The following is a 56,605-nucleotide window of genomic DNA, read 5'->3' as shown; positions in this document are numbered from 1 at the left end:
CCGCGCTTCTCAGCAACATCGGCGGCTTCAAGGACAGCTGCCTTTTCGTCGTCGCTCAGGGCGTCGAAAGCACCCTTGTTGACGAACACCATGTTTTTCGGCAACCAGGCCTGGGTGTCATGATAGTGGCTCAGGAAGTCCCAAGCCTTGGAATTCGCACCGGTGGACGGTGACGTGATCATGGCTTCGACACGACCGGTGGAAAAGGCGGTCGGAATATCCGGCACTTCAACCTGCGTCGGCACGGCGCCAGCCAGCTGGGCCAGGCGTTCAGTCGCTGTGTTGTAGGCACGGAATTTCAAACCCTTGAGATCATCACCCTTGGTGATTTCCTTTTTGGCGTAGATACCCTGGGGCGGCCACGGCACGGCATACAGCAGCTGCAGTCCCTGCTCGCCGAGCTTTTCTTCCAGTGCAGGCTTCGACGCCTGGTAAAGCTTCCAGGCCTGATCATAGGACGGAGCCAGGAAAGGAACGGAATCCACCCCGAAGACCGCATCTTCGTTGGAAAGGCGGGACACCAGAATTTCGCCGATCGGGGCAAGCCCCTTGCGGACCGAGTTCTTGATTTCCGGATGCTTGAACAGCGATCCCGCAGAGTGGATCTGAATGACCAGCGAGCCGTCAGTCTTTTCCTTCACTTCTTCAGCGAAGGCAGCAATGTTCTGTGTGTGAAAGTTGCTGTCACCATAAGGTGTCGGCATGTCCCACTTGGTTTCAGCGGAAGCAGCGGTGAAACCCGCAAGGCCGAATGCGGCGGCAGCAGCCAGATGGATTCCGGCACGTGTCAGGGAACGAGATTGCAGCATGATTTTCTCCTCTAGGAAGCGGGGATTACCCGTCGGGATGCTGCTCGAGGTGCATTCTTCGAACACCTTGTGGAGCACATCTTCACAAACACTAGACTCAAAAACCACCAACATCAACAATTTATCGATAAATTGTGATTGTCATCTTCAAAACCAAACCGTTCTTCCCTCCGCGAAAAGGATTGGCTAGCGTTCCGGCCAGACAACCTGGAAACCTGAATTCGTGCCAAACACCAACCAACGCCTCTTGACTGGCAACAGCGCCAACCGCCTGATTTTGGCGCTCATTTTGGTAGTGGCGGCCTTGCTACGCTTTCAGAACCTGGACAGGACGAGCCTTTGGTACGATGAAGCCGTCAGCTGGAGCCAGTCCAAGGGAACCATCGCCGAGCTGTTGACCGCCGTTGCAGCTGACAATTATCCGCCGCTGCATAATATTTTGCTCTGGCTGACGATGCCCTTGGCAGGTGACAGTGAAACAGCATTGCGCTTGCCATCCGTGCTGTTGGGCGTTCTTGCCGTCTGGCTAATCTTTCTGACTGGCAAGACGCTGGCCGGAAACACCACTGGCCTGCTTGCTGCCGCTCTCCTGACCGTCTCACCGTTCCACATCTGGTATTCGACAGAAGCCCGCATGTATGCCCTGCTGGCAACATGCGGGCTCGCCTTTCTGCTTCTGGTTCTGAAAAACCTTGAAAGGCCATCGGCCTGGCGGCTGGTGGCGCTTGGAGTGGCTGGAGCCCTGTTCCTCTACAGTCACATCTACGCCCTTCTGGGCTTCGCATCCGTTGGTGTGGTCTGCGGCATCCTGGCATTGACCGGCATTTTGAAATCCGGCCGCATCAGTCTCACCAATGCGGTTCTTGTCTGCCTTGCAATGGCAGCGAGCGCGCTTGCCTTTTTACCTTGGTTGATCATCCTGGCGATGCGAGCAAGGTCGGTGGCCGAAGAAGGCTTCTGGATTGCTTATCCTGATCCGACGTTTCTCATCAACATCGCCTTCAGTATAGCCGGTTCGCTGCCATTGTTCTGGGTGCTGGCAGGTTTGGCTGTCGCCAGTCTCCTGACCGTCGTTCACCTTCCAGGCAGGTACTTCGGCAAACCGCAAAGTCCGGATGCAATCCTCGTTTGCTTTGCCTACACCGTTGGTCCTCCGCTTTTGGCCTATCTCTATTCCATAAGTGTGCAGCCGATCCTTTTTGATCGATACCTGATCGCGGCATGGCCAGGGCTTGTCCTGCTCGCCTCGGTAACAGCCCAGCGCCTGGCGCCACAGGTTGCACCGATCGCATTGTTTGCTGCCGCGATATGGTTGAGTTTCCCCGAATTGAAATTCACGCTGCTGGAGAGAATACGCCCCGAATGGCGCCTGATCGCAAGGGACTATCTGGAACAGAAAGCCGATGGCGATCATCTCTTGTTGTTCAAGGGATTTGCCGCACCGGCCCTGTCTTATTATTTGCGCGACCCCAACACCTTCACTGCAGTTGATACAATTGCCGAAATAAACAAGGGAACCGCTGATGCCCGATGGCTATTGATCGTCCACACAAGCAGTGAGGAACTGAGCAAAGCGCAAGAAGCCTTTGCCCCGCGGGAAGGCACTCCGGCAGCCAGGCGCTTTGGCTGGGGAGCCAGTGGCCTGACACTTTTGGAGCGAGGCCCTGTCGAATAATCTCATTCGCCTGGATGCAAGTCGCAAAACAACCAGAAACAGACAGCAACAGCCGCAAGTACCCCTGCACCAATTGCAACTTCCAGCAATAGCCCAAGCAGGGAAACGCCGAGAAGCAGGGCGACAAGCAGGAAGATGCCAACGAACCAGAGGTCTGCTGTCAGTATACTGATTGTGAAGTCGACAGCCTCCGCCAGACGCAGCAGAAACGGATCCCGTTCTTCTGATTTATCGTTTTCCGACATCGCCAGCTTTCTGTTTTCCCTTTTAACACAAGATCATATGGGGGTACCGCAGGCGATAAAAAGATCAAATAACAACCCATTCAGATTTTTTCATCGACATTTTATCGATAAAATGTCAGCATAAATTCACTTGCTATCAAAACGCTAATTATCGGCATGGAATCGCGTGTTCCTTAAAGCCGGCAGCATCAGAGGGAAGATCATGACAACCAAGTGGGATTTCTGGATCGACCGTGGCGGCACCTTTACCGACATCGTCGGCAGGTCACCGGACGGCACGCTGCATCCGCACAAGGTGCTCTCCGAAAATCCGGAAGCCTATCGCGATGCCGCCATTCAAGGCATCCGGGAATTGCTTGATGTGGAAAAAGGCGCGACTATTCCCTCGGACAAGATCGCGACCGTAAAGATGGGCACGACCGTTGCCACCAATGCACTTCTGGAGCGCAAGGGTGAGCGAACAGCTCTGTTCATCACGAAAGGCTTTCGGGATGCGCTTGAGATCGGCTACCAGGCGCGACCGCATATTTTTGCCAAGGAAATCATAAAGCCTGAGTTGCTCTATGAGAGCGTCCACGAGATCGTCGAACGTGTCCGCGCCGATGGCGAACTGGAACTCGCACTGGACGAAGGACAGGCCCGTAGTGCAATGCAGGCCGCTTGGGATGACGGCATTCGCTCCATCGCAATCGTGCTGATGCACGCTTACGCCTATCCGGCCCATGAACAACTTCTGAAAAAGATTGCTGAAGACATCGGCTTCCCGCAGATCTCTGTGTCCCATGAAGTGTCACCGCTGATGAAGCTGGTGGGACGCGGCGACACCACTGTGGTCGACGCCTATCTGTCACCCATCCTGCGACGCTATGTGAACCAGGTACAGGAAGAACTGGGCGAAGGTCCGCGGCTGATGTTCATGCAGTCTTCCGGAGGTCTCACCGCTGCAGACCTCTTCCAGGGCAAGGACGCAATCCTGTCCGGCCCGGCCGGAGGTGTTGTCGGCGCAGTCGAGACCTCACGCATGGCCGGTTTCGAAAAGATCATCGGTTTTGACATGGGCGGCACGTCTACAGACGTCTGCCACTACGACGGCGACTACGAACGCGCATTCGAAACGGAAGTCGCCGGTGTGCGCATGCGCGCTCCGATGATGATGATCCATACGGTTGCAGCTGGCGGCGGTTCGATCCTTCATTATGCAGACGGCCGCTTTCAGGTGGGCCCCGATTCAGCCGGGGCAAATCCGGGTCCGGCCTGCTACCGACGCGGCGGGCCACTCACCGTTACAGACGCCAACCTGATGACAGGCAAACTGGCACCGGAATTCTTTCCGAAGATCTTTGGCCCGGACCAGGATCAGCCGCTTGACGGCGATGTAGTTCGCAAACGTTTCACGGATCTGGCTGTGCGCATTGGCGATGGACGCACCCCGGAAGATGTTGCAGACGGCTTCTTGAAAATCGCCGTCGAGAACATGGCCAATGCCATCAAGAAGATTTCGGTCCAACGCGGCTACGACGTGACCGAATACGCGTTGACCTGCTTCGGTGGCGCTGGTGGCCAGACCGGCTGCCGCGTTGCTGACAGTCTCGGCATGAAGACCGTCATTCTGCACCCGTTCTCGGGCATCCTGTCGGCATACGGCATGGGACTGGCTGATATCCGCGCAGACCGGCAACAGGCCGTCGTGAAGACACTTACGGACGATTTGATCCCTGAACTGCAGGCTCTTCGTGATCAGCTTGCCAGCCAGACTGAAGCAGAACTCGACAGGCAGTCGATCACTGCCGCCGCGCGCCGCACGACCGCAACCGCGCATTTGCGTTACGACGGCACGGACACGCCGCTACCGGTCCCCCTCGGGTCCGTCTCTGAAATGCGGGCAGCCTTTGAGGATGCACACAAAAAACAATTCGGCTTTGCCTATGAGAAAAAACCGGTCGTCGTTGAAGCCCTGGAAGTCGAAACGGCCGGTGGCGGCGCCGGTCTCACCGAGCCGGATCTGACATTGGCCACAGGGACGGCCTCCCCGGCAACCTCCACAAGCATTTACTCCGAAGGCACCTGGCACAAGGCCGGTATCTTCAAACGCGAAGTGCTGAAACCGGGCATGAAGGTGACCGGACCGGCGGTGATCATCGAACCACATGCCACGATCGCGGTTGAAGACGGCTGGCAGGCGGAAATCAATTCAAAGGATCACGTGATCCTGAAGCGTATCGTGCCGTTGAAACGCGCAGAAGCCATCGGAACGCACGCCGACCCGGTCATGCTCGAAGTGTTCAACAACCTGTTCATGTCTATTGCGGAACAGATGGGGGTCACCCTTCAGAACACCGCATACTCGGTCAACATCAAGGAACGTCTTGATTTCTCTTGTGCCGTCTTCGACGCAGACGGTGCACTGGTTGCCAACGCACCACACATGCCGGTTCATCTGGGGTCCATGGACCGTTCGGTGGAAACGGTCATCAAGCTCAACAAGGGCAAGATCAAGCCGGGCGACGTGTTTGCATTGAACGCCCCGTACAACGGTGGCACGCACTTACCGGATATCACAGTTGTGTCGCCGGTCTTCGATGACGAAGGCAAGGAGATCCTTTTCTGGTCGGCGTCCCGTGGCCACCATGCTGATGTCGGCGGCTCTGCCCCAGGCTCCATGACGCCGCGCGCGACCAACGTGGACGAGGAAGGTGTTCTGTTCGACAACTTCAAGATCGTCGACGAAGGACGTTTCTGCGAACAGGAACTGGTTGAGCTTCTGACCAACCATCCCTACCCCGCCCGCAACCCGCATCAGAACGTCGCCGATTTGTCCGCACAGATCGCCGCAAACGAAAAGGGTATCCAGGAACTTAGGAAGATGGTCACCCACTTCGGACTGGACGTGGTCCAGGCCTATATGGGGCACGTTCAGGACAACGCGGAAGAAAGCGTTCGCCGCGTGATCGAGGCGCTGAAGGACTCCGAATACGAGTATCCGACTGACCAGGGCTCCGTGATCAAGGTCAAGATTACCGTCGACAAATCAAAGCGCGAGGCAACGGTCGACTTTACCGGGACCTCCGGCGTCAAGCCGAACAACTTCAATGCGCCGGAACCTGTGACCCGTGCGGCAATCCTTTATTGCTTCCGGGTGATGGTAGACGGCGACATTCCGATGAACGCCGGCTGTCTCAAACCGATCAACATCATCATCCCGGATGACTGCATGTTGCGGCCTTCCTATCCGGCTGCGGTCGTGGCGGGTAACGTGGAAACGTCCCAGCATGTCACCAATGCCGTCTTCGCAGCTCTTGGTGCCATGGCCAATGCTCAGGGAACGATGAACAACCTGACATTTGGCAACAACACGTATCAGTACTATGAAACCATCTGTTCCGGCTCGCCGGCAGGGCCTGGCTTCAATGGTACGGATGGTGTCCACACCCACATGACCAACTCGCGGCTAACCGACCCAGAAGTATTGGAGTTCCGTTTCCCGGTTCTCCTGGAGGATTTCCATATCCGCAAGGGGTCCGGTGGCAAAGGCAAATGGTCAGCAGGTGATGGTACCAAACGGACCTTGCGTTTCCTTGAGAAAATGGACTGCGCGATCCTGGCGTCACACCGTACTGTTCCGCCGAAAGGATTGGACGGTGGCAGCGACGGTGAACTCGGCCGCACCGAAGTTCGGCGGCTGAATGGCGAGATCCAACAACTGGAGGGCTGTGATCAGACGGTTCTTGAGGCAGGAGAAGCGGTCACCGTCATCACGCCCACGGCGGGTGGTTGGGGCCACGCCTGATCCAAATTCCAATAGATCGAAGAAAAAGAACGGCCACCTGATTGGGTGGCCGTTTTTTTTGTAATCTCGCTGCAGATATGCACATCGTCACTTCTACCTATACGAGAATTATTCTTTCTCTCAGGGACAAAGTTTACCGTTTTTTCAATCTGAGTCCGCCTAAACTGACACAACCTCAACTCTGGCGCTGCCTATGGCGCTGAGAAACTCGGGCTTTTGAGAAATGTTTGCATCAAATCCCATTGCAACTTCGGTTGCGGCAAAAATTCTAGCATTGGTTGCTTTCCTCAGTCTTGGCCTGCTTGTTGTGGCCGCAGTTGCCATCGTTCAGATGGGAATGATCGGGAAGGAACTTCAAAACATTGCGGAAAAGGATATTCCACTCACGCAAGCAATCAGTCAGGTTGCCAATCATCAACTACAGCAGGCAGCGGTGATTGAACGGATCATGCGCGTATCCGGCCTGACCTCCGGCGAAGATGCTGAATCAACCGCTGCCTTGAAATCCACTTTGGCCGCTCTGAACGAACAGGTTTCCGATGAAATTCTGAAAGCGGAAGCACTCGCCCTCTCGGCGCTGGAAAAGTCGGCATCCGATACGCAAAAGGACGAGTTTTCCCAAACGCTCACACAGCTCAAACGCATCGAGAACGAGTACCAAACCTATTCTGCAGAAATAGCTGGTATCTTGGCGAAGATCGAACAGAACAACCTCTCTGATGCGAGCACCCTTCTCGTTGAGTTGGAAAAGGAACAAACTCGCCTCGACAATGAACTGGTGTCGCTACTCACCGAGATCGAGCGTTTTACGCAAACAGCTGCGTCATCTGCAGAAGAACATGAGAAACAGGCCTTTCAGCAAATCGCGATCACCGCGGCGCTGACTTTGATTTTGTGCCTTGTCGGCTCAGTCCTTTTCGCCAGATATCTGATTTCCCGTCCCTTGCACCAGGTCACCGCAGGCCTTCTGGAGCTCGCTAGAGGCAACACGGATGTGGAAGTCAATGTACGCACGAATGACGAAATCGGTCAGGTGGCAAGCGCATTCGAAACCTTCCGTGAAAACACGATCGAGATGAAGCGCCTGCAGGAACAGGCTCGCGAAGAAGAAATGCAGGCAGAAGCGGATCGTCGCGATACAAGATTGCGGTTGGCCGACGAGCTTGAAAGGCTCCTGATGACCAGCTGCGACACAGCGGTTTCTGCATTGAGTGAACTTGCGTCCGGTGCCGACGAATTGGCGCGCAACAGTCATGAGACCATTGAAAGGTCCAACACGGTTGCCGCTGCAGCCGAACAGGCCACAGCATCGGTCCAATCTGTTGCATCCGCGTCTGAGGAACTGGCGAGTTCAATTCACGAAATCAGCCGCCAGATTACACTCGCGAATTCCTCCACCTCTCGTACATCTGAACAGGCTGAAGTTTCCGGAGAGACAGTCGGAAAACTGTCTACATCGGCAGAGGAGATCACGGATGTCCTGAAACTGATCAGCGACATTGCTGCCCAGACCAATCTGCTGGCCTTGAACGCAACTATCGAAGCAGCGAGAGCTGGCGAAGCAGGCAAGGGATTTGCCGTCGTGGCTTCTGAAGTAAAGGCGCTTGCCACGCAAACCGGACAGGCAACCGATCAGATTGGTTCACAGCTGAGCGGTGTCCAGTCCGGGGCGGCAACCTGTTCTGATGCAATTACCACGGTTGTCAAAGCCATGATGGAAATTCGCGAACAGATTTCCGGAATTGCCTCTGCGATTGAAGAGCAAAACGCAGTTACGTCAGAAATAGCCAAAAACGCGCATCAGGTCGCGCAAGGCAGTGCCGACATTACCTTCAATATCTCCGAAGTGAACCAGGCAGCGCAGGTATCCGGCGACAGGGTGCAGGAAGTCGTGGGAGGCATTCAGAACATCTCCTCCCAGATAACGACAATTCGCGACGGGTTGGGCGATTTTCTCGGTCACCTGCGCGCAGCTTGACAACTGCTCGCCACGCTCTCCGGAACACCTGCCAAAACGACTGACCGCTGCCCCGTGTCCGCAACGCGGACACGGGGATCTGGAGCCATCCGGTTTCTAACTCCCGCTCCTGCGGTTAATTCATGCAGACCAGATAATTCCAAAAGACCGATCTGTCGCTTGCCGGACCAATGAAAAGTTCGATACAGATCTTGTCGGGAACCCGTCTCTTCAAGATCTTCACATTGTTCATGGGAAATCTCAGCGATCCTTGCTCCACCAGGAGCAGAACGCGGTTGCGCGAGAGACCAAGCCCTTTTGCAAGGACCTTATCCAGACGAACCTGGACGTGATCCGAATTCAGGATTGTCAGTGCCACAGTGCAGGCATCTGCACAATCGCTGGCAACCATTCGTCGTTTCAGGCTGAAATCAGTGCCCCCCTTGCCTCCGCCTCTCCCTTTGGTGTTGCAGGCGAAGGTGCTCGCCACTCCCTCATCGTTCCGCTGCAAGGCTTCGATGAGTTCTGCCGAAAGGCTGCTCACGGCTCGACGTTCAAAAATGGCCCTGTTCCATCTGCTTCCACAGACATCGCAACGATAGATCAGCCAGGCGTCAAGCTGGCTTCCATTCGCGTTCAACCGGAATTTGCCCGTCGAACCAAAAGGCTTCACAAATCCGCATCGTTGGCAGGGACGCTTTATTCTAGGTGTCTGAGAACGGACAACGGACCATTCCATGTTCAATATAGACGACATTCCGTGGGTCTTCCTCGCACGGGAAGTCCGTCACAGGCAGTCGGGACGGCCGAACAGCGTCAGCTATCGGCACTCAGTCTGGCTGGAAGCTTTTTCGAAATGTATGCAGTGAACCGAAACAGGATCAGATGCGCATGGCCAAGCCATACCGGCCCCGATCCGCCGCCAGGACGAACAAAGTTCATGACGCATTCGAGCGAATGCATGGCGGGATCGATGACCGGTCAGAGTGTTGGCAAAACAAACGTCCAAATTGAAATAGATGAGCCTCGATAGCGCTTACGAAAATCACAAGCAAGCTCAACTTGGAGTTTTGACGAGACGTCGTTTGAATTGTGTTCAGGTGTTGCGCGCCTGCAAAGCCAGAGCGACCAATGCAGGCCTCAGTTCAGACGGATCTTCCAATGGATCTGCAAACCAGAGACGTTCAACCTTATCTCCAGCCACAAGATCAACGCCTTCGGGATCCAGACAGGCAAGCCGCCAATTGGCCTCTCCGGCCTTCAGCAAATTCTGCGCATAAAGTTTCACCGCATCCCTATGGTCTGCGTTCATATGCGCAACCGCTCCGGCTTCCATTGAAGACCAGTCACCAGGCGAACTAACTTTTGCCAATAAGTCCTCTTCCTCCAATTCAAAAGCCTTGCCAAAGCCTCCATTCAGGCTTGCTCTGGAGAGCTCCAACCTGAAAAAGGAAAAGTCTCCGAAATCGACATAAAGTTCGGCTTTGGGATGACGAGAGAGGTAACGGTTGCGCAACCGCTCATGATCTGAACTTCCTCTCGATATCTTCACTGCCTTGCAGAAAAGAGAAATTCTCGGATGAGCGAGCGGATCGCCTTTTCCAGGTTCGCCCAACAACAGCGAACATGAAGGGTTCTCCAGAATTGCCGCCGTGTGTCCGGACAATGTACTTGTGAGGATGACAGGTGCACCATCCAAATCGGTCGCCACTGCGACCCGACTGGCAAGTGGATGCCGCGTTTCGGCTTCGAGCACCGCCAAAGCACCAAACCTCGCGGTTCTGATCAACTCCTTAGCCAATCTTCTGGCTTGATCATCGGTCGGCCGGATTACTGATTTCGGTTCTTTTTCCAGGCTCACGGCCCCTCCAAGTTCTGTTTTCTGTCGGCGCAGACAAGTTGCATTCCACGGTTTTCGCCTTCACCCGAATTCTGAACGTCAGATGAACAGACATCTCAGAACCGGTTCAGGGCGCCTATGCGATTGTCTCACCATCAGATACGGCGCCAATCGAGAACAGCGCCTGCCTTTGGAGAATACCAATGAAGACCATGAGCAAACGTCTTGTTGCCGCCGCCCTCACGGGCGCCCTTCTTTTGCCGACCTTCGCGGCTGCTGAAGCCGGCTCGCGCAACGGTTGGCGTGACCACCGTGGCGGCCACCACCATAACCAGAGACACAATAATCGAAATCATAACCGACACAAAAACAATGATAATCTTGGCGCGGCTGTCGCGGCAGGTGTCATCGGCCTCGCTGCAGGAGCAATTCTGCTGGGTGCCACCCGCCAGCCGAGCTACGCAGGCCCGCCGCCGGTAAATCACTACCCGCCGGCTCCCTATCCCGGTCGCGTCAACACGGCCATCGGTTATCAGCCGTGGAGCCCTGCCTGGTACCAGTACTGCTCATCGAAATACCGGTCGTTCAACCCGTCGACCGGTACCTATACCACCTACCAGGGTGAACAGCGTTTCTGCCAATAAGCTTGCGCCCGCCTGGTGGTACTGAAGAACTCGTGGCAACAAACGACCGACCGGCCGAACCGGTCACCCGTTTGTTGTCATTCTTTTCAGAAGACTCGTGCTCCAAGGGAACTGAACAACCTCGGTGGGCAAGTGCAGCCAGGTTGTTTCGTTCAATCAGCCTGTTTGCATCAATCCGCCATGGTTTCTATTGAGGCGAAACCTTCCGGCGCAGCACCGAAATCGAACGGCGTGTCGACTTCAATGACCTTGTCGGGATAAAAACCATTGAACCTTGTGCGAAGCGACAAGCTGTAGGCACCGATATGGCCAATCTCGATCCAGTCTCCCGTGTCGACTGTCTCCGGCAGCCAGAAAGGCCTGGAAAGAATATCAACGCTGTCGCAGGTTGCGCCGCAGACCTTGAAGGGAACAATCTTGTCGGGCTGACCAGCCCGTGTTTTGCGAGCCGGATCCGGAATAAAACGAGCCGGCAGCGTGATCTTTCCGGTCCAACTGTCGGAAAGAGACGCCCAGATGCCATCATTGATGTAAAGACGGCGCCCCTTTTTCAACAGTACTCTGACAATGAGAGAGATCGATCGGGCCACGATCACTCTGCCTGGCTCGGCGACAAGAGGCAGGTCATCAAATTGCCAATCAGCGATATCGGCTTTCAACTGCCCCATCAATTCCACGAGCGAGGGCATCTCAGGCGCTTTGCGGCGCGGATCGTGACCATAAACGGCCGGAAACCCTCCCCCGACATCAAGCTCCACAACGGGAACGCCAGCACGTGACCTGATCCAATCGGCAGAAGCCAGCGCTCGCTCATAGGTTTCCGGTTCTTCGATCTGGCTTCCAACGTGAAAACACAATCCGCATTTGAACCCGATACGGTCGATCCGTTGCAGCAACTCAACGGCGTGACCTGGAGCCGCGCCAAACTTCTTCGACAACTCGTAAGCAGCATGCCCCTTGGTGGCGATACGAACGAAGAGTGTGATCGTTCCAGGATCTATATCAAGGGCCCTAACAACACGCAGGATCTTCGCGACTTCGTCTTCGTGGTCGAGCGAAAGGGTTCGAATACCGTAGGTTTCCAAAGCTAGCCGAATGTCCGACTGTGCCTTGATAGGATGCATGTAAAGCATCTCAGCCTTCGGCGCTGCCTCTTTCACCGCGGCGAACTCTGCAGGCGATGCGACATCGAAACAACTGATCCCGGCCTTTGCCAGTGCCTCAAGGACAAATGGCTCACCATTCGTCTTGACCGCGTAAGCCGTCTTGCCGGGGAAGAGCGACTGGAATTGCTGTGCGTCATGCCTGAGCACGTCCGGCCGGAAACAATACACAGGCTGATCGGGACGAAGATCCAAGGCGGCGTCAATAGCTGTTTTATAACGTTCCATCAGTCCTTCCGGCGTTAGAAGTCATCGAATAGAAAGGAACAAGCTTGAGGCTGATTTGCAAGCCGGGATTGGGTTATTGGCAGATAATGTAATTACAGCTCTTGCCGTGGCATCCGATATCGAGGTGGAAGTGAGACTTGTGATTTGGGTCTGCATCGGGGCCGAGAACGGTGGTGAACCTTTTACAGGCAGCCTTGTGTATGGCGGACAGGAAGCTTCCGCTCTGCGTGTTGCGCGCCCAATCCTTTTCAACTGAAATCTCAGTACCGTCACTTAATCGGAAGGCCACAATATCAATGGCTTTGCCAAGCGCATGTTCGGAGAGCTTTCCATCTGGAAGATTGTTTCGTCGGCGACACTGATAACCAGGGCCTGTGAGAAACTCGGACACTGGTTTCCCGAACTGTGCTTGTGCAATGGGCAAGACATCTTCGATCACCCACGCTGTAAGTGACGTCGCAAAACTGCATGATAGCGTGGCTTTCATCGGGAAGGTCACTTCGGCATCCTCGCCACGTAACCCAGAAAGGTTGACAGGTACGGTGATCCCGCAATCCTCATCAGGTTGATCCCCTTGCAAGGGAGCAAGTTGTTCAAAAGTAGCACCCGGAATATCGCAAGCTGACGGTGTGGAGGATTCGCCCGCAGAAGCTTTTCTGCCACTGTCGTCAGGTCCTGCCAAAGGCCCTTCCGGAAGAGTAGCTGGCTTGATCGCCGGCACATCCACCCCCTCGATGAATTGCGAACTACCGAGGCCAGGAAGCGGCTTTTCCTGCGGCAATGGAGGATTTGCGTAAACATCTAAAGGCAGCAGGCAACACAACGCGAGAGCAGTACAAATCGACACGAGGTTTAAGTGCATTCCCAACTCCGCACATTGTACTTGCCAGCGACCCTCATGATTGATCAACGCTTGTCCTGCGTCTATGGTTGCATGACCCAAAAAGTGGATGGCTCCCCATGACATTAGAACTCTTTTTCGCCTATGTGATTGCCACATTGATCGTCCTCGCCATCCCGGGTCCGACGATCATGCTTGTTGTCAGCTATGCTTTGACCCAGGGACGCAAGTCTGCGGTTGCCAGCGTATTGGGTGTTGGCTTGGGGGACGCGACAGCAGCAGCTGCGTCGCTGATGGGTCTCGGTGCCATTCTGGCGACGTCTGCAACAGCATTCACCGTGCTCAAATGGGTAGGGGCGATCTACCTGGTCTGGCTTGGCCTGAAAATGTGGAGAAGCCGGCCAACTGCACTTGGGCCGCATCAGGTTGCCGATGTTCCCCCCAGAAAAATATTCTGGCATGCATATGTGGTCACAGCGCTCAATCCAAAAGGCATTGTTTTCTTTATGGCTTTCCTGCCACACTTCATCGCACCTCACGCCCCAGTTGTCCCGCAGCTCGCACTTTTGGGAACGACCTTCGTCGCATTGGGTGTTTTGAATGCAGCTGTTTACGCCTATGCAGCAGCAGCCCTCGGACAAAAACTGAGTAGTCCTTCCCTGCTTAGACTGGTAAACAAGGTGGGCGGCGCATTCCTGATCTCCGCTGCGGCGATGACGGCAACATTGCAGAGATCTGCGAACTGAAAAAATCAGCGACTTGATGCGAAGGGAATGTTCTTTTTTGACCGTACGGCTTCCGCTTCGGTTTTTTCTTCTTCAGTTTTCAAACCGAAATTAGCACCGGATTGCTTCAAGGTTTCAAGTGATCTGCGAGCGCCATCTTCACTAAGCGCTGCATAACGCTGGATGGCGGCATTCAGCTCCAATCCGCCAATGCGCAACCGCCTGGCCCTCATCGTGAGAATATCCTTGTAGGCTTCGGCTGTAACGCCGTTCGCCTTGCAAAGAATTATCAATGGCTTGTCGCTTGCGCTGAACAAGAGCTGGGATACCGCACTGGGCGGCAGATTGCTTACCTTGGCAAGCAACATACCCAGCTCCGCTGTTCGATCCGAACGGGCGAACAAGGTCACGGCATCATCGATTTTGGTCTTCTTGCTCACCACGTCACGGATCAATGCGTTGGATTGTTCACGTGCCTCTTCAAGCTTGTGCGCACGAGCGGCCACTTCGGTAGCGGCACGTTCAGCCAGGAGCTGAACAAGCGTGCTGTCGGCACCGAGTGCACTGACCCTTTCTTTCAACTCTTCCGTCAAGAAAGGCAGCAAGGCATGAGCAGCTGCATCCGGCAAGTCGGTGCGGTTGATCAAGGCAGCCTGGATTGCTTCACTCGATCGGGCTTTTTCCACCAATTTCAGGAAGGATGCATCAGCGAACTCTGCACCCTGGTTTTCAGCGACTTTACTTAAAACCGCCGTATCCCCCCGATCCACCAATACAGTGGTAACTGCCTTGTCGACGGTTTCACGCCCGGCAATTGCCCCCAGATGCTCCATCGACGCAGAACATGCGATCTCAACCAGGTCTTCTGAGGTGAGTGCAGGTGAGTTTTCCAGAACCGGGCCGGCAACCGGAAATTCATCCTGTGCCAGCTTCACCATCAGTTCACGAGGAGCATCTTTCTCCTTGCAAACTCGTTTGGACAGAATGATCCTGGTTTCTTCCTCCAGCTGTCCGAGAACTTTGAGAACGATGTCGCCAAATAGCAGGCTGATCTGCTCGTCACGGTCGTCACCGGAGTTCACGAACAGGTCCGTCAGCATGCTGACCAGGCTTTTGCGCCCTCCAGCACTTGTGTCCCTCGCCAGATCAGCAAGTTTTGCAAGATTGATCATCGACACTCCGGCGCGACAGTCGCGTAAGCCTCGACATTATCAGCAGGCCCTTAACATTAAGCTACCGTTGATCGCCGCATAAACTGGAGAAACGGCCAGCAGCAGGAAGGCCTCTCCACAAATAATTCGACGCGCCAAATAAATATTTGCAACCCTCGATCGCATCTCCAGGACAAATTAGTTCTGTTTTTTTCGCAAAAGGCAGTGAACGTTTCCAATCAAGGCTTTACTTAATGCTTCCTCAACAAACACAACCCTGGAATGCAATTCTCCGCTGCGCTGCAGCATCTTTTTTGCTTCGCTTCGGCATTATGCTGACTTAGTATCACCCCGTCAGAAAGAGGTAATCGGGAGCGGACATATGACCCTTGTACGGAACCTGAACATGATTGCCTTCCTAGCAGCCTTTGCGTTTTTGGCTGCAATTGTAGTTGGTGCAATCTGAACCAAACGGCAAGAAATCAAAGAAAACGAGCTGCGCCGAGCAGACAGCAGGACAATTCAACAAACAATTTTAGATTCCCGGCGTAGTCGGCTGCACCAGAAGGTGCAGCCGCCGAAGACGCTGTGCTGATTCCAGAATTGATCGCTCGTACGGGTGTCCAGGGTGAGAAATAGCACCCGAACGTACTGGAGACTGGGCAATTGACGCAGCTGCCAAGACACAACCAAAAATTTCACTTCGCAGGAAGCCTGTTGCATTCCGCAATTTCAAACGCTGGTATATCAGGCCTAAACACAGGTTCCGCTCATGCGGCCAGCTCAATCGTTTGAGCCAGTGCTGCGTCACGGTTTTCCGGTTCGATCATCAATTGATCTGCCGCGATCATTGTCACATCGGAGATGCCGATAAAGCCAAGAATATGCTTCAGGTAGTTTCCGGCAAAGTCGATCTCTGATCCTATTTTGGTTCCACCAGAGGCAATGATGACGTAAGCCTTTTTACCCTGAAGCAGACCGACAGGTCCGTTCTCAGTGTACTGAAACGTCTCTCTTGCTCGCGCGATCATATCAACCCAGGCTTTTAGCGTAGCCGGAATAGAAAAGTTGTAAACAGGCGTCCCAATTACGATGGTGTCTGCCTCCTTCAATTCTCCAACAAGCGTGTCGGACAGAGCAAGCACCATTTTTTGTTCTGCACTCCGTGCAGCAGGATCTGTAAAAGTCGCGCCAATCCACTCTTCGCTCAGGAACGGTACCCCTTGGGAAACATCGCGAGTAAGGACTTTTGCATCTGGTGATTTTGCCAGCAAACGAGTCACGAAGGTCTGCCCAAGGTCACGCGTCACTGAACCGGCGGTACGTGCTGAGGCATTGACATGCAGAATTGATTTCAACGGTGAGGACATCTTGATCTCCAAAGTTTCAAAACCGGCATCGGCGTTTGTTCGTTAATTGGAGATAGTTTTGATATTTTCGAATAACTAGCATTAAAATGGTGAACAGTATGTCAAGTTAACGAACAATGCCTTTTTGAGAATTCAAGCCCCCCATCTAATTCCCGACAGAAGCTTGTAGAGGCCAGCCAGCGCCAACGCCCCCACAACTGTGTTGATCACCTTGCCTTTGACGCTGGACGTTCCTTTTCGCAGATCACGCAGAAAGTGCATGTCTTTCTGCGCTTCGATGGTGTTCTCGATATCGACGCCGAGCGCCTTGAGCACTTCTTGAGCAGCCTCCCGGCCGCCTTCTTTGCCACCTTCACGGGCAATTTCCCGCATCTGATCTTCGTTCATTGCACGCCCCCTGCGTAGCCCTGTTTGATTTCGTCGAACCACCGGCTGCACCGCAACACGCGGGCATTGGCACGGCCAAGCGCCTGGTCTGTCCGGATCAAGGCCACGTCCAGAGGCTCCCCGACCCGAACGCCGGACGCTTCTTTCTGTCGGCAGTCGTCCGGATAACCCGGAAGCTCTTTGGTGATTTCCACTTGCGCCGACAATGCGGCGGCAGTTCGCAACCGCTCGTCATTGGTTGCGCAAGCGCTCAAAAAGATCAGGCTGCAAAATGCAGCCATCCCCAACGGTCGAAACATAGTGTTCCAACTCCTGTGCTGCGGCTTCCGCTTCCGCGTTGGCCTGATCGATAAGGGAGATGAAACGCCGGTTTGCCCGTTCCGTGACAACCTTCCGGCGTTTCAGTTCTTCAAGCTGCACCCGGGCTGCGGTCAATTCCGCGTCGGCCACATACTCGACAACGGCCCTGCGAACCTCGCTCGACTTGTCGACCTTGTGCCAAACAAAAAAGCCGCCCAGAACGGCGGCAATGGCAAGGGCAGCACACGCGGTGCGGCTTTGGAGCATCCAGGCGACCACCGGCATTACCGTAGCCCTTCCAGGCAAAGCGAATGCTCGGCCGCGCGGCGGTTTACAAGTCCCCGGATCGTCCGGCCGCCCGCCTTGTTGAACCATTTGGCTGCGTTACAGGCGCCACGCACGTCCCCAGCATCAAGACGCTTGCGCGCAGTCGACCGACAAAAGCCCCCGACCCCAATGTTGTAGGTGAGGCTGACAAACGCGACATAGGACTTCGCGGGAATGGCATCCGGCCGCTTGAGGCACTTTCTCATTCCGGCTTCATGCCGCTGCAACGAGGCCAACAGCATTGCGTCACACTCGGCCTTTGTGTGCTTGTCCCCAAGCTTCACCCCGAGCGTTTCACCGTAACAGACGGTTGGAACGCCGACAACGTCCCGGTATGCCGCAAGGCGCAGACCTTCCCAGGCACCGACCAGCGCAATCGCAGCCGCGCCGATGCCGCCGACAAGGCGGGTTTTACGTCCCATCGTTCATGTTCCTTTGTGCGAGAAGCCGGGCCACGAACGCGGCCGACACTGTGAGCGCCGACAGGGCAGCGAGTAAGCCCGGCGCAATGAAGTCGCCCAGAAAGGGCAAAGCTACTTCCGCGCCAGAGAGCAGCGCGGCAAGCAGCATAAGGCGTACGCTCCAAGCCCTTTGCAGGACCGCGCGCCAGTCTGAAACCAGTTTCATTGGACTGCCTTTCAGGCATAAAAAACCGCCTCAGGGGCGGTGCATGTTTCGGTCGGTTTGGCCGAGTTTATTCAGACGCAGGCGGAACCCATTCCGGAATGACCCCACCGGAGTTTCGCCAGGCCTGCGCAGCCTGGATTACCTTGATGCTCCAACCGAAGTTTTCGCCCGGCCGCAAGCCGGTTTCGAGTGTTTCCGTGTACCCATTTGCGTGTTGCACATCATAGGAGCACGCACCGACAATCTTGGACATATCGGTTAGGGTGTGGTCGGTTTCGTGGTTTGCAAAGAAGCCATGAAAATTGGTGATGAAGGTTGTCTTGACGTTGATTTCGGTCATGCCTTTTCCTCACGCTACACGCTGATAGATGGCGACAGCACCGGCTTGCCCTCGGCATCTCCAAGTGCCCGATAGGCCGGAAGATCTGTTACCGTCCGAACTGTCGGCGTAGCCCGTTGATGCCGTGTGCAAGTAGCAGGCTCGTGAAGCGTTTCTGTTGATCCCGGCGGGTGCAGATGCCCAGATGATATGCCCAATCGGAAAGTTGGTTTCGTTGGCGTTTGAACCGTCGTAAACAAGCGCCAGCTTGTGAATGCCGCCGTCATTCTCTTCAGCAACAAGTGCGTTCGCACTGTCGTCCCATCCCAAAAGACGGTCTGCACCACCGCTGTTCGCATCTTTGAAAACGATCCAGGCGTCGCCGCTATTGTCCGTGTTCACGTAAACGTAGCCGGTGGCGTAGACGTGGCCGTTGACGGTCAGACTACCGCTGATCGTGCCCCCGATATCAGACCGCAGAAGCTGGCCCGACGTCAGACCGCCGACGGTCCCGGCGTCGTAGCTGGTTGAACCTTGCGGCCCTTCCGGACCAGTTGCGCCAACCGGCCCGACGTCACCCTTTGCCGCCAGCAGTCCCCAATCATCCGGCGAAATGCTCGGGTTCTGACCGATGCTCACCCGCAACGAGATATAGGATGATCCGTTGTAGGTGACCGTTTCGTCAGAATTGTACGTTTCGCCAGAAGTCCAGACGCCGCGATAACTCAACCCGGGATCGCCCTGCGGTCCTTGCGGACCTTCCGCGCCCGTCGGCCCCTGCGCGCCGATATCGCCTTTCGGGCCTTGGATACCTTCCGGGCCTTGCACACCCTGCGGCCCTTCCGGTCCCTGAATGCCCTGCAAACCCTGCAGGCCCCGTTCCCCTTTGGCGGTGACAATGTCCCATTCGGCCGCAGCTTCTTCCGGGGTGATGCCGGTATGAGCCGCCACACAGATGAAGTAAGACCCGTCATGGCTGACCGTATCCCGCTCAACGTAGGCGGTGGCCGCGTTCCACGTTCCCCGGTGGTTCAGCCCGACAGGACCGGCCGGGCCTTGAATGCCCTGCGGCCCCTGCAAGCCCTGCGGCCCGCGCCCGAAGTTAACGCCCGTCGACCAGGCGCCGACCGCGTTGGAGAGCTTCCAATAAACAATCCCCGCCTGGGTATCGAGAAAGGACGTGTCTTTCGGTTCAGCATCATAGGCCACACGGTCGGCTGTCAGGCCGGTGTAATCCGGGTCAAATGACTTGCCAATCGGCCCCTCTGGCCCCTGTGGGCCTTGCGGTCCAATCGGACCTTGCGAGCCAGTCGGACCGGATGGCCCTTCAGGACCACGCGGGCCTTCCGGACCTTGATAGCCGGTTGGGCCTCGCGGACCTTCATAGCCGAGCGGGCCACGCTCCCCCTGTGGTCCCTGCGGACCGGCAGGGCCTTGCGGACCAGCCGGACCCGTGGGGCCTTGGTTGCCGACCGGGCCTTTCGGCCCTTGCGCGCCTGGAAGAGACGCGATTTCAAGAACCTGCTGCAGCGTCGGCAAGTCCTGATTGTCGGCCGCATCAAGCGCGTTGATCATCCGCCGGCCTTTCAGGTCAAAGCCGCCGTTGACCTCGATCAGCGCCCGGGTGGCGACCGACTGCATGTTGATCGCCGTCCGGTCCATGGCGCGTTCCATCACTGCCAGGTCAATCTCACCGCCCGCCAGGCTGTAAGGCTGATCGTATTTGCTCACCAGCAAAACCGTCAGCGTTTCGCCTGCCTGCAAGGCGCTGGCATCAAAGAGCACGGTACCGGTGCTGAAGTTGCCGCCGGTAAAGTGCCAGTTGCCCGGGCTTTGCTGATACTGCCAAACGGTAATCTCGCCGGTTGTTGTCCGGTGCGATACCTGCAGGTTGTTCTGGTCGACAAACTGGAATGGCAAGTCGACACGATCCGTCACGCCGTCGCCCGTGATCTGGGCGCGGCCTTCGGTCAAGGCTGCTACTGTCATGGAGTTCCCTGGTAAAATTTGAGATCAGAAATTGAGCCGCGGTCACATTGGCAGCTCGAAAAGGCTCTCGCCGGATTGAACCTGTTGCGTTTATCCGCCAGATCCTTCTGGAAATCTTGTATCTGCAGGTGTCAGCAACTCTTTCAAGGTCTGGCTGCCGAGGTCTTTCCCTTCCCAATCAGGAAACTGCCGGTCAAAAGCCTCCTCCAGATTGTGCGCAGAACCAGAATCATTGCCTTTCGCCAGCGTCTCCGCGGCTTCCTCCGGACTCAGCCCATAGCCTTTTGTCAAAAGGGTCCACTTTTCAAACCTGTCGACAAGATTGCGTTCTCTTTTTGCCAACACAGCCGACTGCGGTGCCAACGCCAGAACCTTTGCGAGGTTTTCGTACGCTCGTAAAATGACCTCGGGTTCGTTGCTCCGAGTTCCCTTGCTCAAGGCGGCGGCATAACTCTCCGGAACAACGCCCTTCGTTTCCACAATCTTGAGTGCAAGTGTGTCCCGGTCGATTTCGCCATTTTCCAGAAAGGTGAACGCCCGGTCCGCGTTCTTCTGGCGCTGCGGTCCCCGATCCCCTTCTTCAGAAGACAAGAGCCAGTTCGCAGATTCAATGTTCGCGATATGCTCCTTTTTTGCGACTTCAAGCTGGCCGATCAGTCGTGTTTTCTGCCTTGGGTCGAGCAAGCCGTTTGCTTCGATCTCGGATTTGTCAAACTGGCCAAAACTCGCCTCGATGCGGCGTTCGATCTTGCCAACTTCCCCAGCAGCAATCGCCGCTCTGCTTTTAACGGCATTTACCTGCATTCGGCCCAGTGTTTCACCGGGCAGCAGTTTCAGCCGCTCTGCCAGAACCTGGCTTTCGTCCGCAAACGCCTCCCGCCCGTCGGGGCCATTGACGGCCTCACCCACCTGGTCGAGCTCATTTCCTAAACCTTCCGGTCCTGCAAACTCTCGCCTTGCAAGTTCGTCACCGATTGCTGGTAGCAGTTCTTCAAGCCGTCTTGTCTCAGCCCACGCCTCTGCCAGTGTCTCGCTTATTTTCGCATAGGCTGCCTTTTTGCCTTCGGTTGGCAAGGGAGCAGCCGATAGCAACGTTCTTGCCTGTTCGAATGCTTCTTCGAGACCATCCGGGTTCTCGCGCACCTCTGATGCGAGCCGGATGCCTTCTTCTTCCAAACCCTGCTGGAAATAGCGTTCGTTTTCCCCCGCCTCAATTGCAGCAAAGCCGTTGATATAGCGGTCGCGCTGCGCCTCCACGTGGCGGTTGAACGCATCTCTTGAACCTGCAGGCAGTTCCTTGAGCGCCTGCTCTCTAGACTTTTCAAGATGAGCCATCATGGCCTCGGTGAAGCCGAAGCCGCCTGGTTGCGCTTGCCGCTGTTCCTCCGCAGCCCTTTCCTTCAACCTGGCGTCAAATTCCCGTTGAGCCATTTGAACTTGAAAGTCCTCAATTCGCCTTCGTCTTTGAGCAGCGGTCTCGGCAAGATCACCGAAAGCCCCTGCCGAACGGCGGATTTGTTGTCCCAGTCCTGCCGCAGCTTCTCCAACCTCGGTGTCAGCGACAACTTGCGGACTGCCAACGCCCGGAAGGCTGTCGGCACCATTGAATTTCTGCAATCTCGCCATTGTCAGTACCGTTTTGTCACCTGAATTTGAAAGCGCCGTTGTAGGCGGCATTGCCAAGCGTCGTGAAAGCCTGGGTAACACCACCCAGCATGGCACCGGTGGCGCTGATACGCCCCGCGCGGCGGCTCGAATGTGCCCGCTCCCGGGCCGTTTTCGCCTCGAAGGTCAGATTGTCCCGCTTGCCTTCCGCGCCATACCGAATTGCCTCGATGCTTTGTGCCGCTTCAAAGGCATTGTCGTCCGCGACGTCAGTCAGCGAACCGGTTTGCGATAGCCCGCGTTCGGCTCCGGCAGCCCGGTTGAAGCCGAGTGCCCTTTCGTATTTGTCCAGGGTTCGTTTTCGCTCAAAAGAAGCCTGGGTCTGGTTGACCGCCTTCTGGCGGTCGGCCAGTTCTGCACGGCGCTCTTCCGCCTTTGCCTGGGCATCTGCCTGCTGGCGCGCGCCCTGCGCTTGCACGGCGCCGCCGGCCAGCGATCCCGCAACGGAGACCGCAGCCAATATTGCTGGGTGACACATGAATTAAGGCTCCGCGTCTCGGCCGAAATTGACGGCCAGGATGGTGCAGGGTTTGCCGCCGCTGGCTGCCAGCGTAAGCTGCCCCCCGTCTTCCCATCGCGTTTCGATTGGCTGGTCGAGCACGCCAGTGCGCAAGGGCGCCGGCTCTCCGGCGGTGTCACCCGCACGGTAGTAGATCAGCTCGTCCAGAAAGGTTTCGTCTGACCCGGCCTTCAGGGTTCCGGTGTTCAGAACCGCGATGCTGCAATTGTCCACGCGCATCTTGCGGCCCATGGCCGAACCATCCTGCGCATTAACGGGAAACGGCAAGGTCTTCGCCCTCGCCGAAACATTCAGCCCAACCAGGATCTTTTCCGCTGTCTGGCCATTCGGCAGGCTCGCTTCTCCGGCGGTCACAGTTGCCGGATAGTCGGTTCCATCGGCATAAAGGATCACTTCTTCGCCTTCCAGATGCTGAAGTCCCGAGACCGAGTTTGCCGGCAGGCCTTCGTAGCGCGCGCCACAATCGAGATGCCATGCATCCTCGATCAATCCACCTGGAAACGGCCGCTGCATGATTTCGATGTACCGCCTTGTCTGTCCTTCGATGGTCCGTTTCACGATCATCCAGACGGTGTCCGCTCCAGCGCCCGAAAGGTCCGCCATACATTCCACCACACCACCGAAATCGTGGCGCTGCATGCCATAGACCTGCTGCTGGCGTTCATAGGTGAAACCGATCCCACGGCCTTTCTGGTCCCACTGCCAGATGACGCTATCGGGATATTGCTGGTAGCAGGCCCCGGAAATACCGCTTTGAAACAGATGCGACTGCACCTCGCTCACCGCCTGAGACACCCGGCCATCTGAGCCGAAGTCATAAGCCATTTCGCGCATGTCGGTTCCATATGGGCCGTAGTAGATCAGCACCGATCCCACCTTGATCGGGCTGACATCATTGGCTCCGAAATTCGTCTCAGGCTTCTGGTCGACATTCTCCGGCCCGTAAGGGTCCTGATCGGTCGCCTTGCCGACGGCACGCACCGCCCGCGTCGTGCCGACAATCAGGTCGTTATCGTCGACCAGCCACTGGATGCGGTTCACCTGTCCGGAAAGAATGCCCGCGGTCACCGCGTCGGATGCCTTCAGAACATGGGAAACGGAAAAGTTGGTGAAGTCCTCCGTCTGGCTTTCCCATATCTTCTGTGGTTCCTCGCTGGTGCCCGCGAAGGCGAGACGGTTCTTGTGCCAGCCGATTGTTTCCGGCCATCCCGTCGTGCCGGACCATGCCCCCAGCCGCCAGATACTTTGTGCCTTGGTGTCCTGCAGTGCCTGGCCGAAAAGCTGCACCTTGACCGAGGTTGCCGACTGGCGGCTGTGGATCCGGAACCAGCGCCAGAACCCGTCCGACCCTCGAAACCGGATATGCCGCCCCACGTCAGACGCCTGAAAGCCGGCACCGCCATTGATGCCAACTGTCCCTGAAGCCGTCAGCGTGAACGGGCTCTGGTCGTTGCCGGCCTGGTGAAACACCAGTTGCCCGATGGCAGAATTGTCCGAAGCAGATCCGCCGCCTTGCGTGAAGCTCAGCCGGTAATGGGTAAAGGCGGTTTCGTTGTGAAAATCATATTCCCGCCATTCGTTGGAGGCCCAGGTATCCTGACCGTCCTGCGTATCCAGAATTGTCCAGTCTGAGCCGTTGTTCGACGCCTCGATGTTCCACTGCCAGGGCATGTCGTCATTCTGGCTGTTGTCGTTCGGCGCCTGCAGCATGTAGGCGTCGATCACGACACTGCCGGGGAACTGGTATTGCACCCAACCCGTTGCCCCGGATGAAAGCACTGTCTTGCCTTCCGACCGGTTGAAAACCTGCCACGCCGAAGCGCTGCCGTTGGAGGCAGACACCACTCCGCTCGGGGCTGTGTTCGATGTCATTTTCGGACCAGCATTGCCCGTGCCGGCCGGTTTCAGGTTCGTCGGCGAGATATTGACATCCAGATAGGGCCCGTCCCTGAACGACATCGGTTCGATCGCCCAGGAAAGTTCCGACAACCGCTTGAGCGCCTGCGGGGCAACGCCGCCACCAGCGATGAACAGCGTGTCGGTCGACTGTACGAATTTCAGCCGTGGCAAAACCTCGGAGGAATAGGGTGTCGCAACCTCCACGGTGCCGACCCGCCCCTCGCTGGTGAATATTCGAAACATGTGGTCGCCGAACTCAAGCATGTAATATTGACCGTTTCCGAACTCGAACGGGATCAACCAGCCTTGCCGACTGCTGTCCTTGAGTTCCGCAATGAATTTGGTGCCGCCGCGACGGCGCAGGCCGCCGCGTTTCAGTGTCAGAAAATTCCGGCATTCGGCCAGGGAGGACCGGAACAGTTCCAGGTCCGAACGATAGATCAGCTCCGGGTCGAGTTCGCCCCGGCTGAACGTGGCTTGAAGGTGATAGCTCATCTGTTTGCAATGATATCCAGGTCAATCATGGGCAGCGGCGTGCCCTGCAGGGCGTCGGATGTTCCGGCCTGGTCGAAGGCTTCCCGCGCCGCCTGGCGCAAGGCTTCCGCACGGCTGTTCTTTCCGGTGATCGAATGGGCGCAGCCTGCCGCCAGAAACAGGGCGAACCCGTTCACGAACAGCGGCGCGAATTCGGCCTCCCGCACCACCCGGTGCACATGGCGGAGCGGAAACGGCGGCGGATGATCCGACATGATGCGCTGGCCCACCACTTCGAAGGGAATGATCGTCCCTCCCGGCGATCCGCCAACACTCTGCTGCGGAATGCGAAGCGTGCCGGCCGGCAGCTTGTACTGGTAGGCCCAGCGAAACGGCGGTTTTTCGGTTTCCGCAGGCAGGTTCACCAGCTCAATGGCAAAGTCCCAGTCGTGCATGGCCAAATAGGCATCCCGGTGCGCTGCATAATGGTTCCTGAACCAGCGCGACGCGACGGAGGAAAAATCGAAGTCGCGGATGGGCGCTTCCTTCAGATGCGCAAGCGCAAGGTTCGCCATCTCAACGGCTGTGTTGACGGTTCCCGACATGAAATAGTTTCCTTGAAAGGGTCAGGCGGCGGCAAGGTCGCCGGCTTTGGCCTCATAGGCAGCAAGCGCCTGAACAGCCTCGTATTTGTTGGCGGCTTTTACGCCGGCATAATCCGCGGCCATGGCCTGCTGGGTCTTCCAGTGCTCCTTGCGCCAGCCTTTGGGCAGCGGCTTTTCGGCCTGTGGCTGCCTTGCTGCCCTTTGCTTGCGGTTCCAGTCCGCGGCCAGCGCATCCGCCAGGTGTTCCTGCCGCTTTTCGGCCTCGGTTTTGGGTGGGGCGCACCGGGCCAGAAAATCGGCTTCGTGTTGTTCTTCCAGGCGCTGGAGATGCCGCAAGCGGCGTATGATGATCTCGTCCATGTCTGGCCTCTTTTTCGAGAAAATGAAAAAGGGCGGCAAACGCCGCCCGAAGAAGTTTGGCAGGCCCTGACTTGATCAGGCCCATGAGGGGTCGAACCGACCAAACAAAAAGCCCGCAGGAAAGGCTACGGGCAGAAACGTCGATCGGTCCAAAAACGTAGGGGTGGATGTCTGCGGTCGCTCGCCTCCAGACTGCCCGCTGGGTACGCTGTCAGATGTTCACCTTCAGGCAGGCCAGCTTCACGTTCTTGCGGTTGTATTTCCGGTCCCAGTTGGCCGCGTTGCGCAGTTCGGCCAGGCTCGCTCCCTGGGATTTGGCAAGAGAAGACGCCGTGAAATCCATTCCGGCCGGATGGATCAGCTCGAAACGGCGGGTGGTCAGATAGTCGGCACCGCCGCCGTCGCCAATGTCCGGATCACGAGTGATTTCGGTGCCTTCGTTGCCGTAGATCGTCGAGCGGCTCGGCACTTCGTCGATATGCATGAAAGCGCCCGGTGCAAACAGGAAGCAGGAGTATTCGTCCGAATTGGCCCCGGCCGTCACCGGCATCATTTCCGAATGCACCACCATCATCCCGGCGTAGTAGGGCACCTCGAACGGCGCTTCGGACGGTTTCTTGAACTCGATCTTTTCGTCGTCCAGAAGCGTGCCGTAAACGAAGCTGTGCATGGCGATCACGCGCAGGTCGTCCAGGTTTTCACCCATGGTCAGGCGCGCACGGTTGATCGCCTGATAGCTGATGCGGTTGGCAGCCGTCGGCGAACCGACATCGGAATAGATGGAATAGACCATGTCGCCGCTGTCATTGGCGACATTGTCGGCGATCACGCCTTCAGCCGTCGCAATGATGCGCTCTTCCTTGCGGCGTCCCCAGTAAGCGCTGATCCGCTCCGCCACCCGGTTCATGGCGCTGTCGCCCCGGCCCGTTGCGGCATAGCTTGCCACCGTCTTGGCACCGTATTTCTTGGCCAGGCGGTGCTTGTAGGCCTTCATGTCGCTGGCGGTGATCTTGCTGACACCGATCTTGTTATCACTGTCATCGATCACCGTCGGCTCGGCATCATCGAGGTCTTCCCAGTACGGCACTTCAATCTGGTTGCCACCGGCCTTGAAGCGCTTGCCGATTTCCGGTGCCGGACCGGCCAGAATGCCGGATTTTTCCAGCATGATCAGCTTGGCCGGCTTGTTCTCCGCCATATAGGGGGTGAACACACGCGGGACGACGATGTCTGAAATTTGAGATGTCATTGAATTTCCTTTGATTTTGACAATTTTCCGGCTCTAACGGACTGCTGTCGATGACGCACGTTTCCTCGCCATGGCCGCAGGCAATTTGCCAAAAAGTCGCCCCTTCCAATTTTGAAGTAGCTGAAGCAACGTTCCGGTTGAAAAAAGAAATACGCAGTTTTGGAGGACTTCCGTTTCCTCGATTAACGGGGCAGAAATCGCTCAAAGCGGGTAAGATCGCTCAGCCGAGGTGGCAATATCGCGATGACAGTCACAGGCCTGCGTTGCTTTGACGGCAAAGCGCACAAAGGACTTCGCAAGTGAGCAAGGATCTGGCGTCTGATGGATCCGATTTGTGAGGTAATGCATCGGACCACGTAAATTCGAGGAGTCGTTCAGTTAAACGACAACACCCTTGAACCCGAACAACTCCGGGTTTCGTCCAGCAGAAAGGATAAGCTGCTTCGCCTTCGTCGGCTGATGGTCCAAAAGGAAGGCCTGCTGTTTGAGGTCGGGTTTTCTCACGTCGAATGGATTTGCATTCTTCAGATTATCAGGCTGGAGCATAGAGCGAGCTCTACTCGGTTTGGCGCTCGGAATGGGACCGTTCTCAAAAGCCTCACCGCTCTTCGGTTCGCTCAAGGATGGCGGCGGAATATCACTTTCGCCACGCAACGCGGGCTGACTATCCCTCGAACGGTTGTCATCCGCTGCCAAATGAGGTCTCGGCATCGGAAACGGAGCAGAAACATGGTTTCGTAATCTGTTGCCATGCGCCGACTGACCATCCAATTCAGGATCTGACTGCGCCGATCCTGCAGGTAAGACATCTTTGTTGCCGATCAGATCTTCGGTAAAGCCTGGGACTGGTTTTTCAAATTGATGCCTTGTTGAATTCAGCAATTCCTGTGGCGAAATCCCGAAAGACTTCAGGACCGTCCCCGCCACGCTGTTGCTATTTTGGTTGTCGATTCTGTAATCAAGGTTTTGAGCATTGATCCGATCAATAGCCCTGCGAGCTCTTATCCTGTATGCCTCGATTTCAGCCGGCGTCCCCGCGATAATTGTTGTCTGGTTGTCGACGAGATGCCCCATCCTTGAAAAATTATCCAAGTGACCTTTGATCGTATCGCTTCCGTCCCAGGGTTTTCCTATTGGAATTATATTATTTTGCCTGTCATGTGAAAGTCCGTTGACTTCCCAGATCTGCTTGCCGGTTTCATCATGAGCTGTGATGACAATATGTGAGGCAACTCCAAACAGCTTGTACTCACCGATACGTATCGTTTGCTGTCCGTGATTATCCATTACTTGGCCCTTATCTAAATGTTGTCAGACCAACCGCCCTTTTCGCAATACCATTTCGGTGCGGAAATCAACGAACTTTCCGAGCCCTCCCGACTGAGGCAAAGCTCACCTTTTCGGGATTTTTTTTGCGTATAAATATACGGGGGAGGCGGTGGAAAACCGAGAAATGCGGCGGTTCTTTTGTCGGCATATTCTTGCTTCACGACATAAGTCATATCTTGAGTTTTGTCGCAAATTCTCACTATTCGAAAATATTCGTTGTATACGCGAGAAATCCTCTCCTGATCCGCGCCAGCAAGACCGGTTTTCATTTCTTTCTCAAGCCGTTCGAAAATCGGTCCGGGATCACAGGCCGAAACCACCGTTTTCCCGTTTGCACCTGATAAATTTCTCTCTTCATCTGACGCGCAGGCAACGAGAAACAGGCCCAACAAAATGCCCGATAGTCTTGATAGTTTCACAATCGAACTCTCCGATTTTGATCTTTTGATACCGGCATATTGCTCATGATATGTTCCAAAAAAACCTTTAATTGCATCCGGTTAGAGAACCAGGCCTTCGCACCGGAGACTGAAAAGATCGCCAGATTTTTCTGCCGGGGTGTCTGACCTGCTCCACAGACGGATTGCTGGCATCAGTTGGCACGATTGCTCATGGCACAGCACGACTTTGCAGGCAGGTGTCAGCTTGTGCAGGTTTATGGAAATGCGCAGTAAACCGACACCTGCCAGCGAGTTTCATCTCTCTTCGAGCGCTGTGGAAAGTGGTAGGCTCGCAGGCCCCATGAAAACCAGAGCCTGCATCTCCAGGCACTGAAGCTGCTCGGCAGAGCCGGGTTCGGCGCCGGAATAAACAACCATGGTGTTTTCCTGTGTACCGTCGTCAGTTCCTGCAAACTCAAAAACCGATGTGCAAGGCGTTTCTAGAATCTTGTCCCGATAGGAAAACTCGAAATCGTCGAACACTGACATTGGCGGGCCGAACTCAACGAGAGTGCCCCGACCATCCTTGAGCCTCATCAAATCAAAAATGGATAACCCGAGCGATTGAAAGAATTCTCCTTGTGGCGCAAGAATTTCAGTCAATTCCGTACTCTTATCGCCACTGCTACCATCCGATCCCGGCTTCTTGTCCAGATCGAGATTGAGCACGGTAATCGTATTGGAAAGCTGGTAATCCAACGCATCCACCGGAGTGCTGTAATACTCGTTCCGTCCATAGGGCAGATGCGAGATGCCATGGCCTGGAATGTCCGGAAACTGCTCCGCATTCTGTTCGATTTCCTCGGGCGAAAAGCCCAGATAGACCACACGGACATCCTCCGCGACCTGCACCTTGAACATTGCGGGATCGAGGCTTGAATTGACATAGCCCTCTATTTCAGACCGAAGAACTTCAGGTTGCTGTTCCCACGGGATGACTGCACCCTCCGCGGCCAGGCAAACCGACGGCAGAGCAATAACCCCCGATACTTTCAGAATTGCCCCAAAGCCTTTGATAAAACGAAAGGTGTTCATTTTCATTCCGGATCCCTTTATATATCATCGCTCTCGAACAAAGGCATCGAGACGCTGAACAATCAGAATATGTTCATTATTTGTTCCTGATCAACCCTTAATTGAAATTGGCACGAAAACCTCTTCCGAAACCGGCGGACACGATCATCTGGGGTACCCGCAAAGGGTTGTTTTCCAGAAGATTCGATTGTTGCCTGTGGGCCGGATTACCGATCTTGACAGATTTGCCATATGCGGTCTCAAGTGATGCTTGTGTTGCCGCCAAGCGCGCCTGAGGATCAGGCAACCCAAGGTTTTTAGCTGCGATATAGACATTGCGAGTGAATTCGTTGACGAGATTTTTCATTAAGTTTATCGCCTTAAATATACTAGTAGTTCTTCCTGCGAACGAATTAAAAGCGCAGGAAAATTTCTGCACAGAAGAATGGATACCTTACGATTTCACGATGATCGACGACCTACTCTTGATAAAACACGCTTATCACAGCGCGAGATGCCAAAAATTAGAGGGAAAAACCTTTGTCTGCCGCGAGAAATGGCCTGGCTCTGACGATGTCAGTGTTTATCAGGTACACGCAGAAGTACTGGAAACCGGCGACCTAGCCTTCTGGTCTACAGATATTGATCCATCCAGCGAACCGTGGATCATTCCCAGGTGCGAGGAACTCACCAACTAACAGGGTTTCGCTCCCCACTGGCTTTCTTCGCGTGTACCGACATTCGGGTTAAGCACATGATCTGCCAGATCAACAATCGAAAACCGGAACCAAACGCGATTTGCACTCATCCCCGCCGCGGCAACTTGAAAAGACTGCTTGTTACAGCCCGAACAACCGTGGATCCCGCCCCGCTGCGACGATCATCTGCCGTGCCCGCAAGGGGCTGTTTTCCAGAAGGTCCGACTGCTGCCTGAGGTCCGGATTGCCGGTCTCGAAGGGGTTGCCGCCCTCCCCACCCGCGCCAAAACCGTTCAGGCCGTCTTCCGCAAAGGCGCTGTCGTGGATGAAGGCGAGCAGCTTCACCGCCACGGGGTCCGTCACCTGCTGCGAACCGTCGCTGCCAGCCGTGGTCAGGGCGCCTTTTTCCGCAAACCATCCTGTCAGGTCCACCCCGGCCGTCTTCAGGGTGCTCAGCGCCCGGTCGGCCTTGGCAATGGCGTTCTGATAGCCGTCGCTGTCCGGTTCGCCATATTCCCTGACCAGGGAAAGATGCGCAGCCTCGGCCGCCTGGCCCTGTTTCTGCGCGGCGTCAAAAGCCGCTTCCTCCTGGGCGGAAAACTGCTCTGCCATCTTGCCCACCCACCGGTCGTGCAGCTTCTGCGCTGCCTCGGGGTGAAGCCCCGCCTCCTTGAACCAGTCTCCGGCTTCCTGCGCAAAGGCCTGGTCGTAGGGAAAGTTTTCCGGCAGCGTCTCGGGCATCTTGAAGCGATAGCCGTCCTTCGGCGTCCAGCGGCTGGAAACATCGGCATAAAAGGCCGCCTGTTCCTCGCTGCCGGCCGCCTCGCCTGGAACCTGAAGCGCCCCGGACAGTCTGTCTTCCAGCGAGTGATAGCCTTCCAGAATGCCGGCGGTATCGTGCCAGCCATAGCTGGCGGCCATGTCCCGGTCGGCATCGCTCAGGCCGTCGATGAAACCTCCCCCCTCCGAAGGGTGATGCCCCATACCATCGTGTCCAGAACCGTCGTGCCCGCCGGCCTCCGGTCCTGCTGCCGGCTCAATCGCGTCGTACATCGTCAATATTCCTCGTCAGTTTCGAACTCGGGCAGCATTTCCAGCCGGGCGGCTTCCTGCAGCGCGGCGTGCTCTTCCGGCGGAATGCGGATCATCGACAGGATGCGGGCATAAAGTGCCTTGCGCCCGTCCAGATAACCGCCCGCCCTCGGCTCCAGGTTCACCGGCGGCGCCTGGTAGATGCCGCATTCGGCGGCCAGGTCCGCCAGCACGATTTCGCCGTCCGGGCACAAAAAAACGGACCGATAGGCCCGTTCCAGCATTCCAGCCCGCTCCCGGCGCCGCCGGGCGGCTCGTTTGAGGCTACGCCAGACCATCCAGCCCTCCCTCGCCGCCCAGGGCCTGCAGAAGCGGCGCCCCGTCGCGGGCGATCCGCGCCATGCTTTCGCCGGTCGCAAGCTGCTGCTGTTGCTGCTGCTCGGCCGCCCGTTCCTGCCGCAGTGCCTCCACCTCTTCCGGCCGCCGCTTCAGCTTGGCGGGCAGCCCCAACGCGCGGCGGGTCAGGTCGTATTCGGCTTCCCGGTCGTGCAGATCCAGAATGGAGGGATCGGCCCCCGCTGCAATGCCGAGATACTCCTGGAAGCCCATGATCGCCTCGAAATGCCCGGCCTCGCGCATCTGGTCGATGGGCGCCGTCGGCGTCAGGGTCACATCGCCCTCCAGCACGCTTTGCGGCGGGGCAAGGGGCGAACCGGGGGCAAAAGCGCCCCTTCGTCCCAGAATGCCGATCTCACGTTCGAACAAGGCCTCGTTTCCGGCCATGATGTTGGTGGAGAACGGCCCGATCATGTCGGCCATTTCCTTGCGGCGGATATTGGCTTCCGTTGCCGTGCGGCCATTGCCTTCCAGCAGCGTCTGCCACAGGTCGCCATAAAGCCCCACCCGCAGCTTCTCGCGGATGGTCTCGATCTGCGCATCCGCCGCGCCCGGGTTCACCGTGTCGATCATCGGCCGGAACAGCGGCCGGCCCTGTTCGTCGATCAGCCCGGGGTTGATCCGGCCGGGGTTGAGGTCAAGCTGGCGCTCCTGCGCATGGGTGGCGATCGGCGGGCGCACCGCCTGCGAACTGGCAATCAGCCCGTCCCGTGCCAGGCTCTGCAGGCTCTTGATGTCGCTCATCAGCTTTGCCTGCGGCGGCGAGCCATAGGGCGACAACCCGTCCCGGTCCCACCGGCTGATCACCAGCGGATATTCGAAGAAGCCGCCCCGCCGGCAGATATGCCCGCTGTCTTCCTCGAAGTGGATGCTCTCGAACCGGGATTTCCTGGTGTCGGTTGCCTGGGCGTGACCGCCTTCGCGCACAAAGCAGGCATGCACGAAAGTGTAGTCCGTGTTCTTGCGCTTCGCGTCGGCTGCGTCTTCCTTCACCTTGGGCGACACCTTGCCGGCATATTCCTTCACCGCCTGCCACGCCTTCAGCGTGCGCACCCGAAAGAAGCCGCAATCGTTGCCCTGGGCATCGATGACCAGGTAAATCTCGTAAAGCGGCACATAGCGGTAGTGAACCGGCGTGCGGATATCGGCCAGGCTGTCCTCGTTTTCGACCGGAAACAGCACACCCGTCCCCAGTTTCACGGTGGACAGCAGACGCGAGCGGTTGGCCAGCGCAAAGCCGGAACGCCCCGAATACCGCACACGGAACAGGTGATCGCGCACCAGTTCGAAAAACTCCTCGTCCGCCTGGCTGGGCGCCGGCGCAAACGGATCGCCAAAGCCGACCCCATGCCAGGGAAACCCCTCGGGCATGGTCAGCGAGCCGATGCCGGAAGCAAGCCTGTCCAGCAGCCAGACGGCGGTCGGGTCGTACAGCTTGCGCGACCGGTCCCGTGCGGCAGACCCGCGCAGGGCGCTCATGCCATCCCGGGCGCTCACGCCGCCGGGCCGGTTGAAGGCCCGCTCCATGTCCGGCGCCGTATAGGTGACATAGTCCTGCCAGTCCGCCTCCACCCATTGGCGTTCCGCCCGGGCCGATTGCAGCTCGGTTTTCAGATCGTCGACAACTCCCATCACGCACGCCCCAAAAGTGTGACACCGGGCCGCGAGGCACTGCCGTAATCGGCAACGCCCAGCGGGCCGGTCAGGTTGGTGGCCCGGGTGTTATAGGCGGCGGCCCGGCGCCGGCGCCCGTTTTCCTGCAGGTTGCGCGCCTGCCGCTGCGGGTCGGGTTCGCGCGGCGGCGGCGGTGTCGGTTCCGGGTCCGGCTGCTTGGAGCCTCCCCCACCAAACATGCACATGGGTGGTCCCTTTCTCTCAATGTCTTGAAAACGTGTAATCGGCGCCGCCCACCGGCACGGCGGCAGCGCCCCAAGGCCGGTCCGCGCAGGCGGCCGGAAAAAGATCGAACGGACGTATCCGGCTGCGCCAAAGCGTTCCTGCCGGCCAAGCCGCAATTTTCCAAAGTACCGGTATGAGGTCTGTTTTAGCCTTGTTTTGACGAAGCGTCCAGCAAGGCCAGATGTCTGAACCTGTTGTTCAGACACGCATTTCCGGAAATGCTCTTGCCACTCAAAGGCTTTTTGAAGCTTCCCGGTTGTGCGCCCTGGGCGGTGTTTTTTCACCGCGCCCCGGTGGAAGCTCCATCCAGCGGCGCAGCTTTACCGGGCGCTGCGGCAGCCAGCGCCGCCGGAATGTTTCCAGCCGGTGCGGCAGGGGCCTGCCGCGCGGCCCGCCTGCTGTTGTTTGGGATGTGCGCCTGCCACGCCCTGTCCCGAGCCCGGCCGACATTTGCCTGAAAGTCTTCCGTCAGCAAATGGCGCTGTCCGGTCTCGTCGTCATAGGTCAATGTCATGCGCGGGCCGTAGCCGTCCTCGTCCGCCGGGGCCTGCTGCCTGTCCCGGCCGGTCTTGTCATTTGGCATCAGATGCCATTTCGCGGCGCGTACACCCTGTGCTTTCAGCAGGTCCTCAACGTCCTTGCGCACGTAACCATGGCCGTCTTTTTCAAGATCCGGATAGGCTGTCTCGACCGGATATTTCAATACGGTTCCTTCCGCCTCCGGCGCGAAGGCCGAAAGACCCCACATCTGCTTGAACCGGTAAATCGCATAGTCCCTGGCAGCCTCCTTGTGGCCGCCCAGTTCGACATAGCTTTGCCTGAACAGCCTTTCGTAATCCGCAAGCGCTTCCGCCTCTTCGGCAGCAGTTCTGCCGATCTGCCGATATCGGTCATAGGAACTTTTTCGGGCCAGATCAGCAGATGCAGCCAAACCGGCTGAGGCGTCAGCAACATCGGCCGCCGTTGTGGCACTCACGCCGTCCAGCTTGCCGGTGCCCACTTCGGCCCCAACTCCGCCGGCTCCAGACACGCTGCCCTCAGACACGCCGTTTTGGCGCGCCTCCTCAAAACCAGGGGCCAGAATGGCGGAAGAGCCTGGCAGAACCGGCTTCTCGCCCAATGGCACTTGCCCGCCATCCATCAGGATGGTTTCAGAAGAAAGACTGCCGTCCTCCAGCCGCGGTGCCGTAAGCGGCGCATCTGTCGCCGCCACCGGGGTCGCCGCCATCGGGGCCGCCGACAACAGTTGCCTGACCTGTCCCCGGCGCAGCTCTGCGTCTCTCGTCAGGGTGTCAGTCAATTCTTCGCGTGTTGCGCCGCGGTTTGCGGCCTGCTCCACGGCTCCGCCGGCCTCAAGCGCGTTCTGTATCCCCTGCAGCGCCTGCAAGGCCTCTTCCTCATCCTCGCTGCCGGCAAACGCCCAGTCGATTGCGCTGCCAACCGCGCCTGTCAGCGCGTCCCGGCCATAAACGTAGGCCCCAAATGCCTCCGAACCTTCCACGGTTGTCGCAATTTCGGCCATTTTCCGGATCACCAGGTTGTCCGGATAGGCTTCGCCATAAAGCTGGGTCAAGGCGATAATGTCGTCCAGATTGCCCAGAACGTCCCAGGCCTTTTTCAACGGCCCGACAGGCGTCAGCGAAACGGCCAGGTCGAGGCCCGCCTCCGCCGCCATGGACTTCAGATCGTCCTCTGTAAACTCCAGCCCCAGCTCTCTTGCCGCCTGCGCAAACGGTATGTTCCGCTCGTCCGCACGTGCCTGAACCATTGAAAAAACCGGAACGGCTGCAAGACCAAGAACGAAAACCGGCGCGCCTCGACGGAACAAATTCGTCGCATGTTTGCCTATCTTAAGCGCCTGGGCGTGTTCAAAGTTGTCCGGCAAAACATACGTATGTTTTTCAAGCGGATGCGTCGTTACCCTCCTCCCCGGCTTTGCGGAAAGGTCGTAACGACCGGAAGATATCCGATTGCGAAGGGCGGTGAACTTTTCTTTTGTAAAAGGCACATCCGGATGGGCACTCAGCCAAGTCAGAGCCGAGCGTGTGCTCAAACGGTCGAATTTCAATTGGTGCAGCGGGTGGTTTTCACCAAAATTATTGTCCAGCAGGCCTATGTCTCTGCCGATCACTTCAAAATCGTATGTGTCCCTGTTCCGCCACATGAATTTGCGGATCGACATATCGGCCACTTCGCCGCCGCTCTCGTGCCGCTTTCCTTCGGGATCGAACAGTTCTTCCTCTGGCTTGCCTGTTTCCTGGTCAATTCCCTCCACCGGATCGATTTCCACGATGCGGTGAGCATTCTCGTCCAGCCATCGTTGAAGGATCTTTCCCCTAGGGCTTTCCCACTCTTCGGCTTTTATCAGCTCGGCTTGAAAATCCCCGCTGAAGAAAAACTTGTCACCCCGGTTCGCGATCGCATTCAAACCCTGAACCGGGTACTCTCCAGATCCCACTCTTCCGATAAATGTCAGAATTTCGGAGGCATCAAGGAGAGTAACCTTCTCTTTCATTTCGCCCCCTTGTCTGAAAAGGCGATATCCGTCGAATGCTCTCTTTCAGCGTAAGCCCGGGTCTCCGGAGCCGCCAGGGATGGAAGCTCTCCGATCGCAACCCTGTAGGCTAGGCGCCGGCCGGGATCGAGGTTACCGTCATAGGGGATCTGCGTTTTCATCGCATACCAGCGTTCGAAGTCGTACACGGTTTCGTTGTCCGCCCACGGGCAAAGCTCATCAAACCCCTCATCATCCCGGCCAAAATCCGGATTGGCAGTCAGATAATCGCGCCAAGCACCTGATTTCTTCAGCGCCTCAAGAACTTCCGGATGCCTGAGGAATAACTCTGCGAAATGGAGGATTATTTCATATGGCAATTTGGGTGCCCGGGGTCTTGTTGGGCTCCACGAACTGTATTTGTCGAAAAAGGCCCTGCCTTCTTCCGTTTTCTCAAATGCGGCCAGCTCTTCCCGCCAGCCGGTAATGTCGTCAAAATCCGCCATGGGTCCTGTTTCCAAACTCGTCTCAAATGTTCACTAATTGTTCCGAAGCTCTTTCAGCCCCGCTTTGTGGTGGCGATCAATCCTTCCAGCCCGAAGTTTTTCATGATCGGGCTGATTTCATTGGCATCTATCGCAACAATCTTCTCCATCAAGCCTCCCTCCTGGAAAGGAGACATAAAGCGTATAATTTTCCTTGATGAAGTCTCGAGCCTGCTCAGTTCTGAGTGATGTCAGCCTGCCCTCCTCAAGATCGATGGCCAGCCTAGTGGCAACAAAAATGCGGTTATTGTCTACTTGAATCCGGGATTTCATCAGGTACCAACGTCCGAAGAAAATAATGGTATCGTAAGCGTCAATAGGATGAAGCTCCTGATACTGCTCGTCATAGGCCTCAAGGTCATGTTCCTCGACGTATTGAGCAAACCAGAGTGTCTTCTTCAAAGCCTCGTGCAGCTCTTCATCACCACGGATCAGTTCAACCATCTGCACGACGTTCTCATATGGAACTTTGCGGCCACCGTAGCGCTTGTTGCCGGCAAAGAAGGCCCTGCCTTCTTCCGTCTTCTCAAATGCGGCCAGCTCTTCCCGCCAGCCGGTAATGTCTTCAAAATCAGCCATGGGTCCTGTTTCCAAACTCGTCTCAAATGTTCATCAATTGTTCCAAAGTTCTTTCAGCCCCGTTTTGCGGTGGCGATCAATCCTTCCAGCCCGAAGTTTTTCATGATCGGGCTGATTTCACTGGCATCTATCGCAACAATCTTCTCCATCACGTCTCCTCCCCCGGAAAGGAGATATAGCGCGCATAATTTTCCTTGATGAAGTCTCGGGCCTGTTCAGTTCTGAGTGATGCCAGCCTGCCCTCCTCCAAATCGATGGCCAGCCATGTCACAACGATCATGTCCCTTTTGTCAAAGCGAACCGGAGCTTTCATCAGGTACCATTTCCTGAAATCGATAATGGTGTCATGAGCCTCGAGCGGGTTCAGCTCTACAAACTCATCATCGTGAACTTCCAGATCATGCTTTTCGGCATAGGCCGCAAACCAGATTTTCTTCCGTAATGCCTCGTGCAGCTCTTCATCACCGCGGATCAGTTCAACCATCTGCACGACATTCTCAATTGGAACTTTGCGGCCGCGGTAGCGCTTGTTGCCGGCAAAGAAGGCCCTGCCTTCTTCCGTTTTCTCAAATGCGGCCAGCTCTTCCCGCCAGCCGGTCAAATCTTCAAAATCCGCCATGGGTCCTGTTTCCAAACTCGTCTCAAATGTTCATCAATTGTTCCAAAGCTCTTTCAGCCCCGTTTTGCGGTGGCGATCAATCCTTCCAGCCCGAAGTTTTTCATGATCGGGCTGATTTCACTGGCATCTATCGCAACAACCTTCTCCATCACGTCTCCTCCCCCGGAAAGGAGACATAAAGCGGATAATTTTCCTTGATGAAGTCTCGGGCCTGCTCAGTTCTGAGTGATGTCAGCCTGCCCTCCTCCAAATCGATGGCCAGCCATGTCGCAACCATCATGTCCCTTTTGTCAAAGCGAACCGGAGCTTTCATCAGGTACCACCGTTCAAATGCGATAATGGTGTCATGAGCCTCGAGCGGATTCAGCTCTACAAACTCATCATCGTGAACTTCCAGATCATGCTTTTCGGCATAGGCCGCAAACCAGATTTTCTTCCGTAAAGCCTCGTGCAGCTCTTCATCCCCGCGGATCAGTTCAACCATCTGCACGACGTTCTCATATGGAACTTTGATGCCACCGTAGCGCTTGTTGCCGGCAAAGAAGGCCCTGCCTTCTTCCGTTTTCTCAAATGCGGCCAGCTCTTCCCGCCAGCCGGTAATGTCGTCAAAATCCGCCATGGGTCCTATGTCCAAATCCATACCAAATGTTCATCAATTGTTCCGAAACACTCTTGCACACGACAGAAGCACTGCGTCTGCTTACGTCCGGAAAAATAACCTTCTCTCTCATTTCGCCCCCTTGTCTGAAAAGGCGATATCCGTCGAATGCTCTTTTTCAGCGTAAGCCCGGGTCTCCGGAGCCGCCAGGGATGGAAGCTCTCCGGTCGCAACCTTGTAGGCTAAGCGCCGGCCGGGATCGAGGTTACCGTCATAGGGGATCTGCGTTTTCATCGCATACCAGCGTTCGAAGTCGTACACGGTTTCGTTGTCCGCCCACGGGCAAAGCTCATCGAACCCCTCATCATCCCGGCCAAAATCCGGATTGGCATTCAGATAATCGAGCCAAGCTTCCGACCGCTTCATCACCTCAAGAATTTCCGGGTGCGTGAGGTGCAATCCGCCAAAATGGAGGAGTGTTTCATATGGCAATTTGGGTGCCCGGGGTCTTGTTGGGCTCCACGAACTGTATTTGTCGAAAAAGGCCCTGCCTTCTTCCGTTTTCTCAAATGCGGCCAGCTCTTCCCGCCAGCCGGTAATATCTTCAAAATCAGCCATGGGTCCTGTTTCCAAATCCCTCTCAAACGTTCACTAATTGTTCCAAAGCTGTTTCAGCCCGTTTTGCGGTGGCGATCAATCCTTCCAGCCCGAAGTTTTTCATGATCGGGCTGATTTCACTGGCATCTATCGCAACAACCTTCTCCATCACGTCTCCTCCCCCGGAAAGGAGACGAACGGAGAATATTTTTTCCTCGTGAAATCCATCGCTTCCTCTGTTCGGAGGTCGGTCACATTCCCGGCCTCGACGTCATCCGCCAAATTTGCAGCGATCAGTAGGTTGCTTTTGTCTGCGTGAATCCGGGATTTCGTCAGGTACCAACGTCCGAAGAAAATAATGGTATCGTAAGCGTCAATAGGATGAAGCTCCTGATACTGCTCGTCATAGGCCTCAAGGTCATGTTCCTCGACGTATCGAGCAAACCAGAGTGTCTTCTTCAAAGCCTCGTGCAGCTCTTCATCACCACGGATCAGTTCAACCATCTGCACGACGTTCTCATATGGAACTTTGCGGCCACCGTAGCGCTTGTTGCCGGCAAAGAAGGCCCTGCCTTCTTCCGTCTTCTCAAATGCGGCCAGCTCTTCCCGCCAGCCGGTAATGTCTTCAAAATCCGCCATGGGTCCTGTGTCCAAAGCCCCTAAAAAATGTTCATTCTTTGTTCCTGTCGGGATTGTGGTTGATCCATTGGATTTTTGCAACCTTTCGAGGGCAGCTTTCCTGAAGGCTTCCCTTGCCGCGGCCCTGGCTATCGTTTCTCTTCGACCGATGCTGCTGGTAATGCCCCCGCCTGACCGGCCAACGCAGGCAGGGTCAGGCAGGCAGGGGCTCTTGCTGCGGCTCAGCTCATGAATTACCGGTTGCCAGCTCAAAACCTTCGTCGATCCAGCCGGTAACGCCACCTGCCATGATCTTCACCGGGCGGCCCAATTCCGCAAGCCGCAACGCCCCCCGTGCGGCACCGTTGCAATGCGGGCCGGCGCAATAGGTCACGAACAGTGTCTCCTCCGGCCACCTGGCCATCTTGGAACGGATGATCTTGCCGTGGGGAAGGTTGATCGCGCCAGGCACATGGCCTTTTTCGAACAGCGCCGGACTGCGCACATCCAGCAACACAAAGCCAGGCTCGCCCTGAAGGGCGTCGTGCACATCCCAGCAATCGGCCTCGAAGGTAAATTCAGCGGCAAAATGTTCCCTGGCGAGATCGCTCGGCGCGGCCGGAACAGCGGTGACATTGTTGGTCATGAAGGTCTCCTTTCCCGCTGTTTGTCGCCGTCTGAACGCCGATTGGCAATTGGCGCGATTGACTATATACGTAAACATCATGACAAAAGACACAGTCCCTGAAACCGCTGCCCCCTCCGCCCCGGAAGGCCCGCTTGTTGTCGCTCTTCTCTACGACGGGCTTTGCACGTTCGAGTTCGGTATCGTCGCGGAGATATTCGGTCTGGCCCGCCCCGAATTCGGCACCGACTGGTACCGCTTCGCCAGTTGCCCGGTCGAGGAAGGCCCCTTACGCGCCCATGGCGGCCTGACACTCGTGCCAGACCATGGCCCGGAACGCATAGCCGAGGCGGACATCATCGTGGTGCCCGGCTGGAAAGGGGCGGATTGCCCGGTTCCCCAAGCGCTTACCGAACGGCTTTGCGAGGCACACAGCCGGGGCGCGAGGCTCGTGTCCATCTGTTCCGGTGCGTTCGTACTGGCAGCCACCGGTCTGCTCGACGGTCGCTCCGCCACCACCCATTGGCGCTACGCGGACAAGCTGCGCGAACGGCGTCCCGCCGTCACCGTCGACGAGGCCTCGCTCTATCGTCAGGAAAACCGGATCTACACGTCTGCGGGCAGCGCCGCCGGCATCGATCTGATGATCGAGATCATCCGCCAGGATTACGGGGCCGACAAGGCCAACTCCGTTGCGCGCCGCCTCGTCGTTCCCGCCCACCGCACCGGTGACCAGGCTCAGTTCCTGGAACGCCCCGTCGCTCATCGCGGGGGCAGCGAAATCGCACCTGTTCTGGAGCGGGTCAGGCGGGCGCTGCAGACGGCCTGGACCATTGAAACCATGGCAGCCCTCTGCCGCCTCAGCCCGCGCACCTTCCAGCGCCGCTTCACCGAAGCAACGGGGCTGACACCGGGCGAGTGGCTGGTTCAAGAGCGTCTGGAGGCCGCCAAGGAGATCCTCAGCCGGGGCGACGACGACATGGAAACGATCGCGGCCCGCGTCGGCTTCGGCAGCGCCCACGCGCTCCGCCACCACTTCCGCAAGAAACTCGGCCTGCGCCCGACCGACTACCGCATCCGCTTCGCTGCCCGCACTGTCTAAATGTGGTATGAAATCTAGACTGTCTGCAGATACTTCTGCAGCTTCTCGCGCTGCGGATAATCGGCCAGAAAGTTGTCCGAGTTCACCTGAAACATGCCGTCCACGGTCACTACCGTGCCGCCCGGTTTAAAATGCGCCGCGCAGAAAAACGGCAAGCCGGGCTTCTTCAGGTCCCACTGCAGAAAACCGCCGCCCATCGGATATTGATCGCGAGGGGCCATATGTTCGTCATGCCGGATCGTGGGCATGACCTTCACCAGCCGCTTCGGCCCGGTCACGGTTGCAAGGCTCAGGGCGCGGGTCTGCAGATCGCGGTATCCCGCAGCGCCGCGGTCCGCCAGAATGCCGTCATGCACGGTTGCGCGCCGCCTGTCCGCCTCCTGCGTTTCCTCCGGCAGGCCATACCGCCCGCCTGATCGCAAGGTCGTGCCCTGAAACTCGAACACTTCCGGCAGCGGCAAGTGCTTGAGGACCAGCAGCTTGAAACCCTGGTCCAGGCGGCCCTTGTGATAACCGATGTTTTCCTCGGTCCTGCGATAGTCGGACAGAACGATGGCATTCAGTTGAGAGATATTGCCTGCGAAATGTTTCGTCATCTGCCCGACAGGCAGATCGTCCTTGGATGAAGACAAGGCTGAGCCTCCAGATAAAAACGTCAAAATAGCAATGGCCGGACGCTACCAGCCTTCCCGGTTTCGAACAACGCTCATGGCCGCTTGTCCCCCCTTACCCAGGCATAGACATAAAAGTCCTCGCCGCCCCGGCCATAGGCGCTCAGCCGCCCTTCCCGTGTTGCGCCCAGCGCCTCGATCCAGCCATGGGCAATGTCATGATTTTCCAGCGTAATCACCTGCAGCCGCCGGCAATCCCGTTCCACAATCTGCCGGATATCCAGCAAGTGCCGTGTGATCGCCGGCACACATCGGTGGAATCGGTCCGTGCCGAAGGCCCAGGCCTGCCAGTGGTCCGGATCGAAGGCGGACGCCCGGCTGAAGCCATAGGCCGCCGCCGGCTGGCCGTCGTACCAGAGCGACCACACCATGCCCGGCACCGCCGTCTGCAACGCGCAGGCCGCCAGCGCCCTTGTGTCCCATTCCTTCCACAGACAGGCGATCTCGCGCAGGTCCTGATCGCGCATGTTGGCAGCGATGAAGCTGGCGTCCCGCAGGCAAAGGTCGCGGATCAGAAACCGTCCAGCGGGTCGCCCAGTGGCGCCATCCGGCTTTCGGCCCCGGTTCTCAGAACCTTCTTCAGCTCCGCTTTCTGTTTCCATCCCAATGCCTCGACAATCGCATCCGCCTCGTCCGGGGAAGAGCCCAGCCGTTCCTTGATCTCTTCCTTGCTCTCAATCAGGATTTTTCCGTTTCGCATTTTCCAGCGATGCGCCGTCAACTGCGCCTTCACCGTCGCCGACCGCCGGATTGCCAGCCCCAGCCCGCTCTTGGGGTGCAAGGCCTCGCGCAAGCGCCAGTAAAGTTCGGCGCGCAAGTTGTAGAACGGGATCCTGCTGTCCTTCGCACTCTCGCCCGACTGGGCGGAGAAGACGCATTTTTCCGCCGGAATGTTGTTTTCCCGCTTCAGGAACCCAACCGTGTCCCCGCCCCAGCCGCCCGTGCAGTCCACCACGATCATCGCATTGTCGCGCCGCTCGCGGATGATCAGCGAACCGACATCCGCACCATCCTTCGTGTCGGCGCCCTTGCGCACGATGTTGGTTTCAAAGCGCCGGCCATGCAGCGGCTGCAGCACCGTCCGGTCCTTCCCGCCCTGGGCAACGTCCACCGCCAGCACTGTCATCGGTTCGTCCCGATCGATGCCCTGGTCGTATCGCTCGAAGGCAAGGTCCACCCAGTCGGACGGGATAACCTGCCACTCGTGGTCCTGTCGGGCCGCCAGAAAGTCTCCGGTCTTCAGCGCCGTGCGCATCGGCTCCGGCATCTGGTCGAGCTGGGCATCGTAGTCCGTTCCCAGAAAGCGGTTGTCCTGCCGCCTCGCGGGAATGAAGGTCCGGCTCTTTGGGGTGCGGACTTCGCCTTCGATCTCCACCGGCTCCGGCCCGTCCACCCACACCGTGCGAATGGCATCGCCGTCGTCAATGAAAACCGCCCACAGGATCTCGCCCGGCTGCACCTTGCCGTAAAGCGGATGCAGCGGATCGAGCCAGGGCGCGAACCAGTCGCTCAGGTAGTCCCCCTGCCCGCCCAGCGGCGGATTGGTAGCGATCAAACCACGGCAACGCTGGCCCTTTCGCGTCGAGCGCAGCCAACCGAGCACGAAGATGATCTTGCGCGGGTCCATCTGCGCGCCCTCGTCAAAGGCTTTCAGGTCATGGTCGCGCCCCTGCCAGTCCTCTTCCGCCCCCGGCAGCCCCAGATGGCCAAATTCGATCAGCCGCTCGTCGGGCCCAGTCCACCTTGGCGGATTGCCGGAAATCTTGCCCATGCCCGCCTGGCGCATCAGCGCGTTCATGCGTTCGCTCAAGCCCTTCAGGGACTTGAGCGACTGGCGGAAGATCGCTGCCTTGTGGTGGGCAAACAGCGCCAGTCCGGCAATCAGATCCGTCTTGCCGCCGCCCGCCGCACCGCCGTAAAGCGTCAGATCGGCTTTTGAGAAATAGCCTTCCGTCTGCGGTCCGGGTTGAGGCCGCCATACGGAAAACTGGTCCAGCACCCCCGCCTCATCCAGTTGTTTCTGCAAGGCAACCCGCTCGTCCGCAGGCATCCGGTCGATGTGGTCAATCAGCGTTTCGAGGGCCGTCGCCATCCTTTGGCATATCCTTTCCGGTCAGCAATGCCATCACGCCCAGAGCGATTTCCTCCGAGCTGCGCGGTTTCAATGTCTCGAGTGTCTGGCTGTCTTCCGGCTCGCTCCAGACCGGCCATGCTTCCGGCTCCGTCCGGTCCCGCCAGCCGGCACGGTTCTTCATGGCAAAGGTCCAGGCACTGGCGTTGAATTTCGCCAGCTCTCCCCTGGCGCCGTCCTTGCCGATCCGCTCCCACTCCAGAAGGCCGCGCCGGGCGGCTTCTTCCAGCCTCGCGGGCGGAAAGTCCTCGGGAAACTGTTCGGCGTAATAGCGGATCGTCCGGCGGTCGGCGTCCGGGAAACTGTCGATCGAATATCCGGCGGCAATATGCGCGCAAAACTCCGCGCACACCTTCCGGCGCGCTCTGGCTGTCGGCCACTTCAGCGCGCTGCCGCCCCCTTCTGGCAAAGTCATGGGTCGCACTTTCCTGCAAGTCGTCTGGAGGTCAGTTCAAGACACGGTCCGCAGCTTCCCCACCGCCGGTCCTTGGCCCCGGCGCTCGAAGCACCAGATGCAAAAGCCTGCGCCTTGCTGAAATTGTCTTTGGTTTTGGGAAGAAGCGTAAAACCGGTACCAGGCCTCTTGGGCACACTGATCCACGGTAAAATAAGGAAGCCCCTTTTTGCCCGGTTTTGTCGAAGCTGTCCACGTCGTCCTAATGTCTGAAGCCACTGTTTAGACCGCATTTTTCAAAAGCACCCTTGCAAACAGGAACTTGGTGACTGCCTCCGTTGTGCGCATCGGATCATTTTTTTCGGCTCTTGCCGCCCCACCCGCAACTGCCTTCACTCGCTTGTCTTTTCGATTACTCAGACATCGTTTTTCTCTCGCCGCCCCCCTCAACCTGCTTTCAATCTCTCCCGATTTTTCAATGCACCGCTTGACTCGTGTCTCAAAATCTAATTAGTTCGGTGACAGAACGAACTAATGGAGCGTAGCCTTGGCAGACCCCTCGAACATCTCCAGACGCATGTCCTTGAGTGCCATCGTCCAGGCGATTGCCAGCTACAGCCCGATCTCTCGGGCGAGCGTCTCCAAGATCACCGGCCTGTCGAAACAGACGGTTTCGGAAATCGTCGGCAATCTGGAAGAAGAAGGCTGGGTGCGCACGGTTGGACAGACCGAAGGCCATATCGGCCGCCGTGCCGTGGTTTATGAAATCGTGCCGGATGCTGCATCCGTTGCCAGCGTCGATCTCGGCGGCACCAAGATCCGTGTTGCCATCTGCAACCTGACCGGGGCCGTCGTCTCGGAGCTGGTGGAGCCGACCGACAGGCAGGGCGGCATTGCCGTCGTCAATCAGGTCGCGGACCTCATCCGCCGGGCAGCGACCGAAGCCAGCCCCTCGCTCAAGCTGCCTCGTGTCGCCGTCATTGGCGTACCAGGCGCTCCGGACCCGGCTACCGGCCACATCCGCATGGCCCCGAACATCCCCGGCATCGGCGACATCGACGCCCCCGGTCTTTGGCGGGAGATCCTCGGCATCGAGGTCTTTATCGAAAACGACGTCAACCTTGCTGCCCTGGGTGAACACTGGCTCACCAAACGCGGCGACAAGGACGACCTGATCTACGTCTCCATCGGCACCGGTATCGGTGCGGGCATCGTCATCGGCGGCCAGCTCCACCGGGGCATGAACGGCGCTGCCGGTGAAATCGGCTACCTGCCCTTCGGCGCTGATCCGTTCGAACCGGAAAGCCTGGAAGTCGGTGCCCTGGAACGTGTCGCCGCCACCCACGCCATCACCGATCTCTATAAAAGCAAGACCGGCAGAACACTGGACGTGCCGGACATCTTCGACGCCGCAAACACAGGCGACACTGCCGCCAATGAAACACTGGAAGAGATCGCCCGCCAGGTCGCCCGCGTCATGGCAGCGCTGGCAGCGGTCATGGACCCGTCCTGCATCGTCATCGGCGGCTCCATCGGCACGCGGGACGAGCTCTTCGGCAATGTCCGCAAATTCATTTCCAGATGCTTCCCCCGCCCTGTCCTGATCGAGAAGTCGACGCTCGGCAATCACGCAGCCCTTGCCGGCGGTGCCTCCGTCGCCCTCTCCCGCCTGCACCTGTCGCTTTTCACCGAAGGCCTCAAGGGCGTTGAAATCGCCGTTCCGCCGCCGTCCATCGAAACCTTCAAGAAGGGAGCGGCCTGATGGTTTCCTCAAACCTGCATGAAAAGCTGCTGGCCACGCAGGACCGGGACGCCGACATCGATCTCCTTCGCGGCGCTCTGTCGATTGACAGCGTCACCGGCAACGAAACCGGCTTTGCCACCTTCCTGAAATCGCAAATGGAAACGCTCGGACTTGAAACCGGCTCCGGCGAATTCCTGCCTGGTCGCCTCAACGTCTGGGGCCAGCACCAGCCGGTCACCGGTGACGATGCCCCCCGCCTCCTCTTCGTCGGCCACACCGACACCGTGCATGTGCGCGGCTGGCAGGAAGCCTGGCAGGGCAAGCCTCAGGAAAGCCCCTTCGGCGGTGCCTTGATAGACGGTGAGATCTGGGGCCGCGGCGCCTGCGATCTCAAGGGCGGCATCTGCGCCGCACTTGGCGGCCTCAGGCTCTTGCAGAAGGCGGGCTACCGTCCCGCCGGCGGCCTCTCCTTCGCTTTCATCGGCGATGAGGAAAGCGGCGAACCGGGCACCGGCGTCAGCGCCGGCGCTCACGATCTCGTCAAAAGGGTCGAGGACGGCACCATCGCAAAGCCGGATTTCGCGGTCTATGTCGAACCGACCAGGCTGGATGTCTATACGGCCCAGATCGGTTTCTTCATTGCCGACATCACCATAACCGGCAAATCCGCCTATTTCGGCACGCCGGAGCTCGGCGTAGATGCCCTGAAGGCAACCCACGCAATTCTGGGCAACCTCTGGCAACATGAGGCGGAACTGGCAGCAGGACCGAAGCACGATCTGGTCGGCGCTTCCTCCATCCTCGTCACGCATATCAATGGCGGCGGCTATATTGCCGTTCCGGGCGAGTGCAAGCTCTCCCTGATCCGCAAGCTCCGCCCCGGCGAGAACCTGGATGAGGCGGTCGCCGCCTTTGAAGCGGTCGTCCGTTCGGCTCCGGTCGCGGACGGCATCGGCGTCGGGATTGCGTACCCCGCCGGCCGTGATCACCACTTCGGCGGCTCACCCGTCGAGATCTCCCGCGAAACCCCCGCCGCCCTGCAGCTGTCCCGCTGCGTCGAGGTTGCCACGAATGGCCAGAACCTTTCCGGCGGCGCCATCGGCGGTGCGCCTTACTGGTCGGAATCTCCCTTTCTTGTCAACGAGATCGGGTGTCCCGCGGTCTACTGCGCACCTGGGGACATCAGCGTCGCACACACATTCGAAGAGCGCATCGAGGTGGAAAGCTATCTGGCAGCCGTCAGGGCTTTCGCGCTGTTCGTGGCCGACTATTGCGGCCTGGAAGAAGAAGCAGACTGAACCAAACATAACAGAGGGTTAGAAATGAAACTGCTAGTCAAACATCTGGCGACATCCGCCCTTCTCGGGCTGATGTCCGTCTCCGCCATGGCCCAGACGGTCGGCCCCAAGGGCGAAGCGGCGACGCTTTCCGCCGAAGTGACGGTTCCCGACGATGCCGTCGCCGCCATCAAGGACGCAAACTACAAGGCCGCCCTGCTCTGGCACGACCAGTCCGATTTCGTGAACGCGGTCTCAGCCGGTGCAACGGACGAGTTCAAGCGCCTTGGCATCGAGGTTGTCGCAACCACCAGCGCCGGCTTTGATGCCGCCAAGCAGCGCAGCGACGTTGAAACGGCCATGGCCAAGGAACCCAACATCATCCTGTCGCTACCGCTCGACCCGGTCACATCCGCCGCCGCCTTCAAGGAAGCCCGCGATGCCGGTGTTTCCCTGGTGTTCCTGTCCAACCTGCCCGCCGATTATGAGCACCCGCGTGACTATGCGGCCATCGTGACCGACGATCTCTACCAGATGGGCAAGCAGGCTGCCGACGCGCTCGCCAGCGCCATGGGCGGCAAGGGCACCGTCGGCTGGATTTTCCACGACGCCGACTATTACGTGACCAACCAGCGTGACAACGCCTTCAAGTCGACCATCGAAAACGACTATCCGGACATCAAGATCGTTGCGGAACAAGGCATCAGCGACCCGGCTCGCGCCGAGGAAATCGCCAACGCCATGCTGCTCAAGAACCCGGATCTCGGCGGCATCTATGTGACCTGGGCCGGCCCGGCCGAAGGTGTGCTCGCAGCTCTGCGTGCCAACGGCAACAAGGACACCAAGATCGTCACGCTCGATCTGTCCGAGCCGGTAGCTCTCGACATGGTCCGCGGCGGCAACGTTGCAGCCATCGTTGCGGACGAAGCCTATGAACTCGGCCGCGCCATGGCAGCTGCCGCAGCCCTGCGCCTCGTCGACAAGGACGTTCCGCCCTTCATCGCGGCACCGGCCATCACCGTGACTGCAGACAACGTTGCCGAGGGCTGGAAGAAGTCCCTCAACATCGACCCGCCGGCAAGCGTTACCTCCGCGAATTGACCCGGCATTCCGGCAGGCTGCCCCATCACAGCCTGCCGGCCAACAGGTCCTCACAACAATTCTAAAAACCCGCACGGACCTCCGAGAAACAACACCGTCTTTCCGACGGTTAATACCGAACCTTACGGAGAAGTCGCATGTTCAAGTTACAGACACTCCTGGCGTCGACACTGCTGGTCGGCATGACCGCCGTGGCCTCGGCTGCTGACCGCCCGCAAACGGTTGGCCCGAAGGGCGAAGCCCCGACGCCGGTCGCAACGCTCGAACTGACCGATGCCGAAGTCGCGAAAGTGGCCGAAGGCAATTACACGGCCGCCTTTGCCTGGCACGAGCTCTACGATTGGTCCAACGCGGTCGCGCGCGGCGCCAAGGACGAGTTCGAACGGCTCGGCATCAAGGTCGTTGCCGAGACCGACGCCGGCTTTGACTCAGCTCGCCAGAAGTCCGACGTCGAGACGATCATGGCCAACCAGCCGTCGATCATCGTATCCCTGCCGATCGACCCGACCACAGCACAGACCGTTTACGGCATTGCCCGCGATGCCGGCGTGAAGCTTGTCTTCGTCGACAACGCCGTCGACGGCTTCACCCATGGCAAGGACTATGTCACCGTCGTCTCCGCCGACCTGGTTCAGATCGGCGAAAAGGCCGCCCGGGCACTCGCTGCATCCATGGGCGAGACGGGTACGGTCGGCTACATGTTTCACGATGCGGATTTCCCGGTCACCAACCAGCGTGACCAGGCGTTCAAATGGACCATCGAAAACGAGTTTCCAAACATGGAAATCGCCATCGAGACCGGCATGACCGATCCCGCAAACGCCGAAGACATCGCCCGGGCGATGTTGTCGCGGAACCCGGATCTCGGCGGCATCTATACGCCGTGGGCGGAACCTGCCCTTGGCGTCCTCTCGGTTCTGCGCCAGCAGGGCAACGACGCCACCAAGGTGGTCACCATCGACCTCAACGAGCCGGTTGCCCTCGACATGCTGAAGGGTGGCAACACCGCGGCGATCATCGCGGACGAAGCCTACAGCATCGGCGTCTACGCGGCCCGGTCCGCTGCGGCCAGCCTTCTCGGCAAGTCCGTCGATCCGTTCCTGGTGGTCGACGCCATCACGGTTGGCACGGATAATGTCACCGAAGGCTGGAACAAGTCCATGAAGATGGATCCGCCCGAAAGCGTTGCCGAAGCAGCCAAGTAAATCACTTTCCGTGCAGGCCGCGCCTTGCGGCCTGCCGTCACCTACCTCTTCGAACTTGAGGCAATCCATGACCCAGGCGGTTTCGAGACTAAGACAACTCGATTACAAGCAAGGCGTGATCTATTTCGGGTTTCTCGGAATCTTTCTTTTCTTTGCTCTCACCCTTCACGACGTCGGCTTCCTGTCGCCCCGCAACCTGACCAACATCGTGTTGCAGACCGCACCGGCAACGATCATGGCCATTGGTTTGGTCTTCGCGCTGTCCGCCGGGGAAATCGACCTCAGCTTCGGCTCAGTCGTTGCCGTCTCGGCGCTCGCCGCAGCGCTTGCCCTGCAAAGCTACCCGCTGGTCGTCGGCGTCATCGCCGGCATCGGCGCCGGTGCCTTGATCGGCGCCATGAACGGCGTCCTTGTCGCCTATCTGCGCCTGCCGTCCTTCCTGGTGACGCTGGCCACCATGGGCCTCTTCGCCGGCATCGCCCGCTCCATGACGGACCTGCGCTCGATCCCGGTCCTCAACGACACCTTCGCAGGCATCTTCGGCTCCGGCAGCCTGTTTTCCATCCCCTCACTGGTCATCTGGACCATCGCTGCCGTCGTCATCGGCCATATCGTCTACCGCAACACCCGCTTTGGCGCCCATGTGGTGGCAACGGGCGACAATCCCCGCGCCGCCCAGGTTTCCGGCATCAAGGTTCCGCGCATCCGCCTCAGCGTGCTGACGCTGTGCGGCGCCATGGCCGGGCTTGCCGGCCTGCTCTACGCCGGCCGCCTTCAGGCTGCCAAATACACGCTCGGCGAAAGCGACCTGATGACGGTCATCGCTGCCGTTATCGTCGGAGGCACCGCCCTCAATGGCGGCAAGGGCTCCGTCATCGGCGCCCTGCTCGGCTCTCTGCTCATGGGCATGCTCAACAACGGACTGATCCTGATGGGGCTTGATGTCTCCGACCAGATGATCGTCCGCGGTCTCATCATTCTCGTCGCAGTCGCCGTCTCCCTGCGCGACACCAGCCGGTAACCTGGAGGACCACGATGTTTCTCGACGTTCTCATGCGCCGCAATCCGGCCTTCATCGAAGCCGCCATGGCGCTGCATCAGGCCGGCAAGATCCCTGCCAATGCCTATGTTCTCGATCTGGACGCGGTCGAACGAAACGCTCGCCTTTTCAAGGGCGAGGCCGACAAGCACGGCCTGAAAACCTTCGCCATGACCAAACAGGTCGGACGCCATTCCGGTTTCTGCCAGGCGGTCATGCGCGGCGGCATAGAAAGATCCGTTGCGGTCGACATGGCCTGCGCCCTCGCCTGCGACCGGGCCGGCCTCAAGACCGGGCATCTCGGCCACCTGGTCCAGGTTCCGAGGCAGGAAGCAGCTTTCGCCGGCGCGAAACTGCAACCGGATTACTGGACGGTCTTCTCGACTGAGAAAGCACAGGAAGCTGCCGCTGCCGCCAAGTCCGCCGGCAGGACACAGAACCTGCTCGCCCGGATCCAGACCGAAGGCGACACGTTCTATCGTGGCCATGAAGGCGGCTTCGAAGCGGAAGACATTGTCGCCGTGGCAGAGCAGCTTGACGCCCTGGAGGGCGGAGCCTTCGCCGGCATCACGACCTTCCCCGCGCTGCTTTTCGATCTGGAAACGCGCAAGGTCAAGCCGACACCAAACCTGTCGACCCTCGCCCGCGCCGCCGAAGCACTGGCAGCTGCAGGTCGCGGCCGTATCGAGATCAACGCTCCTGGCACCACGTCCTCCGCAGTGCTCGGCGCCCTTGCCGAAGCCGGTGCCACCCAGTGCGAACCGGGCAACGGTCTCCACGGCACGACACCTCTTCATGCAGTGGAAGACCTGCCGGAAGATCCTGCCGTACTCTATCTCTCGGAAGTCTCCCACCACCACGGTGGCAAGGCCTACTGCTTCGGTGGTGGCCTGTACATCGATCCGGTCTTCCCGAAGTACCCGGTCAAGGCCCTCGTCTCCTCGGAGCCGACTTCCCGCCAGTCTGATCTGCTTGAGGTCGAAATACCCGACTATTCCGCCATCGACTATTACGCGATGATCGACGCCACCTCGCCCAAACCCGTGCGCGCCGGTGACACGGTGGTCTTCGGCTTCCGTGGTCAGGCCTTCGTCACACGGGCGCTTGTCGTCGGCATTTCCGGCGTCAGCACAGGCACGCCTGCCGTCACCACAATCGAAAATGGCTTCGGAGATGCCGTCTCCTGGCCGGGAGCGTTCCAGCAATGACCGCCGACAATCCCGTTCTGTCCCTGAAGAACATCCACAAGGCGTTCGGTGGCGTGGTCGCCATCGAGAACTTCTCACTCGACCTTCACGCGGGAGAGATCGTTGCTCTTGTCGGCGACAACGGCGCCGGCAAGTCGACGCTGGTCAAGATCATCTCCGGTGTCCATAAGCCAACCTCGGGTGACATCCTGCTGGATGGCACGCCGGCATCTTTCTCCGACGCCAGCTCGGCCCGCAGTCTCGGCATCGAGGTCGTCTACCAGGACCTTGCCCTTGCCGACCAGCAGCCGGTCTACATGAACATGTTCCTCGGCCGCGAACTGACCAAGCCACCCTTCGGGCTGCTCGACAAAAAGCGCATGCGCCGGGAATGCCAGGAGCTGGTCGACGAACTCGATGTCCGCATCCCCTCCGCCGGCTCTGTCATTCGAGACCTCAGTGGCGGTCAGCGGCAGGGCATTGCCATCGCGCGGGCCACCCACTGGGCCAGCAAGCTGGTTCTGCTGGACGAACCGACGGCGGCTCTGGGCGTCGCGGAAACGGCCAAGGTCGAACAGCTGGTCGCATCGCTGAAGGAAAAGAACCTCGCCATCCTGATCATCAGCCACAGCCTGGATCAGGTCTTCCGCCTCTCCGACCGCATCTGCGTCCTGCGCCGTGGTCAGCAGATCGGCGTTCGCAAGACCAGCGAGACAGACAAGAACGAAATCGTCTCCATGATCACCGGCGTTTCCGGCCAGGCAGCCTGATCCTTCCGCCAGAACAATCAGCCTCCGGCAACTGCCGGAGGCTGGTCTGTTCTCATCAGAACGGAATGGTGACGTTAAACGTTGCACCATACGAGCGGAAGTCGGACGTCCCGATCCCGTCGTAAAAGCCCTCCCCGGAAATCTGGATGTTACGGCCAGGCACCAGCAGACCCGCGCCAGCTTCCACACGTGCCCGCAGATCTTCATCGGAAGAGGCAAGCGTCGCATCCGTCGGGGTATCGTCCTGCAACTTGTTGAAGTCGTAGATCCCGGAGAGCGACAGGAACGGCGAGAACAACAGCTCGTTCAACTGCAGGTCCCAGGAGACCTTTGGTCCGAACTCGAGCCGCCCCAGATCGAAATCCTGCGACGGGATCAGCCGCCCCAATGTGTCCGTGTAGCTTTCCTGTTCTTCGTAGTAATAGGTGATGCGGGCAAATGGACTGACCCTGGTCGTTTCACTGAGCTTGAAGTCGCCAGTCAAACCGCCCTGCAACAGAAACCGCTGCGTTCTGAAATCATCTTCGAAAAGCCCAAGCGCGTTCACGGTGTTGTAGGACTGGCCATATGTCGCCAGGCCATCCAGATAGAAATTCTGATGAACCCGGAGAACAGCATAAGGGCCAGCCATCCAGCCAACGCCGTCGGCGGAGGTATCTGCGGCACCGTTTCTTTCCTCGGTCAGGTCGAGTTGTCCCAACAAGCCCAGGACGGCCCGGTCCTTGTAGCGATAGTCGACCCCGGCAAAAAACAGCCCGGTCTTGCTGTTGCTGCTGTTGTTGTCGGTAATTGCATACGTTCCCTGGGCCCAGAAGTCCCATCCCGACTGCCACTCGGCACTGCCCTCGCCGCCTGAAGGTGCATCTCCGTTGGTGCCGCTCAGGATCGCGAGGGTATCATCCTGCATCACCTGCGGACCGACGGCCGTGTAACTCATCGTGCCGGAGGACGTGAAATTGTCGAAGACCGCGTACCGTTCCGGCTCGGCATTCGCCGCGCGAACGCCGCTCCCGGCTCCTGCCATTGCCGCACTGTTTCCTGTGCCACCACCTTGTTGAAGAGAATTGGCAAAGGCGCGCAGGGAGAACTGGAAGTTTCCGGACTGCGAGGTAGGCGTAACGTCGAAATTGAACCCGTTGCGGCCACGCTGCCGCCCAAAGGGGCCGCTGGTCAGGCGCGAGACGATATCAGGCTGTCCGGACACGATCGCATTGGCCCGGCTTGTCACGAAGGAGGCAATCACTTCCTTCGTTTTCTGGATATCGGCCGATGCATCCCGGTCATTGGTGAGAGAGAAGCTGACGCTGCTCAGCCCCGTGGCACTCGCCGTCACCGAATATGGCGTAAGAGCACCACCGCCGTTATAGGACGAGGCAACCGCGTTTGCGGTCATGGCGGAACTGGTCGCCGTTCCGTCCGCAGCCGTTGTCACCGTTTCAGTGTTGGTGCCCGTGCTCGCAAATGTCAGTGACGCACCACCAGCTGGCGCAGTGAATGTTACACTGACACCTGCAGCAGCGTTGTTGTTGACGTCTGTCGCTCTCGCGACGAGAACTGCCTCGAACCGGGTTCCGACTTCGGAACTTTGCCCGGATCCCGACACGACCGACAGCGCCGCCGCCGCCCCGCTTGCCGTCCCGCTCACCGATACGTTGAAGGGGTTTTCGTCCGCATCGTCATTGGCGAAGTTGAAGTCGAACCCGAACGCTCCAGACGCTGTTGGCGTATAGGCCACAGCCAGCGTCGCCGTTCCGCCGCCGCTGCTTACGGTGTTGGAACTCAATGTGAAGCTGTTGACTGTGACGTTGCTCGTGCCGGCAACATTCGCACCAACCGTTGGAGTTGTGAGGTTCAGGACGGCCGACCCGGTGTTCGTGATCGTGTAAGTGATGGTCGACGTTGTTCCCGGCATGACAATTCCGGGAATGGTGTCTGTCCCCCCGTCCGATACGGCATTGCCTGTCGACGATGAAACCTCGATTTCCGGACTGCCAATCGCAGTACCGCTCACCAGGATGTCATACGTGGGTTCGTCGGCGTCATCGCTGAGAATATCGAGTTCGAACGAAAAATTGCCAATTGCAGTAGGCGTGTAGAGAACAGTGAAGGTGGTCGATGCACCACCCGCGAGCGTTGTGAGCCCCGGCGCGGAGATTGAATCGACCGAAACATTGCCTGCCGAGGCACTGGTTGGCGTTCCGGTCAGGGTGAGCGTCGCGGTACCCGTGTTTTCGATCGTGTAGACCAGTGTTTGCTGGTCTCCCACGTTTACTGTTCCCTGAGCATCCGTTCCGTTATCCGCAATAGAGTTTCCTGCGGGACGCTGCACGTCGATTTCAGGAGTAGCAACCGTCAGAGTGCTTGAAGACGTTCCGGAGTTTCCAAGGCTGGAGGTCAGATCTCCAGTTGTGTTCGCGAAGGAACCATCTGTGGAGCCGGTAACGTCCGCGCTCAAGGAACAGCTGCCCCCGGGCGCAACGGTGCCTCCCGTGTAGGAAATCACACCAGAACCTGTCGTCGCCGTTATCGTTCCCCCGGTACAGGTCGTTGAGGCGTTTGCAGGCGAGGCAACCGTCAATCCTGCGGGGAGATTGTCGGTGAAATCCAGCGAGGTCGCGGCGACCGCGTTGGCGGAGTTGTTGATGACGAAGGAAACCGTCGAGGTTCCACCTGACAGAATGGTCGCTGGAGCAAAGGACTGCGTGAAACTCGGCGTGGACGTTCCCGTGCCCTGTACCCTGAATGTGTAGGTTCCCTCGTCGGCATCGTTGGAGTCAATCGTGATCGTCGACGTTTGGGTTCCAAGCGCATTGGGATCAAAAGTGACCGTGAAGGTCACCGACCCCATGGCGGCGATCGAACCGCTCGTCGTGCCGGACACCGCAAATTGCGTATTGTCCGAGGATGTCACGCTCGTCAGCGTCAGCGTGTCCGTACCCGTGTTCTGGATCGTGAAGACATTCGCATTGGTTCCGCTGGACACTGAAACACTACCGAAGTCGGTGTCGTCCGCAGCCGACGGCGTCGTATCACCACTGGCGATAGTAGTGCCGTTCCCCTGGACGTTGATCTCCGGTGCCACACCCGTGCCTTGAACAGTAAAGGTGTATGTTCCTTCGTCGGGATCGTTAGATTCAATCGTGATTGTCGACGTCTGCGTTCCCAGGGCATTGGGATCAAAAGTGACCGTAAACGTTGCAGACCCCAAGGCGGCGATCGAGCCGCTGGTCGTGCCGGATAATGCGAATTGCGTGTTGTCGGAAGATGTCACGCTCGTCAGCGTCAGTGCATCTGTTCCGGTGTTCTGGATCGTGAACGTATTTGCGTTGGATCCGCTCGCAACCG

The 56,605-nt window shown here is 57.9% G+C and carries 57 protein-coding genes (2 of these 57 running past the window's edge); 14 read left to right on the top strand and 43 right to left on the bottom strand.

Features of this window, described 5'->3' with window-relative positions; genetic code table 11:
- Positions 1-809 carry the 5' portion of a TRAP transporter substrate-binding protein gene (locus HEP89_RS16360; RefSeq protein ID WP_055656716.1) on the bottom strand. Its footprint begins 187 nt before the window's first position, so the window shows 809 of its 996 coding nt (coding positions 1-809); its start codon is at positions 807-809; the stop codon falls past the left edge of the window.
- Between the two features lie 223 nt (positions 810-1,032).
- Here HEP89_RS16360 and HEP89_RS16355 point away from each other — a divergent pair, with 223 nt between their 5' ends.
- Positions 1,033-2,484, top strand: a complete 1,452-nt coding sequence (locus tag HEP89_RS16355) for a glycosyltransferase family 39 protein (protein WP_168692524.1) — start codon at positions 1,033-1,035, stop codon at positions 2,482-2,484.
- Positions 2,485-2,486: 2 nt separating this feature from the next.
- On the opposite strand, the gene HEP89_RS16350 is transcribed toward HEP89_RS16355, so the two are convergent.
- Entirely contained in the window at positions 2,487-2,729 is a 243-nt protein-coding gene (locus HEP89_RS16350) for a hypothetical protein (RefSeq protein WP_055655495.1), read from the bottom strand.
- Between the two features lie 202 nt (positions 2,730-2,931).
- On the opposite strand from HEP89_RS16350, the gene HEP89_RS16345 reads away from it, so the two are divergent.
- Both HEP89_RS16345 and HEP89_RS16340 read left to right on the top strand, forming a co-directional pair.
- Positions 2,932-6,516, top strand: a complete 3,585-nt coding sequence (locus tag HEP89_RS16345) for a hydantoinase B/oxoprolinase family protein (RefSeq protein ID WP_168692523.1) — start codon at positions 2,932-2,934, stop codon at positions 6,514-6,516.
- Between the two features lie 223 nt (positions 6,517-6,739).
- Positions 6,740-8,494 carry a methyl-accepting chemotaxis protein gene (locus HEP89_RS16340; protein WP_168684583.1) on the top strand — a complete coding sequence of 585 codons (1,755 nt, stop codon included), beginning with the start codon at positions 6,740-6,742 and terminating at the stop codon, positions 8,492-8,494.
- A 115-nt stretch (positions 8,495-8,609) separates the two neighbouring features.
- On the opposite strand, the gene HEP89_RS16335 is transcribed toward HEP89_RS16340, so the two are convergent.
- Together HEP89_RS16335 and HEP89_RS16330 are read right to left on the bottom strand one after the other, a co-directional pair.
- Entirely contained in the window at positions 8,610-9,146 is a 537-nt protein-coding gene (locus tag HEP89_RS16335; protein ID WP_168692522.1) for a DUF1062 domain-containing protein, read from the bottom strand.
- A 423-nt stretch (positions 9,147-9,569) separates the two neighbouring features.
- A complete protein-coding gene (locus HEP89_RS16330; protein WP_077292326.1) occupies positions 9,570-10,334 on the bottom strand; it encodes a DUF2470 domain-containing protein in 765 nt (254 codons plus the stop codon).
- Positions 10,335-10,516: 182 nt separating this feature from the next.
- On the opposite strand from HEP89_RS16330, the gene HEP89_RS16325 reads away from it, so the two are divergent.
- Positions 10,517-10,957 (top strand): BA14K family protein, encoded by a 441-nt coding sequence (locus HEP89_RS16325; protein WP_062488097.1) that lies wholly within the window; start codon positions 10,517-10,519, stop codon positions 10,955-10,957.
- 170 nt (positions 10,958-11,127) lie between these two features.
- Here HEP89_RS16325 and HEP89_RS16320 read toward each other — a convergent pair whose 3' ends face one another.
- Together HEP89_RS16320 and HEP89_RS16315 are read right to left on the bottom strand one after the other, a co-directional pair.
- Positions 11,128-12,348, bottom strand: coding sequence for an alanine racemase (locus HEP89_RS16320; protein WP_055655505.1), 1,221 nt, complete (start codon positions 12,346-12,348; stop codon positions 11,128-11,130).
- A gap of 73 nt (positions 12,349-12,421) precedes the next feature.
- Positions 12,422-13,210: an extensin family protein gene (locus HEP89_RS16315; RefSeq protein WP_168692521.1), complete on the bottom strand. Its 789-nt coding sequence runs from the start codon at positions 13,208-13,210 to the stop codon at positions 12,422-12,424.
- A 98-nt stretch (positions 13,211-13,308) separates the two neighbouring features.
- Here HEP89_RS16315 and HEP89_RS16310 point away from each other — a divergent pair, with 98 nt between their 5' ends.
- On the top strand, positions 13,309-13,935 hold the full coding sequence (locus tag HEP89_RS16310; protein ID WP_168692520.1) for a LysE family translocator: 627 nt from the start codon (positions 13,309-13,311) through the stop codon (positions 13,933-13,935).
- 5 nt (positions 13,936-13,940) lie between these two features.
- On the opposite strand, the gene HEP89_RS16305 is transcribed toward HEP89_RS16310, so the two are convergent.
- The 24 genes from HEP89_RS16305 to HEP89_RS16190 all read right to left on the bottom strand — a co-directional run bounded on the left by HEP89_RS16305 (position 13,941) and on the right by HEP89_RS16190 (position 35,732).
- Positions 13,941-15,086 carry a DUF2336 domain-containing protein gene (locus HEP89_RS16305; RefSeq protein WP_023000450.1) on the bottom strand — a complete coding sequence of 382 codons (1,146 nt, stop codon included), beginning with the start codon at positions 15,084-15,086 and terminating at the stop codon, positions 13,941-13,943.
- Positions 15,087-15,835: 749 nt separating this feature from the next.
- Entirely contained in the window at positions 15,836-16,435 is a 600-nt protein-coding gene (locus HEP89_RS16300) for an NAD(P)H-dependent oxidoreductase (protein ID WP_031269103.1), read from the bottom strand.
- 132 nt (positions 16,436-16,567) lie between these two features.
- Positions 16,568-16,822 (bottom strand): hypothetical protein, encoded by a 255-nt coding sequence (locus tag HEP89_RS16295; protein WP_023000448.1) that lies wholly within the window; start codon positions 16,820-16,822, stop codon positions 16,568-16,570.
- On the bottom strand, positions 16,819-17,046 hold the full coding sequence (locus tag HEP89_RS16290) for a hypothetical protein (protein WP_168692519.1): 228 nt from the start codon (positions 17,044-17,046) through the stop codon (positions 16,819-16,821). Before HEP89_RS16290 ends, HEP89_RS16295 begins: the two co-directional genes overlap by 4 nt.
- 7 nt (positions 17,047-17,053) lie before the next feature.
- Positions 17,054-17,407 carry a hypothetical protein gene (locus HEP89_RS16285; protein WP_168692518.1) on the bottom strand — a complete coding sequence of 118 codons (354 nt, stop codon included), beginning with the start codon at positions 17,405-17,407 and terminating at the stop codon, positions 17,054-17,056.
- On the bottom strand, positions 17,407-17,871 hold the full coding sequence (locus HEP89_RS16280; protein WP_168692517.1) for a lysozyme: 465 nt from the start codon (positions 17,869-17,871) through the stop codon (positions 17,407-17,409). The genes HEP89_RS16285 and HEP89_RS16280 overlap by 1 nt, the downstream gene beginning before the upstream one ends.
- Positions 17,861-18,076 (bottom strand): hypothetical protein, encoded by a 216-nt coding sequence (locus HEP89_RS16275; protein ID WP_152510058.1) that lies wholly within the window; start codon positions 18,074-18,076, stop codon positions 17,861-17,863. Before HEP89_RS16275 ends, HEP89_RS16280 begins: the two co-directional genes overlap by 11 nt.
- A 67-nt stretch (positions 18,077-18,143) precedes the next feature.
- Complete coding sequence (locus tag HEP89_RS16270) at positions 18,144-18,416, bottom strand: hypothetical protein (protein WP_168692516.1); 273 nt, start codon at positions 18,414-18,416, stop codon at positions 18,144-18,146.
- A gap of 9 nt (positions 18,417-18,425) precedes the next feature.
- Positions 18,426-20,384: a hypothetical protein gene (locus HEP89_RS29875; RefSeq protein WP_168692515.1), complete on the bottom strand. Its 1,959-nt coding sequence runs from the start codon at positions 20,382-20,384 to the stop codon at positions 18,426-18,428.
- Between the two features lie 90 nt (positions 20,385-20,474).
- Positions 20,475-22,067, bottom strand: coding sequence for a hypothetical protein (locus HEP89_RS16260; RefSeq protein WP_168692514.1), 1,593 nt, complete (start codon positions 22,065-22,067; stop codon positions 20,475-20,477).
- Positions 22,027-22,527 carry a hypothetical protein gene (locus HEP89_RS16255; RefSeq protein WP_152505973.1) on the bottom strand — a complete coding sequence of 167 codons (501 nt, stop codon included), beginning with the start codon at positions 22,525-22,527 and terminating at the stop codon, positions 22,027-22,029. The genes HEP89_RS16260 and HEP89_RS16255 overlap by 41 nt, the downstream gene beginning before the upstream one ends.
- A 3-nt stretch (positions 22,528-22,530) precedes the next feature.
- Positions 22,531-24,963 carry a hypothetical protein gene (locus tag HEP89_RS16250; RefSeq protein WP_168692513.1) on the bottom strand — a complete coding sequence of 811 codons (2,433 nt, stop codon included), beginning with the start codon at positions 24,961-24,963 and terminating at the stop codon, positions 22,531-22,533.
- Positions 24,960-25,547, bottom strand: a complete 588-nt coding sequence (locus HEP89_RS16245) for a hypothetical protein (protein ID WP_168692512.1) — start codon at positions 25,545-25,547, stop codon at positions 24,960-24,962. The genes HEP89_RS16250 and HEP89_RS16245 overlap by 4 nt, the downstream gene beginning before the upstream one ends.
- Positions 25,548-25,568: 21 nt before the next feature.
- Positions 25,569-25,907: a hypothetical protein gene (locus HEP89_RS16240; RefSeq protein WP_168692511.1), complete on the bottom strand. Its 339-nt coding sequence runs from the start codon at positions 25,905-25,907 to the stop codon at positions 25,569-25,571.
- 211 nt (positions 25,908-26,118) lie between these two features.
- Positions 26,119-27,156 carry a hypothetical protein gene (locus HEP89_RS16235; protein ID WP_139314137.1) on the bottom strand — a complete coding sequence of 346 codons (1,038 nt, stop codon included), beginning with the start codon at positions 27,154-27,156 and terminating at the stop codon, positions 26,119-26,121.
- A gap of 378 nt (positions 27,157-27,534) precedes the next feature.
- Positions 27,535-28,443 carry a hypothetical protein gene (locus HEP89_RS16230; RefSeq protein ID WP_062488065.1) on the bottom strand — a complete coding sequence of 303 codons (909 nt, stop codon included), beginning with the start codon at positions 28,441-28,443 and terminating at the stop codon, positions 27,535-27,537.
- A 14-nt stretch (positions 28,444-28,457) separates the two neighbouring features.
- Positions 28,458-28,904, bottom strand: coding sequence for a hypothetical protein (locus tag HEP89_RS16225; RefSeq protein ID WP_139314136.1), 447 nt, complete (start codon positions 28,902-28,904; stop codon positions 28,458-28,460).
- Positions 28,905-29,180: 276 nt separating this feature from the next.
- Positions 29,181-29,966, bottom strand: coding sequence for a hypothetical protein (locus HEP89_RS16220; protein ID WP_168692510.1), 786 nt, complete (start codon positions 29,964-29,966; stop codon positions 29,181-29,183).
- A gap of 91 nt (positions 29,967-30,057) precedes the next feature.
- Positions 30,058-30,306, bottom strand: a complete 249-nt coding sequence (locus tag HEP89_RS16215) for a hypothetical protein (protein ID WP_062488062.1) — start codon at positions 30,304-30,306, stop codon at positions 30,058-30,060.
- 472 nt (positions 30,307-30,778) lie between these two features.
- A complete protein-coding gene (locus HEP89_RS16210; RefSeq protein WP_168692509.1) occupies positions 30,779-31,690 on the bottom strand; it encodes a hypothetical protein in 912 nt (303 codons plus the stop codon).
- A gap of 2 nt (positions 31,691-31,692) precedes the next feature.
- Entirely contained in the window at positions 31,693-32,007 is a 315-nt protein-coding gene (locus tag HEP89_RS16205; RefSeq protein WP_055655554.1) for a hypothetical protein, read from the bottom strand.
- A complete protein-coding gene (locus HEP89_RS16200) occupies positions 31,994-33,697 on the bottom strand; it encodes a portal protein (protein ID WP_168692508.1) in 1,704 nt (567 codons plus the stop codon). Before HEP89_RS16200 ends, HEP89_RS16205 begins: the two co-directional genes overlap by 14 nt.
- Positions 33,697-33,918, bottom strand: a complete 222-nt coding sequence (locus HEP89_RS16195) for a hypothetical protein (protein WP_006936041.1) — start codon at positions 33,916-33,918, stop codon at positions 33,697-33,699. The genes HEP89_RS16200 and HEP89_RS16195 overlap by 1 nt, the downstream gene beginning before the upstream one ends.
- Before the next feature lie 326 nt (positions 33,919-34,244).
- Positions 34,245-35,732 carry a hypothetical protein gene (locus HEP89_RS16190; protein WP_168692507.1) on the bottom strand — a complete coding sequence of 496 codons (1,488 nt, stop codon included), beginning with the start codon at positions 35,730-35,732 and terminating at the stop codon, positions 34,245-34,247.
- A 69-nt stretch (positions 35,733-35,801) separates the two neighbouring features.
- Here HEP89_RS16190 and HEP89_RS16185 point away from each other — a divergent pair, with 69 nt between their 5' ends.
- Positions 35,802-36,533, top strand: a complete 732-nt coding sequence (locus tag HEP89_RS16185) for a hypothetical protein (RefSeq protein ID WP_168692506.1) — start codon at positions 35,802-35,804, stop codon at positions 36,531-36,533.
- Here the strand turns inward: HEP89_RS16185 and HEP89_RS16180 are convergent.
- The 8 genes from HEP89_RS16180 to HEP89_RS16150 all read right to left on the bottom strand — a co-directional run bounded on the left by HEP89_RS16180 (position 36,476) and on the right by HEP89_RS16150 (position 40,660).
- Positions 36,476-36,964: a hypothetical protein gene (locus HEP89_RS16180; protein ID WP_168692505.1), complete on the bottom strand. Its 489-nt coding sequence runs from the start codon at positions 36,962-36,964 to the stop codon at positions 36,476-36,478. The genes HEP89_RS16185 and HEP89_RS16180 overlap by 58 nt on opposite strands.
- Positions 36,965-37,081: 117 nt before the next feature.
- Entirely contained in the window at positions 37,082-37,582 is a 501-nt protein-coding gene (locus HEP89_RS16175; RefSeq protein WP_168692504.1) for a hypothetical protein, read from the bottom strand.
- A 148-nt stretch (positions 37,583-37,730) separates the two neighbouring features.
- Positions 37,731-38,201 (bottom strand): hypothetical protein, encoded by a 471-nt coding sequence (locus tag HEP89_RS16170; RefSeq protein WP_168692503.1) that lies wholly within the window; start codon positions 38,199-38,201, stop codon positions 37,731-37,733.
- A 148-nt stretch (positions 38,202-38,349) separates the two neighbouring features.
- Positions 38,350-38,820, bottom strand: coding sequence for a hypothetical protein (locus HEP89_RS16165; RefSeq protein ID WP_168692502.1), 471 nt, complete (start codon positions 38,818-38,820; stop codon positions 38,350-38,352).
- Positions 38,821-38,928: 108 nt separating this feature from the next.
- Positions 38,929-39,417, bottom strand: coding sequence for a hypothetical protein (locus HEP89_RS16160; protein ID WP_168692501.1), 489 nt, complete (start codon positions 39,415-39,417; stop codon positions 38,929-38,931).
- Positions 39,418-39,439: 22 nt separating this feature from the next.
- Positions 39,440-39,565 carry a hypothetical protein gene (locus HEP89_RS29870; RefSeq protein ID WP_286145751.1) on the bottom strand — a complete coding sequence of 42 codons (126 nt, stop codon included), beginning with the start codon at positions 39,563-39,565 and terminating at the stop codon, positions 39,440-39,442.
- Entirely contained in the window at positions 39,565-40,035 is a 471-nt protein-coding gene (locus HEP89_RS16155) for a hypothetical protein (RefSeq protein ID WP_168692500.1), read from the bottom strand. The genes HEP89_RS29870 and HEP89_RS16155 overlap by 1 nt, the downstream gene beginning before the upstream one ends.
- A gap of 226 nt (positions 40,036-40,261) precedes the next feature.
- Positions 40,262-40,660 (bottom strand): rhodanese-like domain-containing protein, encoded by a 399-nt coding sequence (locus HEP89_RS16150; RefSeq protein ID WP_023000422.1) that lies wholly within the window; start codon positions 40,658-40,660, stop codon positions 40,262-40,264.
- A 79-nt stretch (positions 40,661-40,739) separates the two neighbouring features.
- Here HEP89_RS16150 and ftrA point away from each other — a divergent pair, with 79 nt between their 5' ends.
- Positions 40,740-41,741 (top strand): transcriptional regulator FtrA, encoded by a 1,002-nt coding sequence (gene ftrA / locus HEP89_RS16145; protein WP_077292324.1) that lies wholly within the window; start codon positions 40,740-40,742, stop codon positions 41,739-41,741.
- 14 nt (positions 41,742-41,755) lie between these two features.
- Here ftrA and HEP89_RS16140 read toward each other — a convergent pair whose 3' ends face one another.
- The 4 genes from HEP89_RS16140 to HEP89_RS16125 all read right to left on the bottom strand — a co-directional run bounded on the left by HEP89_RS16140 (position 41,756) and on the right by HEP89_RS16125 (position 44,958).
- Entirely contained in the window at positions 41,756-42,373 is a 618-nt protein-coding gene (locus HEP89_RS16140; protein ID WP_062488037.1) for a hypothetical protein, read from the bottom strand.
- A 74-nt stretch (positions 42,374-42,447) separates the two neighbouring features.
- Positions 42,448-42,879 (bottom strand): hypothetical protein, encoded by a 432-nt coding sequence (locus HEP89_RS16135; protein ID WP_077292323.1) that lies wholly within the window; start codon positions 42,877-42,879, stop codon positions 42,448-42,450.
- Positions 42,880-42,923: 44 nt separating this feature from the next.
- Positions 42,924-44,504 (bottom strand): terminase, encoded by a 1,581-nt coding sequence (locus tag HEP89_RS16130; RefSeq protein WP_168692499.1) that lies wholly within the window; start codon positions 44,502-44,504, stop codon positions 42,924-42,926.
- The gene (locus HEP89_RS16125; RefSeq protein WP_168692498.1) at positions 44,476-44,958 is read right to left on the bottom strand and encodes a hypothetical protein; all 483 of its coding nucleotides are present in this window, start codon (positions 44,956-44,958) and stop codon (positions 44,476-44,478) included. Before HEP89_RS16125 ends, HEP89_RS16130 begins: the two co-directional genes overlap by 29 nt.
- A 526-nt stretch (positions 44,959-45,484) precedes the next feature.
- On the opposite strand from HEP89_RS16125, the gene HEP89_RS16120 reads away from it, so the two are divergent.
- The 7 genes from HEP89_RS16120 (at position 45,485) to HEP89_RS16090 (ending at position 53,260) form a co-directional block, all read left to right on the top strand.
- Entirely contained in the window at positions 45,485-46,699 is a 1,215-nt protein-coding gene (locus HEP89_RS16120) for an ROK family transcriptional regulator (protein ID WP_031269095.1), read from the top strand.
- Positions 46,699-47,979, top strand: a complete 1,281-nt coding sequence (locus HEP89_RS16115) for a M20/M25/M40 family metallo-hydrolase (protein WP_168692497.1) — start codon at positions 46,699-46,701, stop codon at positions 47,977-47,979. The genes HEP89_RS16120 and HEP89_RS16115 overlap by 1 nt, the downstream gene beginning before the upstream one ends.
- 24 nt (positions 47,980-48,003) lie before the next feature.
- Entirely contained in the window at positions 48,004-49,059 is a 1,056-nt protein-coding gene (locus HEP89_RS16110) for a substrate-binding domain-containing protein (RefSeq protein WP_075282645.1), read from the top strand.
- Positions 49,060-49,196: 137 nt separating this feature from the next.
- Positions 49,197-50,264, top strand: a complete 1,068-nt coding sequence (locus HEP89_RS16105) for a substrate-binding domain-containing protein (protein WP_168692496.1) — start codon at positions 49,197-49,199, stop codon at positions 50,262-50,264.
- A 67-nt stretch (positions 50,265-50,331) separates the two neighbouring features.
- A complete protein-coding gene (locus HEP89_RS16100; RefSeq protein WP_031269094.1) occupies positions 50,332-51,285 on the top strand; it encodes an ABC transporter permease in 954 nt (317 codons plus the stop codon).
- 14 nt (positions 51,286-51,299) lie between these two features.
- Positions 51,300-52,511 carry an alanine racemase gene (locus HEP89_RS16095; protein ID WP_168692495.1) on the top strand — a complete coding sequence of 404 codons (1,212 nt, stop codon included), beginning with the start codon at positions 51,300-51,302 and terminating at the stop codon, positions 52,509-52,511.
- Positions 52,508-53,260: an ATP-binding cassette domain-containing protein gene (locus HEP89_RS16090; RefSeq protein ID WP_023000409.1), complete on the top strand. Its 753-nt coding sequence runs from the start codon at positions 52,508-52,510 to the stop codon at positions 53,258-53,260. The genes HEP89_RS16095 and HEP89_RS16090 overlap by 4 nt, the downstream gene beginning before the upstream one ends.
- Positions 53,261-53,315: 55 nt before the next feature.
- Here HEP89_RS16090 and HEP89_RS16085 read toward each other — a convergent pair whose 3' ends face one another.
- On the bottom strand, positions 53,316-56,605 hold the 3' portion of the coding sequence (locus HEP89_RS16085; protein ID WP_168692494.1) for a choice-of-anchor D domain-containing protein. Its footprint extends 1,594 nt past the window's final position; the window shows 3,290 of its 4,884 coding nt (coding positions 1,595-4,884); its start codon lies beyond the right edge, outside the window; the stop codon is at positions 53,316-53,318.

This window comes from Labrenzia sp. 5N (genome assembly GCF_012395805.1).
Taxonomy (GTDB): Bacteria; Pseudomonadota; Alphaproteobacteria; order Rhizobiales; family Stappiaceae; genus Roseibium; species Roseibium algicola.
The sequence above is the reverse complement of the archived record's forward strand: the minus strand, read 5'-3'. Positions and strand labels throughout refer to the sequence as shown.

Coding starts and splice junctions, on each gene's coding strand:
- HEP89_RS16350 (WP_055655495.1), bottom strand. CDS start 2,729: ATGTCGGAAAACGATAAATCAGAAGAACGGGATCCGTTTCTGCTGCGT.
- HEP89_RS16345 (WP_168692523.1), top strand. CDS start 2,932: ATGACAACCAAGTGGGATTTCTGGATCGACCGTGGCGGCACCTTTACC.
- HEP89_RS16340 (WP_168684583.1), top strand. CDS start 6,740: ATGTTTGCATCAAATCCCATTGCAACTTCGGTTGCGGCAAAAATTCTA.
- HEP89_RS16325 (WP_062488097.1), top strand. CDS start 10,517: ATGAAGACCATGAGCAAACGTCTTGTTGCCGCCGCCCTCACGGGCGCC.
- HEP89_RS16320 (WP_055655505.1), bottom strand. CDS start 12,348: ATGGAACGTTATAAAACAGCTATTGACGCCGCCTTGGATCTTCGTCCC.
- HEP89_RS16315 (WP_168692521.1), bottom strand. CDS start 13,210: ATGCACTTAAACCTCGTGTCGATTTGTACTGCTCTCGCGTTGTGTTGC.
- HEP89_RS16310 (WP_168692520.1), top strand. CDS start 13,309: ATGACATTAGAACTCTTTTTCGCCTATGTGATTGCCACATTGATCGTC.
- HEP89_RS16305 (WP_023000450.1), bottom strand. CDS start 15,086: ATGATCAATCTTGCAAAACTTGCTGATCTGGCGAGGGACACAAGTGCT.
- HEP89_RS16300 (WP_031269103.1), bottom strand. CDS start 16,435: ATGTCCTCACCGTTGAAATCAATTCTGCATGTCAATGCCTCAGCACGT.
- HEP89_RS16295 (WP_023000448.1), bottom strand. CDS start 16,822: ATGAACGAAGATCAGATGCGGGAAATTGCCCGTGAAGGTGGCAAAGAA.
- HEP89_RS16285 (WP_168692518.1), bottom strand. CDS start 17,407: ATGCCGGTGGTCGCCTGGATGCTCCAAAGCCGCACCGCGTGTGCTGCC.
- HEP89_RS16280 (WP_168692517.1), bottom strand. CDS start 17,871: ATGGGACGTAAAACCCGCCTTGTCGGCGGCATCGGCGCGGCTGCGATT.
- HEP89_RS16275 (WP_152510058.1), bottom strand. CDS start 18,076: ATGAAACTGGTTTCAGACTGGCGCGCGGTCCTGCAAAGGGCTTGGAGC.
- HEP89_RS16270 (WP_168692516.1), bottom strand. CDS start 18,416: ATGACCGAAATCAACGTCAAGACAACCTTCATCACCAATTTTCATGGC.
- HEP89_RS29875 (WP_168692515.1), bottom strand. CDS start 20,384: ATGACAGTAGCAGCCTTGACCGAAGGCCGCGCCCAGATCACGGGCGAC.
- HEP89_RS16255 (WP_152505973.1), bottom strand. CDS start 22,527: ATGTGTCACCCAGCAATATTGGCTGCGGTCTCCGTTGCGGGATCGCTG.
- HEP89_RS16250 (WP_168692513.1), bottom strand. CDS start 24,963: ATGAGCTATCACCTTCAAGCCACGTTCAGCCGGGGCGAACTCGACCCG.
- HEP89_RS16245 (WP_168692512.1), bottom strand. CDS start 25,547: ATGTCGGGAACCGTCAACACAGCCGTTGAGATGGCGAACCTTGCGCTT.
- HEP89_RS16240 (WP_168692511.1), bottom strand. CDS start 25,907: ATGGACGAGATCATCATACGCCGCTTGCGGCATCTCCAGCGCCTGGAA.
- HEP89_RS16235 (WP_139314137.1), bottom strand. CDS start 27,156: ATGACATCTCAAATTTCAGACATCGTCGTCCCGCGTGTGTTCACCCCC.
- HEP89_RS16230 (WP_062488065.1), bottom strand. CDS start 28,443: ATGGATAATCACGGACAGCAAACGATACGTATCGGTGAGTACAAGCTG.
- HEP89_RS16220 (WP_168692510.1), bottom strand. CDS start 29,966: ATGAAAATGAACACCTTTCGTTTTATCAAAGGCTTTGGGGCAATTCTG.
- HEP89_RS16215 (WP_062488062.1), bottom strand. CDS start 30,306: ATGAAAAATCTCGTCAACGAATTCACTCGCAATGTCTATATCGCAGCT.
- HEP89_RS16210 (WP_168692509.1), bottom strand. CDS start 31,690: ATGTACGACGCGATTGAGCCGGCAGCAGGACCGGAGGCCGGCGGGCAC.
- HEP89_RS16205 (WP_055655554.1), bottom strand. CDS start 32,007: ATGGTCTGGCGTAGCCTCAAACGAGCCGCCCGGCGGCGCCGGGAGCGG.
- HEP89_RS16200 (WP_168692508.1), bottom strand. CDS start 33,697: ATGGGAGTTGTCGACGATCTGAAAACCGAGCTGCAATCGGCCCGGGCG.
- HEP89_RS16195 (WP_006936041.1), bottom strand. CDS start 33,918: ATGTTTGGTGGGGGAGGCTCCAAGCAGCCGGACCCGGAACCGACACCG.
- HEP89_RS16190 (WP_168692507.1), bottom strand. CDS start 35,732: ATGGTTCAGGCACGTGCGGACGAGCGGAACATACCGTTTGCGCAGGCG.
- HEP89_RS16185 (WP_168692506.1), top strand. CDS start 35,802: ATGTTTGCCTATCTTAAGCGCCTGGGCGTGTTCAAAGTTGTCCGGCAA.
- HEP89_RS16180 (WP_168692505.1), bottom strand. CDS start 36,964: ATGGCGGATTTTGACGACATTACCGGCTGGCGGGAAGAGCTGGCCGCA.
- HEP89_RS16175 (WP_168692504.1), bottom strand. CDS start 37,582: ATGGCTGATTTTGAAGACATTACCGGCTGGCGGGAAGAGCTGGCCGCA.
- HEP89_RS16170 (WP_168692503.1), bottom strand. CDS start 38,201: ATGGCGGATTTTGAAGATTTGACCGGCTGGCGGGAAGAGCTGGCCGCA.
- HEP89_RS16165 (WP_168692502.1), bottom strand. CDS start 38,820: ATGGCGGATTTTGACGACATTACCGGCTGGCGGGAAGAGCTGGCCGCA.
- HEP89_RS16160 (WP_168692501.1), bottom strand. CDS start 39,417: ATGGCTGATTTTGAAGATATTACCGGCTGGCGGGAAGAGCTGGCCGCA.
- HEP89_RS29870 (WP_286145751.1), bottom strand. CDS start 39,565: ATGGAGAAGGTTGTTGCGATAGATGCCAGTGAAATCAGCCCGATCATG.
- HEP89_RS16155 (WP_168692500.1), bottom strand. CDS start 40,035: ATGGCGGATTTTGAAGACATTACCGGCTGGCGGGAAGAGCTGGCCGCA.
- HEP89_RS16150 (WP_023000422.1), bottom strand. CDS start 40,660: ATGACCAACAATGTCACCGCTGTTCCGGCCGCGCCGAGCGATCTCGCC.
- ftrA (WP_077292324.1), top strand. CDS start 40,740: ATGACAAAAGACACAGTCCCTGAAACCGCTGCCCCCTCCGCCCCGGAA.
- HEP89_RS16135 (WP_077292323.1), bottom strand. CDS start 42,879: ATGCGCGATCAGGACCTGCGCGAGATCGCCTGTCTGTGGAAGGAATGG.
- HEP89_RS16130 (WP_168692499.1), bottom strand. CDS start 44,504: ATGGCGACGGCCCTCGAAACGCTGATTGACCACATCGACCGGATGCCT.
- HEP89_RS16125 (WP_168692498.1), bottom strand. CDS start 44,958: ATGACTTTGCCAGAAGGGGGCGGCAGCGCGCTGAAGTGGCCGACAGCC.
- HEP89_RS16115 (WP_168692497.1), top strand. CDS start 46,699: ATGGTTTCCTCAAACCTGCATGAAAAGCTGCTGGCCACGCAGGACCGG.
- HEP89_RS16110 (WP_075282645.1), top strand. CDS start 48,004: ATGAAACTGCTAGTCAAACATCTGGCGACATCCGCCCTTCTCGGGCTG.
- HEP89_RS16105 (WP_168692496.1), top strand. CDS start 49,197: ATGTTCAAGTTACAGACACTCCTGGCGTCGACACTGCTGGTCGGCATG.
- HEP89_RS16100 (WP_031269094.1), top strand. CDS start 50,332: ATGACCCAGGCGGTTTCGAGACTAAGACAACTCGATTACAAGCAAGGC.
- HEP89_RS16095 (WP_168692495.1), top strand. CDS start 51,300: ATGTTTCTCGACGTTCTCATGCGCCGCAATCCGGCCTTCATCGAAGCC.
- HEP89_RS16090 (WP_023000409.1), top strand. CDS start 52,508: ATGACCGCCGACAATCCCGTTCTGTCCCTGAAGAACATCCACAAGGCG.